The 53,989-nt window shown below is 63.3% G+C and carries 61 protein-coding genes, 1 other RNA gene and 1 pseudogene (1 of these 63 cut by a window edge); 24 read left to right on the forward strand and 39 right to left on the reverse strand.

The genetic code is table 11. From position 1 onward, the window contains the following. From CMI59_RS13475 to CMI59_RS13555, 17 genes are all read right to left on the reverse strand, one after another. Positions 1-253, reverse strand: a 253-nt coding sequence (locus tag CMI59_RS13475) for a hypothetical protein (RefSeq protein WP_293328757.1), incomplete at its 3' end; no start/stop codon positions are given. Positions 254-419: 166 nt separating this feature from the next. Then, on the reverse strand, positions 420-932 hold the full coding sequence (gene pal / locus CMI59_RS13480; RefSeq protein WP_293328758.1) for a peptidoglycan-associated lipoprotein Pal: 513 nt from the start codon (positions 930-932) through the stop codon (positions 420-422). A 351-nt stretch (positions 933-1,283) separates the two neighbouring features. Next, positions 1,284-2,588, reverse strand: coding sequence for a Tol-Pal system beta propeller repeat protein TolB (gene tolB, locus CMI59_RS13485; RefSeq protein ID WP_293328819.1), 1,305 nt, complete (start codon positions 2,586-2,588; stop codon positions 1,284-1,286). Between the two features lie 79 nt (positions 2,589-2,667). Continuing rightward, positions 2,668-3,552, reverse strand: a complete 885-nt coding sequence (locus tag CMI59_RS13490) for a hypothetical protein (RefSeq protein ID WP_293328759.1) — start codon at positions 3,550-3,552, stop codon at positions 2,668-2,670. Positions 3,553-3,560: 8 nt separating this feature from the next. Next, positions 3,561-4,025, reverse strand: a complete 465-nt coding sequence (gene tolR, locus CMI59_RS13495; RefSeq protein ID WP_293328760.1) for a protein TolR — start codon at positions 4,023-4,025, stop codon at positions 3,561-3,563. A 3-nt stretch (positions 4,026-4,028) separates the two neighbouring features. Further along, the gene (tolQ, locus tag CMI59_RS13500) at positions 4,029-4,754 is read right to left on the reverse strand and encodes a protein TolQ (RefSeq protein ID WP_293328761.1); all 726 of its coding nucleotides are present in this window, start codon (positions 4,752-4,754) and stop codon (positions 4,029-4,031) included. A gap of 207 nt (positions 4,755-4,961) precedes the next feature. After that, the gene (locus CMI59_RS13505; protein WP_293328762.1) at positions 4,962-5,450 is read right to left on the reverse strand and encodes a YbgC/FadM family acyl-CoA thioesterase; all 489 of its coding nucleotides are present in this window, start codon (positions 5,448-5,450) and stop codon (positions 4,962-4,964) included. Next, a complete protein-coding gene (ruvB, locus tag CMI59_RS13510; protein WP_293328763.1) occupies positions 5,447-6,490 on the reverse strand; it encodes a Holliday junction branch migration DNA helicase RuvB in 1,044 nt (347 codons plus the stop codon). Before ruvB ends, CMI59_RS13505 begins: the two co-directional genes overlap by 4 nt. Next, entirely contained in the window at positions 6,487-7,110 is a 624-nt protein-coding gene (gene ruvA / locus CMI59_RS13515) for a Holliday junction branch migration protein RuvA (protein ID WP_293328764.1), read from the reverse strand. The genes ruvB and ruvA overlap by 4 nt, the downstream gene beginning before the upstream one ends. Then, positions 7,107-7,628 (reverse strand): crossover junction endodeoxyribonuclease RuvC, encoded by a 522-nt coding sequence (ruvC, locus tag CMI59_RS13520; protein WP_293328820.1) that lies wholly within the window; start codon positions 7,626-7,628, stop codon positions 7,107-7,109. Before ruvC ends, ruvA begins: the two co-directional genes overlap by 4 nt. Before the next feature lie 72 nt (positions 7,629-7,700). Then, complete coding sequence (locus CMI59_RS13525; protein ID WP_293328765.1) at positions 7,701-8,447, reverse strand: YebC/PmpR family DNA-binding transcriptional regulator; 747 nt, start codon at positions 8,445-8,447, stop codon at positions 7,701-7,703. A gap of 416 nt (positions 8,448-8,863) precedes the next feature. Continuing rightward, positions 8,864-9,907 carry a glycosyltransferase gene (locus CMI59_RS13530; protein WP_293328766.1) on the reverse strand — a complete coding sequence of 348 codons (1,044 nt, stop codon included), beginning with the start codon at positions 9,905-9,907 and terminating at the stop codon, positions 8,864-8,866. Between the two features lie 11 nt (positions 9,908-9,918). Further along, complete coding sequence (locus CMI59_RS13535) at positions 9,919-10,743, reverse strand: TIGR00282 family metallophosphoesterase (RefSeq protein WP_293328767.1); 825 nt, start codon at positions 10,741-10,743, stop codon at positions 9,919-9,921. Between the two features lie 69 nt (positions 10,744-10,812). Beyond that, positions 10,813-11,409: a 5-formyltetrahydrofolate cyclo-ligase gene (locus CMI59_RS13540; protein WP_293328768.1), complete on the reverse strand. Its 597-nt coding sequence runs from the start codon at positions 11,407-11,409 to the stop codon at positions 10,813-10,815. A gap of 39 nt (positions 11,410-11,448) precedes the next feature. Continuing rightward, positions 11,449-11,605: non-coding RNA, 6S RNA (ssrS, locus tag CMI59_RS13545), on the reverse strand. A gap of 63 nt (positions 11,606-11,668) precedes the next feature. Beyond that, entirely contained in the window at positions 11,669-12,028 is a 360-nt protein-coding gene (locus tag CMI59_RS13550) for a cell division protein ZapA (RefSeq protein ID WP_293328769.1), read from the reverse strand. A gap of 29 nt (positions 12,029-12,057) precedes the next feature. Next, the gene (locus CMI59_RS13555) at positions 12,058-12,324 is read right to left on the reverse strand and encodes a DUF4164 family protein (protein ID WP_293328770.1); all 267 of its coding nucleotides are present in this window, start codon (positions 12,322-12,324) and stop codon (positions 12,058-12,060) included. Positions 12,325-12,881: 557 nt separating this feature from the next. Here CMI59_RS13555 and tkt point away from each other — a divergent pair. From tkt to CMI59_RS13575, 4 genes are read left to right on the forward strand one after another with little or no spacing between them, the layout of a single operon-like run. Beyond that, positions 12,882-14,849, forward strand: a complete 1,968-nt coding sequence (gene tkt / locus CMI59_RS13560) for a transketolase (protein ID WP_293328821.1) — start codon at positions 12,882-12,884, stop codon at positions 14,847-14,849. A 25-nt stretch (positions 14,850-14,874) separates the two neighbouring features. Continuing rightward, a complete protein-coding gene (gene gap / locus CMI59_RS13565) occupies positions 14,875-15,882 on the forward strand; it encodes a type I glyceraldehyde-3-phosphate dehydrogenase (RefSeq protein WP_293328771.1) in 1,008 nt (335 codons plus the stop codon). A 19-nt stretch (positions 15,883-15,901) separates the two neighbouring features. Then, on the forward strand, positions 15,902-17,113 hold the full coding sequence (locus CMI59_RS13570) for a phosphoglycerate kinase (protein ID WP_293328772.1): 1,212 nt from the start codon (positions 15,902-15,904) through the stop codon (positions 17,111-17,113). A 31-nt stretch (positions 17,114-17,144) separates the two neighbouring features. Continuing rightward, positions 17,145-18,164 (forward strand): class I fructose-bisphosphate aldolase, encoded by a 1,020-nt coding sequence (locus CMI59_RS13575; protein WP_293328773.1) that lies wholly within the window; start codon positions 17,145-17,147, stop codon positions 18,162-18,164. A 77-nt stretch (positions 18,165-18,241) separates the two neighbouring features. On the opposite strand, the gene CMI59_RS13580 is transcribed toward CMI59_RS13575, so the two are convergent. Continuing rightward, positions 18,242-18,703 carry a hypothetical protein gene (locus CMI59_RS13580; RefSeq protein ID WP_293328774.1) on the reverse strand — a complete coding sequence of 154 codons (462 nt, stop codon included), beginning with the start codon at positions 18,701-18,703 and terminating at the stop codon, positions 18,242-18,244. A 158-nt stretch (positions 18,704-18,861) separates the two neighbouring features. On the opposite strand from CMI59_RS13580, the gene CMI59_RS13585 reads away from it, so the two are divergent. The 8 genes from CMI59_RS13585 (at position 18,862) to CMI59_RS13620 (ending at position 25,132) form a co-directional block, all read left to right on the forward strand. Beyond that, positions 18,862-19,035, forward strand: a complete 174-nt coding sequence (locus CMI59_RS13585; RefSeq protein ID WP_293328775.1) for a hypothetical protein — start codon at positions 18,862-18,864, stop codon at positions 19,033-19,035. 52 nt (positions 19,036-19,087) lie between these two features. Then, positions 19,088-19,759, forward strand: coding sequence for a thiamine phosphate synthase (gene thiE / locus CMI59_RS13590; RefSeq protein WP_293328776.1), 672 nt, complete (start codon positions 19,088-19,090; stop codon positions 19,757-19,759). Next, positions 19,756-20,862 (forward strand): tetratricopeptide repeat protein, encoded by a 1,107-nt coding sequence (locus CMI59_RS13595; protein WP_293328777.1) that lies wholly within the window; start codon positions 19,756-19,758, stop codon positions 20,860-20,862. The genes thiE and CMI59_RS13595 overlap by 4 nt, the downstream gene beginning before the upstream one ends. Before the next feature lie 295 nt (positions 20,863-21,157). Further along, positions 21,158-21,721 carry an elongation factor P gene (gene efp, locus CMI59_RS13600; protein ID WP_293328778.1) on the forward strand — a complete coding sequence of 188 codons (564 nt, stop codon included), beginning with the start codon at positions 21,158-21,160 and terminating at the stop codon, positions 21,719-21,721. Positions 21,722-21,747: 26 nt separating this feature from the next. Next, positions 21,748-22,551, forward strand: coding sequence for an inositol monophosphatase family protein (locus CMI59_RS13605; protein WP_293328779.1), 804 nt, complete (start codon positions 21,748-21,750; stop codon positions 22,549-22,551). A gap of 163 nt (positions 22,552-22,714) precedes the next feature. Then, positions 22,715-23,179: an OmpA family protein gene (locus CMI59_RS13610; protein WP_293328780.1), complete on the forward strand. Its 465-nt coding sequence runs from the start codon at positions 22,715-22,717 to the stop codon at positions 23,177-23,179. Between the two features lie 11 nt (positions 23,180-23,190). Next, a complete protein-coding gene (locus CMI59_RS13615) occupies positions 23,191-24,105 on the forward strand; it encodes a flagellar motor protein MotA (protein ID WP_293328781.1) in 915 nt (304 codons plus the stop codon). Between the two features lie 4 nt (positions 24,106-24,109). Next, positions 24,110-25,132: a peptidoglycan -binding protein gene (locus CMI59_RS13620; protein ID WP_293328782.1), complete on the forward strand. Its 1,023-nt coding sequence runs from the start codon at positions 24,110-24,112 to the stop codon at positions 25,130-25,132. Between the two features lie 120 nt (positions 25,133-25,252). Here CMI59_RS13620 and CMI59_RS13625 read toward each other — a convergent pair whose 3' ends face one another. Then, positions 25,253-26,356 (reverse strand): SMP-30/gluconolactonase/LRE family protein, encoded by a 1,104-nt coding sequence (locus tag CMI59_RS13625; protein ID WP_293328783.1) that lies wholly within the window; start codon positions 26,354-26,356, stop codon positions 25,253-25,255. Positions 26,357-26,394: 38 nt separating this feature from the next. Then, on the reverse strand, positions 26,395-28,236 hold the full coding sequence (locus CMI59_RS13630; RefSeq protein WP_293328784.1) for an ABC transporter transmembrane domain-containing protein: 1,842 nt from the start codon (positions 28,234-28,236) through the stop codon (positions 26,395-26,397). A gap of 313 nt (positions 28,237-28,549) precedes the next feature. Between CMI59_RS13630 and rpmE the strand changes: the two genes are divergently transcribed. Continuing rightward, positions 28,550-28,768 carry a 50S ribosomal protein L31 gene (gene rpmE, locus CMI59_RS13635; RefSeq protein ID WP_167090499.1) on the forward strand — a complete coding sequence of 73 codons (219 nt, stop codon included), beginning with the start codon at positions 28,550-28,552 and terminating at the stop codon, positions 28,766-28,768. 87 nt (positions 28,769-28,855) lie between these two features. On the opposite strand, the gene CMI59_RS13640 is transcribed toward rpmE, so the two are convergent. Both CMI59_RS13640 and CMI59_RS13645 read right to left on the reverse strand, forming a co-directional pair. Next, complete coding sequence (locus CMI59_RS13640; RefSeq protein ID WP_293328785.1) at positions 28,856-29,410, reverse strand: DUF1465 family protein; 555 nt, start codon at positions 29,408-29,410, stop codon at positions 28,856-28,858. 402 nt (positions 29,411-29,812) lie between these two features. Beyond that, the gene (locus CMI59_RS13645; RefSeq protein WP_293328786.1) at positions 29,813-30,010 is read right to left on the reverse strand and encodes a DUF1192 domain-containing protein; all 198 of its coding nucleotides are present in this window, start codon (positions 30,008-30,010) and stop codon (positions 29,813-29,815) included. Positions 30,011-30,151: 141 nt separating this feature from the next. Between CMI59_RS13645 and CMI59_RS13650 the strand changes: the two genes are divergently transcribed. Together CMI59_RS13650 and CMI59_RS13655 are read left to right on the forward strand one after the other, a co-directional pair. Continuing rightward, entirely contained in the window at positions 30,152-31,156 is a 1,005-nt protein-coding gene (locus tag CMI59_RS13650) for an NAD(P)H-quinone oxidoreductase (protein WP_293328787.1), read from the forward strand. A 124-nt stretch (positions 31,157-31,280) separates the two neighbouring features. After that, on the forward strand, positions 31,281-32,045 hold the full coding sequence (locus CMI59_RS13655) for a cell cycle transcriptional regulator TrcR (protein ID WP_293328788.1): 765 nt from the start codon (positions 31,281-31,283) through the stop codon (positions 32,043-32,045). Between the two features lie 144 nt (positions 32,046-32,189). Here CMI59_RS13655 and CMI59_RS13660 read toward each other — a convergent pair whose 3' ends face one another. Both CMI59_RS13660 and CMI59_RS13665 read right to left on the reverse strand, forming a co-directional pair. Beyond that, positions 32,190-33,032 carry a glucose 1-dehydrogenase gene (locus tag CMI59_RS13660; RefSeq protein WP_293328789.1) on the reverse strand — a complete coding sequence of 281 codons (843 nt, stop codon included), beginning with the start codon at positions 33,030-33,032 and terminating at the stop codon, positions 32,190-32,192. Between the two features lie 39 nt (positions 33,033-33,071). After that, a complete protein-coding gene (locus CMI59_RS13665; RefSeq protein WP_293328790.1) occupies positions 33,072-34,973 on the reverse strand; it encodes a propionyl-CoA synthetase in 1,902 nt (633 codons plus the stop codon). 131 nt (positions 34,974-35,104) lie between these two features. On the opposite strand from CMI59_RS13665, the gene CMI59_RS13670 reads away from it, so the two are divergent. Continuing rightward, positions 35,105-35,863: a sulfite exporter TauE/SafE family protein gene (locus CMI59_RS13670; protein ID WP_293328791.1), complete on the forward strand. Its 759-nt coding sequence runs from the start codon at positions 35,105-35,107 to the stop codon at positions 35,861-35,863. A gap of 92 nt (positions 35,864-35,955) precedes the next feature. Here the strand turns inward: CMI59_RS13670 and CMI59_RS13675 are convergent, their stop codons facing one another. Further along, positions 35,956-36,132: a DUF465 domain-containing protein gene (locus CMI59_RS13675; protein ID WP_293328792.1), complete on the reverse strand. Its 177-nt coding sequence runs from the start codon at positions 36,130-36,132 to the stop codon at positions 35,956-35,958. 200 nt (positions 36,133-36,332) lie between these two features. Here CMI59_RS13675 and CMI59_RS13680 point away from each other — a divergent pair, with 200 nt between their 5' ends. Further along, positions 36,333-36,932, forward strand: a complete 600-nt coding sequence (locus tag CMI59_RS13680) for a UbiX family flavin prenyltransferase (RefSeq protein WP_293328822.1) — start codon at positions 36,333-36,335, stop codon at positions 36,930-36,932. 4 nt (positions 36,933-36,936) lie between these two features. Here CMI59_RS13680 and CMI59_RS13685 read toward each other — a convergent pair whose 3' ends face one another. Then, entirely contained in the window at positions 36,937-37,443 is a 507-nt protein-coding gene (locus tag CMI59_RS13685) for a TIGR02444 family protein (RefSeq protein WP_293328793.1), read from the reverse strand. A 113-nt stretch (positions 37,444-37,556) separates the two neighbouring features. On the opposite strand from CMI59_RS13685, the gene CMI59_RS13690 reads away from it, so the two are divergent. Next, positions 37,557-37,763: a DUF465 domain-containing protein gene (locus CMI59_RS13690; RefSeq protein ID WP_293328794.1), complete on the forward strand. Its 207-nt coding sequence runs from the start codon at positions 37,557-37,559 to the stop codon at positions 37,761-37,763. Positions 37,764-37,784: 21 nt separating this feature from the next. Here the strand turns inward: CMI59_RS13690 and CMI59_RS13695 are convergent, their stop codons facing one another. Beyond that, a complete protein-coding gene (locus CMI59_RS13695; protein WP_293328795.1) occupies positions 37,785-38,429 on the reverse strand; it encodes a GGDEF domain-containing protein in 645 nt (214 codons plus the stop codon). 282 nt (positions 38,430-38,711) lie between these two features. On the opposite strand from CMI59_RS13695, the gene purE reads away from it, so the two are divergent. The 3 genes from purE to CMI59_RS13710 all read left to right on the forward strand — a co-directional run bounded on the left by purE (position 38,712) and on the right by CMI59_RS13710 (position 41,084). Then, entirely contained in the window at positions 38,712-39,227 is a 516-nt protein-coding gene (gene purE, locus CMI59_RS13700) for a 5-(carboxyamino)imidazole ribonucleotide mutase (protein ID WP_293328796.1), read from the forward strand. A 3-nt stretch (positions 39,228-39,230) separates the two neighbouring features. Next, positions 39,231-40,373 (forward strand): 5-(carboxyamino)imidazole ribonucleotide synthase, encoded by a 1,143-nt coding sequence (locus tag CMI59_RS13705; RefSeq protein ID WP_293328797.1) that lies wholly within the window; start codon positions 39,231-39,233, stop codon positions 40,371-40,373. A 147-nt stretch (positions 40,374-40,520) separates the two neighbouring features. Then, positions 40,521-41,084, forward strand: a complete 564-nt coding sequence (locus tag CMI59_RS13710) for a PAS domain-containing protein (RefSeq protein WP_293328823.1) — start codon at positions 40,521-40,523, stop codon at positions 41,082-41,084. 15 nt (positions 41,085-41,099) lie between these two features. On the opposite strand, the gene CMI59_RS13715 is transcribed toward CMI59_RS13710, so the two are convergent. Both CMI59_RS13715 and def read right to left on the reverse strand, forming a co-directional pair. Continuing rightward, entirely contained in the window at positions 41,100-41,762 is a 663-nt protein-coding gene (locus CMI59_RS13715) for a COQ9 family protein (protein WP_293328798.1), read from the reverse strand. After that, positions 41,755-42,333 (reverse strand): peptide deformylase, encoded by a 579-nt coding sequence (gene def, locus CMI59_RS13720; protein WP_293328799.1) that lies wholly within the window; start codon positions 42,331-42,333, stop codon positions 41,755-41,757. Before def ends, CMI59_RS13715 begins: the two co-directional genes overlap by 8 nt. Positions 42,334-42,486: 153 nt before the next feature. On the opposite strand from def, the gene rpsU reads away from it, so the two are divergent. Further along, a complete protein-coding gene (gene rpsU / locus CMI59_RS13725; protein WP_205305178.1) occupies positions 42,487-42,726 on the forward strand; it encodes a 30S ribosomal protein S21 in 240 nt (79 codons plus the stop codon). A gap of 59 nt (positions 42,727-42,785) precedes the next feature. Here the strand turns inward: rpsU and CMI59_RS13730 are convergent, their stop codons facing one another. Further along, positions 42,786-43,856 (reverse strand): aromatic ring-hydroxylating dioxygenase subunit alpha, encoded by a 1,071-nt coding sequence (locus tag CMI59_RS13730; RefSeq protein ID WP_293328800.1) that lies wholly within the window; start codon positions 43,854-43,856, stop codon positions 42,786-42,788. Between the two features lie 80 nt (positions 43,857-43,936). Between CMI59_RS13730 and CMI59_RS13735 the strand changes: the two genes are divergently transcribed. Both CMI59_RS13735 and CMI59_RS13740 read left to right on the forward strand, forming a co-directional pair. Further along, the gene (locus tag CMI59_RS13735; RefSeq protein ID WP_293328801.1) at positions 43,937-44,557 is read left to right on the forward strand and encodes a TetR/AcrR family transcriptional regulator; all 621 of its coding nucleotides are present in this window, start codon (positions 43,937-43,939) and stop codon (positions 44,555-44,557) included. A gap of 94 nt (positions 44,558-44,651) precedes the next feature. Next, positions 44,652-46,256, forward strand: coding sequence for a Rieske 2Fe-2S domain-containing protein (locus tag CMI59_RS13740; RefSeq protein ID WP_293328802.1), 1,605 nt, complete (start codon positions 44,652-44,654; stop codon positions 46,254-46,256). A gap of 5 nt (positions 46,257-46,261) precedes the next feature. Here the strand turns inward: CMI59_RS13740 and CMI59_RS13745 are convergent, their stop codons facing one another. From CMI59_RS13745 to CMI59_RS13785, 9 genes and pseudogenes are all read right to left on the reverse strand, one after another. Continuing rightward, a complete protein-coding gene (locus tag CMI59_RS13745; protein WP_293328803.1) occupies positions 46,262-46,744 on the reverse strand; it encodes a GNAT family N-acetyltransferase in 483 nt (160 codons plus the stop codon). Positions 46,745-46,749: 5 nt separating this feature from the next. Continuing rightward, positions 46,750-47,100, reverse strand: coding sequence for a DUF6614 family protein (locus CMI59_RS13750; RefSeq protein ID WP_167090543.1), 351 nt, complete (start codon positions 47,098-47,100; stop codon positions 46,750-46,752). A 22-nt stretch (positions 47,101-47,122) separates the two neighbouring features. Then, on the reverse strand, positions 47,123-47,500 hold the full coding sequence (locus CMI59_RS13755) for a DUF4345 family protein (protein WP_293328804.1): 378 nt from the start codon (positions 47,498-47,500) through the stop codon (positions 47,123-47,125). Between the two features lie 101 nt (positions 47,501-47,601). Next, complete coding sequence (locus tag CMI59_RS13760; RefSeq protein ID WP_293328805.1) at positions 47,602-49,014, reverse strand: NAD(P)(+) transhydrogenase (Re/Si-specific) subunit beta; 1,413 nt, start codon at positions 49,012-49,014, stop codon at positions 47,602-47,604. A gap of 15 nt (positions 49,015-49,029) precedes the next feature. Beyond that, positions 49,030-49,332, reverse strand: a pseudogene (locus CMI59_RS13765) (NAD(P) transhydrogenase subunit alpha); the annotation flags it as partial. Positions 49,333-49,346: 14 nt separating this feature from the next. Then, positions 49,347-50,480: a Re/Si-specific NAD(P)(+) transhydrogenase subunit alpha gene (locus CMI59_RS13770; RefSeq protein WP_293328806.1), complete on the reverse strand. Its 1,134-nt coding sequence runs from the start codon at positions 50,478-50,480 to the stop codon at positions 49,347-49,349. Positions 50,481-50,647: 167 nt separating this feature from the next. Further along, complete coding sequence (locus tag CMI59_RS13775) at positions 50,648-50,794, reverse strand: aa3-type cytochrome c oxidase subunit IV (RefSeq protein WP_293328807.1); 147 nt, start codon at positions 50,792-50,794, stop codon at positions 50,648-50,650. Positions 50,795-50,948: 154 nt separating this feature from the next. Next, positions 50,949-52,394: an AarF/ABC1/UbiB kinase family protein gene (locus CMI59_RS13780; RefSeq protein ID WP_293328808.1), complete on the reverse strand. Its 1,446-nt coding sequence runs from the start codon at positions 52,392-52,394 to the stop codon at positions 50,949-50,951. Beyond that, positions 52,394-53,989, reverse strand: partial view of a M3 family oligoendopeptidase gene (locus CMI59_RS13785; protein WP_293328809.1) — the 3' portion only. It continues 240 nt past the right edge of the window; the window shows 1,596 of its 1,836 coding nt (coding positions 241-1,836); the start codon falls outside the window, past its right edge — the gene reads right to left on this strand; its stop codon occupies positions 52,394-52,396. The genes CMI59_RS13780 and CMI59_RS13785 overlap by 1 nt, the downstream gene beginning before the upstream one ends.

Below are 53,989 nucleotides of genomic sequence, written 5' to 3' on the forward strand. Positions count from 1 at the left end.
GGAGACGGGACTGGGTATCGGCACCCGACCCGCCAATTGCGCTGGTCGTCACCGTGCCCGGCGCGCTGACGCCGCCCTGGGTACTTCCCCGCCCGTCGGGCGCATTGCCGCCCTGCTTCTGCCAATCCAGCCAGTCGGGATTGCTTTCCTGCGCATGCAATCCGCCGACGCCGATCGACGCGGCCAGAAGAATGCCTGCTGCAAGGCCCCCCGCGAGCCTTCTCGTGGTCGGGGCCTTGGTGCCTTTAAGCATGGTTATCCTCAATACCGGTATCAATTCCGATCAGCGCCATCCTATAGCGCCAAACAAGACGAAATTTGGGCGGTTTTCACGGCAAGTGCAAACCGCTTCTCCGAAAAGCAGCGTGCCCCCGTGCGAGATCGCAAGGGGGCACGCATGTCGCGGGACCGAAAAACGGTCAGCTCGTGGCGCCGCCCGTGACGACGGTCACCGAACGACGGTTCTGCGCCCAGCAGGTCTCGGTGCTGTCGAGGCAGACCGGACGCTCCTTGCCGTAGGAAATGGTGCTGAGGCGGGACGCCGGCACACCCAGGCTGACGAGATAGTCCTTCACCGCATTGGCGCGGCGCGACCCCAGACCGAGGTTGTAATCGCGCGTGCCGCGTTCGTCGGCATGGCCTTCGACCGTGAAGGCAAGGTTCGGATAGGTCTTCATCCATGCGGCCTGACGCTGCAGGGTCGCACGGGCTTCGCTATCCAGCGTGGACTTGTCGGTGTCGAAGAACACGCGATCGCCGACATTGGTGACCAGGTCTTCCTGGCTGCCGGGCGTCACGGTGCTCGCCGCGCCGCTGTCGATAGAGGTGGAGGGAGCGGTCGCGGTTTCGTCGTCCGTGGAGCTGCACGCAGCCACGATAAGCATAGCGGCGGCCGCAACAGCGAACCGCAGGCCAACTTTGGGGGACTTCATTGAGGTAATCTCCTTGTGATCTCTGGCGGCCATGGCGCCTCAGCGCTCGAATTCGCGGGCGCCTCGATAAACGATCCGTTGACGGCGGCCCGAAATATTCGCCGGCAACATTTCTCTGACATCCGCCCGTCCCCGAAGGCCCCAAGCGCAGGACCGGAAGGCCTGTCATGTGCCCGGGACGGACGCTGTGGGTTGCTGTACCGCCACATAAGATTATCCGCACCCTGACTAATCTGCAAGAAGCATCCTGCCGATTGTCGCTTCAGGGTACCGCCCAGTGACATTTTTACACCAACCCTTCATCCCGCCGGAAAGGCGGCGATGAATTTCGAATTCACTTCCCTGCCCCGCCTATTGAAGCCGGGGCGACCAGGCCGGGTCGGACGCAAAGCCCGCCGTCGGCACCGGCCGTTCGTTGTATCCGGTCACGTCGACCGACCACAGGTGCGGCCCGCCCTGCGCACCGCGCGTTTCGCGGAAGAACATGATAACACGGCCATTCGGCGACCATGTCGGGGCTTCATTGTGATAGCCCTCCGTCAGCACGCGCTCGCCCGACCCGTCGGGCTTCATCACCCCGATCACGAAACGGCCCGAGGACATCTTGGTGAAGGCGATGAGGTCGCCGCGCGGCGACCAGACCGGCGTGGCATAACGGCCATTGCCGAAGCTGATCCGGCGCTGGTTCGTGCCGTCGGCATTCATCACGTAAAGCTGCTGCGACCCGCCGCGGTCGGACTCGAAGACGACCTGCGATCCGTCCGGCGAGAAGCTGGGCGAGGTGTCGATCGCCGCCGTATCGGTCAGCTTCGTCACCCGGCGGCTGCGCAAATCCATCGTGTAGATATCCGCATTGCCGCCGCGCTGCAGGCTCATGATGATCTTCTGCCCGTCCGGGGAGAAACGCGGCGCATAGGTCATGCCGGGGAAATCGCCGACCGCTTCCTGCTGGCCCGTCTCGATATCGAGGATGAAGACGCGGGGATTGTTGTTCCGGTAGGACAGATAGGTGATTTCCTGCGAGTTCGGGCTGAAGCGCGGCGTCAGCACCATATAATTGCCGCTGGTCAGCATGCGCGGGTTGTGGCCGTCCTGGTCCATGATGGCCAGCCGCTTCACGCGCTTGTTCTTCGGCCCGCTCTCCGCGACATAGACGATCCGCGTATCGAAATAGCCTTCCTCACCCGTCAGCCGCTTGTAGATCGCATCGGAAATCAGATGCGCCACGCGCCGCCAGTTGTCGGGGCTGGTGAAAAACTGAAGCCCGGTGAGCTGCTGTTCGCCCAGCACGTCCCAGAGCCGGAACTCGACACGCAGCCGCCCGTCCGTTTCCGTCGTCGCCTTGCCGGTCACCAGCGCCTGCGCATTGATGATGCGCCAGTCGCCGAAACGCGGCTGGACGTTGATCGCCCCGATCTGCTGAATGAAGGAGCGCTGCGGTAGCGGACGGAAAAGGCCTGACCGCTCCAGATCGTTGGACACGACGGAGGCGATATCCGACCCGACCGACTTGTCCTTCTCGTTTCCGCCCATGAAATTCGTGATGGCGATGGGCAGCGGATCGACATTGCCCTGCGTGATGTCGATCTGCAGCGCGGCGCGCGCAGGCGCCGCCGTCATCGCGGCAAACACGACAACCAGACAGGCCGCGAGCATCCTGGCAAGCCGCCTTCCGGTTTCTTCCGCGAACGGAGCCGTCAATTTCACCGTCATCACGCTTCCTTTGCACATGGTGCTACCCGCCTAGCATCTGTCTTGGATCGAAGTTCAGCTCGATTTCGCGCCAGCTATTGTATTTGTCCGCCGGCATCTTGAAGGGCTGGCAGAGCCGCACCGCCCGCAACGCGGCATCCGCCGCCGCCCGATAGGTCGCCCCGCCCGTAATCAGTTTCGTCCGGTCCATCAATTCCGGCGGCTGCCCGAGCGAGCCGTCGGGATTGAGGAAGACCCTGATCTTCACCGCCAGTTTCTCCGCACCTGCGGCACCCGCCGGCACCGTCCAGCATTTCGCCATCTGCACCCGGAACGCATCGACCTCCGACATGGTCAGCGGCATATCCGGATCGTCGGTCCTGGGCGCATCCACCTGCGCCTCGGCCTGCTGTTGCGGCCGCTTGGGCGCATTGTCCTCAGGCATCTTGTTCAAAAGCGCCGCCAGCCGGTTCGGATCGAAGCTCTTCTTCTTTTCCGCCGGCGCGGATTTCTGAACCTTCTTTGCCGGTTTCGGCTTGGGCTTCGGTTTCTCCTTCGGCGCGGGCTTCGGTTCCTTTTTCGCTTCCTTGGTCGGCAAGGGCTCGGGCCTGGCTTCCGGCTTTGCCTCCGCTTTCGGCTGCTGCGGCGCCTTGGGCGCGGGCGGCGCCGGTGTCGGCTCGGATTTCGGCTCGCTCTTCGGCTCGGGCCGTTCGGGGGCCGGCGGTTTCGGCGCCTCCTTCGGCTTTTCGACCTTCTTTTCCGTCTTCATCTGCCGCTTCAGATTGGTGAACTCGTCGATCGTGACGAGATCCACCGGCAGCGCGCGCGTCTCCACGGACGGCAGTTCATCCGGCGAAGGAAGAACCACGATTGCCAGACCGAGGATGACGACATGCATCCCGACGGAATAGAGAAGCGAACTGCGCATTCCCTGAGTTACCGTTTACCTGCCCCGGAAGGCGGGCTTGTATCCGTATCCGTGACGAGCCCGACCTTGGAAAACCCGGCCGCGCTGATCCGTCCCATGATCTCCATGACCTTGCCATGCGTGACATCCTTGTCGGCACGCACGAAGATCCGCTGCTTGTATCCGTTCTCTCCTATCGCAAGGAGCTGATCGACCAGCTTGTCCGGATCGACCTCCGTCTCCTGCACGAACACTTTTCCGTCCTTGCCGATGGTGATGGTCAACGGCTCGGTATCGCCGGTCAGCGGTTCGGCCTGCGTCTTGGGCAGGTCCACCGGTACGCCCACCGTGAGAAGCGGCGCCGCCACCATGAAAACGATCAACAACACCAGCATGACGTCCACCATGGGCGTCACGTTGATCTCGCTCATGGGCGGACGCGAATAGTAGCGTCCCCGCCGTCCTCCTCTTCCCTGCTGCACGTTGAAAGCCATGCCTTACCCCCGCTCGTCGAGCTGGCGGGACAGGATGGCGGAGAACTCGTCGGCAAACGTCTCCATCCGGCCGGCAATGCGGCCAAGCTGGTTGGAGAAGCGGTTGTAGAAGACCACCGCCGGAATGGCCGCGAGCAGACCCAGAGCGGTCGCAAACAACGCCTCGGCGATACCCGGCGCCACCACGGCAAGATTGGTGTCGCGGCTGATCGCGATGGACTGGAAGGAGTTCATGATGCCCCAGACCGTGCCGAACAGGCCGACAAAGGGGGCCACCGAACCGACCGTCGCAAGGAACAGCAACCGGCTCTCAAGCGAGGCGATTTCGCGGCTGATGGTGACCTGCATCACCTTGTCCACCCGCTCTTTCAGCCCGACGAAACTGTCGGACACCGCATCCTTGGAGCGTCGCCATTCGCGCATGGCGGCAATGAAAAGCGTCGAAAGCGGATGCTCGGGCCGGTGCCCCATCTCCTGATAGAGATCGTCCAGCGAGCGGCCGGACCAGAAAATCCGTTCGAACTGGTCGGCGCGCCGTTCCACCCGGCCGAAGCGCCACCATTTGTCGAAAATGATGGCCCAGGACCAGACCGACGCGAAAAGAAGGCCGAGCATCACGATTTTCACGATGACGTCGGCGCGCATGAACAGGCCCCAGACCGAGAAGTCCACAGGCACGGCGTCTACACCGGCATTGGCGATGACATTGGTAGCGGTAGCGGGATCCATTCAGCAGCCTCTCCTCGTACTCGAGCCTGTTGAGGGGTTGTGACGTGTAACGAGCTGTCCACGGTGCCAATCGACACCTGTTAAGCCCCCCAAATGCGGCTGATTTGTTCTTCCAATTATGTCAACAGCGTGGCGCAACGCGCGCCGCGGCGGATGCGACGCGGTTGAACGTCCTAATGTTGCCAAGAGACAACATAATGTCAGCGATTAATTTGCGATAAGCGGCGCCATCGCCGCGCGGACGCCCGCCGGGAGACGCCTGGGACGGCCCGTGGTGTCGATACAGGCCGCATAAACATGCGCTCGCCACAGCACCTCGTGGTCGCCGGTCGCCGCCCCGTCGCCCGATACCAGACGCGCGATTTCCTGATCGGCTTCGATTCGCGCCCCGCTGGCCCGCACATAGCGGGTCCTGACTTCGAGCAGATCGTCGATTCGCGCCGGTTTCACGAAATCCATCTCCATGCGATGGATCGCGAAGGCCAGCGGATCGTCGCCATCGAAAAGGTCGGTATGATGGACGCCGATCAGGCGCAGGAAGTCGGAACGGCCCCGCTCTGCAAACCGCAGATAATTCGCGTGATAGACGACGCCGGAAAAATCCGTGTCCTCGTAATAGACCCGCACCGGCAACCGGTGGAGAGTGCCGTCGAGACAGCCCGCGACATCGGGCCAGCCGGGGTTCGCACCGCTCATTCGCCCTCGCCCCCTTCATCGAAAAGCCGCGCCTGCCCGGGATCCGCGACCGGCGCGGGCACGCCCAGATGGGTGAAGGCCGCCGCCGTCAGCAGGCGCCCGCGCGGCGTGCGCGCGACAAGCCCCTGCTGGATCAGATAAGGCTCGATAATTTCCTCGATCGCATCGCGCGGTTCCGACAGCGAGGCGGCGATGGTCTCGATCCCGACGGGCCCGCCGCCGAAATTGAGCGCGATGGCCCTGAGATAGCGGTGGTCGAGCGCATCGAGGCCCAATTCGTCCACTTCGAGCTTCCTGAGCGCCCGGTCGGCCACCGCCGCGTCGATGGGGCTTGCCCCTTCCACGGCGGCAAAGTCGCGGACCCGGCGCAAAAGCCGCCCGGCAACGCGCGGCGTCCCGCGCGCGCGGCGGGCAATCTCATGCGCACCTTCCCGCGTCATCTCCACACCCAGCACGCTCGCCCCGCGGCGCACGATGAGTTCGAGCTCGGAGACCTCGTAGAAATTGAGCCGGACCGGAATGCCGAACCGGTCGCGCAAGGGCGTGGTGAGAAGCCCCGTCCGCGTCGTCGCCCCGACCAGGGTGAAGGGCGCAAGCTCGATCCGGACCGACCGCGCGCCCGGCCCCTCGCCGATGATGAGATCGAGCTGGAAGTCCTCCATCGCGGGATAAAGAATTTCCTCCACGGCGGGCGAGAGCCGGTGAATCTCGTCGATGAAGAGAACGTCGTTGGCTTCGAGATTGGTGAGCAGCGCGGCAAGGTCGCCCGCCTTGGAAATGACGGGCCCCGAGGTCGCCTTGAAATTCACGCCCAGTTCGCGCGCCACGATCTGCGCCAGCGTCGTCTTGCCGAGACCGGGAGGACCGGCCAGCAGCACATGGTCGAGCGCCTCGCCGCGCGCCCGCGCCGCCTCGATGAAGACCGACAGGTTTTCGCAGGCCCGCGCCTGGCCCGTGAAATCGGCCAGCACCTGCGGACGCAGGCCGCGCTCCAGCTCGTCCTCTTCGCGAAGGCCCGCGCTCACAATGCGTTCGCTCATCGCGCCAGCTCCTTCAGCCCCACCCGGATGAGTTGCTCGGTACTGGCATCCTCATCGAGCTTCTTTGCCGCCGCCGCCACCGCGCCCGCGGCCTGCGCCTGCTGATAACCCAGATTGACCAGCGCCGAGACCGCATCCCGGCTTGCCCGGCCCGCCGCGCCCGCTTCGGAGGCCTGCAACGCAACGCCCACATCGAGTACCGCATTGAGGTCTTCGGACGCCGGCGCCTTGTCCTTCAATTCAGAGACAATCCGGCCCGCCACTTTCGGCCCGACGCCCGGCGCAGCGGAAATGGCCTTCTTGTCGTCGAGCGCAATGGCGCGGGCGAGATCGGTCGGCGCCAGCGTGCCGAGAATGGCAAGCGCCACACGCATCCCCACGCCCTGCACCGACAAAAGCAGGCGGAACCAGTCGCGCTCGCGGTCGCTCTCGAAACCGATCAAACGGATCGCATCGTCGCTGACCTTGGTTTCGATGGAGAGCGTCACCGGCTCGCCGGGCGCGGGAAGATGCGCAAGCGTGCGCGAGGAACAATGGACGTGATAACCGACGCCGTTCACATCGATGACGACCCAGTCCTCGCCTGCGCTGTCCACCAGCCCTTTCAGCTTGCCGATCATGCGCCCGCCTTTTGCAGCGCCGCGGCGAGACGATCATTGCCCGTGCCCGAATGGGCGTGGCAGATCGCAATGGCAAGCGCATCGGCGGCGTGTTCGGTCTTCATCTGTGCGCCGGGCAGCAGCATGCCGACCATGAGGCGGATCTGCGCCTTGTCGGCATGGCCTGCGCCGACCACGGCTTTCTTGATGTGATTGGGGGCATATTCGGCAACAGGAAGCCCGGCGCGCGACGGGACAAGCAACGCGATCCCCCGCGCCTGGCCGAGCTTGAGTGCCGCGGCGGCGTCGCGCGCGACGAACGCCTGCTCCACCGCCACATGGGCCGGCTCATGCGCCGCCAGCACCGCCGAAAGCCCCGCCTCGATCTCGACGAGGCGCTCGGCAAGGCTGAGCGATGCGGTGGAGGAAATCGTCCCGTCGGCGATATGGCGAAGGGTCGAGCCCGACTGCTCGATCACGCCCCAGCCCGTGAACCGCAATCCCGGATCGATACCCAGATATTTGATCGCGGCGGGCATGAGGACGAACGAGCCTTTCTGCTGCTTGAGCAACGCCGTCCCGCGCGCCGCTTATGGCAGCGTCATGCGCGGTCAGGCGGAAAGCTTCTCCATGAACGAATCGGACATTTCGAAGTTCGCATAAACCTGCTGCACATCGTCATCGTCGTCCAGAGCGTCGAGCAGCTTCATCATGGTCTCGGACTTGTCGTCGTCCAGCTCGATCGTGTTCTGCGGCTTCCAGACGATGCGGGCGGAATTGGCCTCGCCCAGCGTGGATTCCAGCGCCTGCGCCACTTCATGAAGGTCGTCGGGGGCGCAAATGAACTCGTGACCGTCCTCGCTGGAGATGCAGTCCTCCGCGCCGGCCTCGATGGCGGCTTCCAGCATGGCTTCCGCCTCGCCCTTCTCCGCCGGATAGATGATCTGGCCCACCTGGTCGAACATGAAGGAGACGGCGCCGGTTTCGCCCAGATTTCCGCCATGCTTGGAGAAAATCGCGCGCACCGCGCTCGCCGTGCGGTTGCGGTTGTCGGTCAGCGCCTCGACGATGACCCCCACGCCACCCGGGCCGAAGCCCTCATAGCGCATCTCTTCATAGTTCTCGCCGCCCTGATCGGTACTCTTCTTGATCGCGCGCTCGATATTGTCCTTGGGCATATTCTCGGCACGCGCGGCCTGAATCGCGGCACGCAATCGCGGGTTGTGTTCCGGTTCGGGCATTCCCATTTTGGCCGCGACGGTGATTTCTTTCGCCAGTTTGGCGAACAGTTTGGCGCGTTTCTTATCTTGCGCGCCCTTGCGATACATAATGTTCTTGAATTGCGAATGGCCGGCCATGCCGCCTCCAAAACCCTGATCCGATTGGAAATTTCGGGGATGCCCCGCTCTAGAACCGGGCCCGAAGCGCCTTTATATGTGCCAGCGGCGGCGAAATCCATAGGCCACAAAATCGCACGGAAAATGATTAAGCTAAAACACGCATAGGTTGCTTTTCTTTTTGGCACACCCCTTTAACGTGCAGTTAACAATTGATGACTAGCTTTCAAATTGTTGCCGCTGCCACCCAGGGGTGCATGCCCAACCACTCCAACACCCGGCGGCACATAAAGCCCGGTTTACGACCCGCCCAATCCGTAAACCGGCATTTGCCGACGCAGAACGCTGAGGCATAGAAACGCCCCGTCGCCCGCATCCTCCACCCACCTCGGATGCGAGCGGCGGGGCTGTTTTCTTGGGAATAAAGGGCGGGTTTCCTACCCCGAATGCACGGTCGTCGGCCAGGCGAAGCCATCCCCGGCCTCGCCCCTCACGGCCACCTGCTCGATGAAGCGGGCGACAAGCCTTTCGTTGAAAAGCGCGTGATACCGGGCATGGCCGTTGCGCGCCACGCGCTGCCGGTCCCCGTCATGCGCAAGGAAGAAACGCAGGCGGTCCGCCAGATCCTCCATGTCCCGATAGAAGACGAACTCCTCATCCGTGAAGATGTCGTCATAGCCGGTTTCGCGCGCGACGAAGGTGAGGAGGCCGTTCCCCGCATATTGCGCAAAGCGGTCCGATGAATAGAGGTAATGATCGTCGGCCCGGCTGAGATTGAGCCCCATTTTCGCATCGCCAATCGCCTCGAAATAGGCGCTGCCGAAGACCGAAGGCTGCTCGTCCAGCCCGTAATAGGCATAACGGCACCCCGGCACCTTGTCGCGCAGGGCCCGCATGAACTCGCCCCGCCAGGGCGTCCCCTGCTCGCTGCCGATGGTGCAGATGAGATCGCTGGCCTGATCCTCCCGCGCGAAACATTCGAGACTTTCGACGGAAGGATCGACCGGATTGGGAATGAAGGCGACGCGATGCGTCGGCGTGGCGAATTCCTGAAGCCGCGCACCCGCCGTGGTGATGAAGGTCACATCGGCCACTTCCGCGAAACGGCGGATGCGGGGCGGGTTTTCCGGCAGGAACAGCGGGTCGAGATTGACCACCGCCACCGGCATATCCGGTCGGAATGCGCGAATGTCCCGGATCGTGTCATTGGCGATCTTGTCGGCATGGAACAGGATCAGGAGGTCGGGCTTGAAATTCCGCACAAGCTCGACGAGACGCCGATTGGCGCCCCGCCCACCGGCGCGCCCGATCCCCCAGCCGCTTTCCTCCCGCGCCACATCGCGGTCGCTGAACGGCATGACGTGATGCCCGTTGCGCGTGAAGCCATTGGTGAGTTTGCGCACCGTCGCGTAGAAATTCGCCCCGGCCTTCTTCTCATTATAATTGCCGACGATCACGATCTTCATGGGGGCGGTCTCCATGGGTACGGTCCTCACGCATCGGTCCATTGCGGCATGGCGGCATGAAGCCGCCCGCCCATGCGCACCGGCTCCACACGGATGGCAAGCCCGGTCGAGCTGTCCGTCTCCACCAGCACGCCGCAGATCGTGGCCGGCCCCAGCGCAGGCTGAAAACGCCCGCTCGGGATTTTGGTCGTGAAGCGGTTGAGCGGCTCTTCCTTCTCCATGCCGATCACGGAATCATAATCGCCGCACATGCCCGCATCGGTCTGATAGGCCGTGCCGCCCGGCAGGATCTGCGCATCCGCCGTCGGCACATGGCTGTGCGTTCCGACCACAAGGCTCGCCCGCCCGTCGCAGAAATGGCCCATCGCCATTTTCTCCGACGTCGCCTCGCCGTGAAAATCGACCAGGATGGCATCCGCCGCCACGCCCAGAGGACAGGCACCCAGTTCGCGCTCCACAGCGGCAAAAGGATCGTCCAGCGCATCCATGAAGACGCGTCCCATGGCATTGACCACCAGCACCTGCGCGCCCGAACGCGCCTCGATCAACGCCGCGCCGCGCCCCGGCGTGCCCGCGGGGAAATTCGCCGGCCGGATCAGCCGGCCCTCGCGCTCGATATGAACCAGTGCCTCTTTCTGGTCCCAGGCATGATTGCCGAGCGTGATCGCGTCGGTGCCTGCATCGAAAAGCTCCTCGCAGATGGCGCCGGTAATGCCGAATCCGCCCGCGGCATTCTCGCCGTTCACCACGACGCAATCGACATCCAGCCGCTTGCGCAGCGACGGCAGATGCGACACCACCGCATCGCGCGCCGACCGGCCGACCAGATCTCCCAGAAATAACAGTCTCATATGAAAGCTCCCGCGCCGGGCCTCGAGCGCCGCCCGGCAACGTATTCGGATTTGGGTCTTGTCGCCTTTTTAGGGCTTGGCGAAGGAGATTGCACGTCGCTCGGTCACGATCCAGTCGAGGCGCTCGTCATGCGGGTCCTCGGGCAAACGGTCCGTGCCCTGCTCGGCATAGGCAAGCCCCACCGCCAGAACCTGCCGCCCCGCCACGCGCAACGCGGCCAGCGTCCGGTCGTAATATCCCCCGCCATAGCCAAGCCGGAGCCCGCCCGGCTCGTAAGCGAGCATGGGCACGATAATGATGTCGGGCTGAAGCTCGGGCCGCCCCGCCATCGGCTCCTTCGTGCCATGCGCGCCCGCGGCCAGCGGATCGCCCGGCGCCCATTGCAGGAACCGGAGCGGGCTGGCCTTTGCCGCCACGCGCGGCAGACAGGTGCGGTAGCCCCGCTTCCCGGCCTCCGCCAGCAATTCGCCCGGATCGGCCTCATGGTTGAGCGGCACATATCCGGCGATCACGCCATGACGCGGCAGGGGAAGACGATGAAAGAAATGTTCGGCGAAAAGCGCCGGCGCCGTCGCGCCGAGATCGCGATGCGCCTGTTCGCGACGGGCGCGCGCGGCCACCCGGGCGGCCTCTTTCGCGCGGGCCAGGTCGTCGGCACCGCTCATGGAAAGGCCTCATCCGACCGACAGGGAGAAAGAAGAAAGAGCGGGGCCGCCTTGGCCGTGGAACTGTGCTTCCTCGGAGACCTACATAAGTAGGTGGGCGCCGTGTGAAGAGGACCACGGTCCTCCCCAGGAACAGCTCCCTTCAGAAGCGTAAGGCCCCGAGACAAATTTGTTCTCACGAACCAGGCAGCACCCGCATCCATTCTAATCTGCCCAGATGGGCTCCGCGTCAAGCAAAGGCAAGGAGGGAGAGGCGCTTTCACGCAGCCTCGATACGCTTGGACAGCTCCTCGATGCGCCGCGCCGCGCCGTCCAGCACCTCGGCAATGGCGTTTTCCGACTGGGAGCTGCGCTCCTCCGCCGAGGCGCGGGCACCGGTCAGCTTTTCGATTTCCTCTTCCAGCATCCGGTTCTTCTGCATGGCTTCGGACAATTCGTCGGAGATCAGCAGGCTTGCCATCAGCAAAAGCCGCGCCTCGCCCACCTGCCCCACTTCGTCGGCCAGCGACGCGACATGCCGGTTCACATAGGCCGCCAGCTCGCGAACATGGTCTTCCTCGCCATCGCCGCAGGAAACGGCGTAAGAGCGGTCGTTGATCGATACTTTGACCTGTCCCATCAGATTTCCTCCGGATGCCTCTTCGGTTCTCAGGCTTCCGCCAGAACCTCGCGAATCCCCTCTATCGCATTGGAAAGGGTTTCCGACGCACGTTCGTTCAATTCATTGAGCCGTCTGGCCTCGGACTTGATTTCATCGAGCTCTTCGGCCATCGCCGAGCGGTCGTCCTGCAGCGTGTCGATCTCGCCCTGGAGCTTTTGAGCCGCTTCCAGCCGCTGGCCCTGCCGGTTGATAGCCGCTTCCAGACGGTCCAGAGAACCGTTGAAGCGCTGAATGGCATCGTCAAGTTTGCTCATCTTTTTCAAGATCCGGGAAGGGTGGAACGCCGCCCTGTCGGCCGCGCCAGGCCGCAACTGCTCGTCGGGCGCAAAGCCATAGCCGCAATAAGAGTGACGTGCCAGCCCCTTGAGGTCAATCTGACGCACCCCCGGGGCTCGCGGCCCCCTCTTATGCGGTAAAGACAAACGCCCTTTCCGGGCTCATTTGACCCGCGATTTCGCCCGCACCGGAAAACCGCACGATAATGCGCCTTTTGAGGCCGATCCGGCATTGACTCCTAGGGAGGCCATGGTCATTGTGGCGCCGCTCTCGGCAAGGGCCGATCCGAGCACATGATCAGGCCTGCTCAGTCGATTTCCGGAGCTACGTATAGGCCGTTATTGCCGGCCGTTTTCAGGCCATGTAGCCGGGTTCCGGTGGGGATCCCCCTCTGCGAACCCAATCTCGCCGCCCGGACCGTATTCCGGTTCGCCCGGCTATCGAGTGACAGATGACGACAACCGAAAATTCCGCCGCCGCCGACAAGTCTTCCGAGAACGCGACCGGTAAAAACGCGACCGCAAGCCACGACCGCATGGCCAATGCCATTCGCGCCCTGGCCATGGACGCCGTCCAGAAGGCGAATTCCGGCCATCCCGGCATGCCGATGGGCACCGCCGACATCGCGACCGTTCTCTTCACGAAGTTCCTGAAGATCGATCCGCGTACGCCGAACTGGCCCGACCGCGACCGCTTCGTGCTCTCCGCCGGCCACGGCTCCATGCTCCTTTATGCGCTGAACTATCTGCTCGGCTATGAGGACATGACGATCGAGCAGATCGAGAATTTCCGCCAGCTCGGCGCCATCACGGCCGGCCATCCCGAATATGGCCACGCCTCGGGCGTGGAAACGACCACCGGGCCGCTCGGCCAGGGCATCGCCACCTCGGTCGGCATGGCGCTTGCCGAGCGCATGCTCGCCGCGCAGTTCGGCGACGAAGTGGTCAACCACTACACCTATGTCATCGCCTCCGACGGCGACCTCATGGAAGGCATCAGCCATGAGGCGATCAGCCTGGCGGGCCATCTGAAGCTCTCCAAGCTCATCGTGCTTTACGACGACAATGAAATTTCCATCGACGGACCGCTGAGCCTGTCGGAAACCGGCGACGCGCTTAAGCGATTCGAGGCCGCCGGCTGGGAAGCGTCGCGAATCGACGGCCACAACCCGGCTGAAATCGAAGCCGCGATCGAAGCGGCCCGCAACAGCGACAAGCCGAGCCTCATCGCCTGCCGGACCGTGATCGGCTACGGCTCGCCCAACAAGCAGGGCAAGTCGTCCTCGCATGGCGCCGCCCTCGGCGAAGAGGAAATCGCCCTCACCCGCACGGAACTCGGCTGGGACGCGGAACCGTTCTCCATTCCGAGCGACGTTCTGGATGCCTGGCGCATCGCCGGCTGCCGCAACGCCAAGGCGCGCAAAGCCTGGGAAGACCGCTTCAAGGCGCTCGACCAGGAAAAGCGCGCGGAGCTGGAACGCCGCCTGAAAGGCGAACTGAAACCCGAACTCGCCAAGGCCATCGCCGCCTTCAAGCGCAAGGTCTCGGAAGAAAAGCCGAAATGGGCGACGCGTAAATCCTCCGAGGAAACGCTCAACGTCATCAATGCGGTGCTGCCGGAAACCGTGGGCGGCTCGGCCGACCTCACCGGCTCCAACAACACCCGCTCGAAAGACCAGAAGGCGATCACGCCGGACGATTTTTCCGGAAGTTTCATCCATTACGGTGTGCGCGAACACGGCATGGCCGCCGCCATGAACGGCATCGCGCTGCATAAGGGCCTGATCCCCTATTCCGGCACCTTCCTCGTCTTCACCGATTACTGCCGCCCGGCGATCCGCCTGTCGGCGCTGATGGGCCAGCGCGTCGTCTATGTGATGACGCATGATTCCATCGGCCTCGGCGAAGACGGCCCCACCCATCAGCCGGTGGAACATCTGGCAAGCCTGCGCGCCATGCCGAACCTCAACGTGTTCCGGCCCGCCGATGCGGTGGAAACGGCCGAATGCTGGCAGCTGTCGCTGGAAGCGGCGGACACGCCGTCGATCCTCGCGCTGTCGCGTCAGGGCCTGCCGACGCTGCGCACCGAGCACACGGATGAAAATCTCTGCGCCCGCGGCGCCTATGAGCTGTCCGGCACGACCCTCGAGCCGAAAGTGACGCTCATCGCCACCGGCTCGGAAGTCGAGATCGCGATGAACGCAAAGCGCATTCTCGAAAAGGAAAATATCGGTACGCGCGTCGTCTCCATGCCCTGCTCGGAGCTTTTCGACGCACAGCCGGATCAGTACCGGAAAGAAATTCTCGGCCCCGGCACGGTGCGTGTCGCGATCGAGGCAGCGGTCCGCTACGGTTGGGACCGCTACGTTGCGCCTGACGGAGATTTCGTCGGAATGAACGGTTTTGGCGCCAGCGCCCCTGCCGGGGACCTGTACAAGCATTTCAACATTACCCCTGAGGCCACGGCGGAAGCCGCCAGAAAGTGCCTCGCCGCACGGTCCTGACACCGCAACTTGGAGAAAGAAAAGCATGGCTGTTCGCGTCGCGATTAACGGTTTCGGTCGCATCGGGCGTCTGGTTCTGCGCGCCATCGCAGAATCGGGCCGCAAGGACATTGAAGTGGTCGCTATCAACGATCTGGGCTCCGTCGAGGCCAATGCCCAGCTGCTGCGTTTCGACAGCGTGCACGGTCCCTTCCCCGGCAAGGTGAAAACCACCAAGTCGACCATGGATCTGGGCCGCGGCAAGATCCAGGTGCTCGCGGAACGCGATCCGGCCCAGCTTCCCTGGGACGAACTCGGCGTGGACATCGCGCTGGAATGCACCGGCATCTTCGCTTCCAAGGAGAAGGCCTCCGCGCATCTGACCGCCGGCGCCAAGAAGGTTCTGGTCTCCGCGCCCGCCGAAAACGCGGACGCCACTATCGTCTATGGCGTGAACACCAAGGATCTGCGCAAGAGCCACAAGGTCGTCTCCAACGCCTCCTGCACCACGAACTGCCTGGCGCCCGTCGCCATGGTCCTGAACCAGCTGTGCGGCCTCAAGCAGGGCTACATGACGACGATCCACGCCTATACGGGCGACCAGCAGACGGTGGACACGCTGCACAAGGATCCGCGCCGCGCCCGCGCCGCCGCGGTCAACATGATCCCGACCTCCACCGGTGCAGCCAAGGCCATCGGCCTCGTGCTGCCGGAACTCAAGGGCAAGCTCGACGGCACCTCGATCCGCGTGCCGACCCCGAACGTGTCGCTGATCGACCTCGTCTTCACGCCGAAGAACAAGGTCACGGTGGAAGAGATCAACGAAGCCATGATCGCCGCCTCCAGGGGCGCCCTGAAGGGTGTGCTGGGCGTCAACAAGGAGCCGCTCGTCTCCAGCGACTTCAACCACAACAAGGCCTCGTCCACCTTCGATCTGACCCAGACCCAGATCATCGACGGCAGCCTCGTCCGCGTGATGAGCTGGTACGACAATGAATGGGGCTTCTCCAACCGTATGGGCGACACCGCTGTCGCCATGGGCAAACTGCTCTGACGAATACGGAGAAAACGATATGGGGTCCTACAAGACTCTCGACGATCTGATTGCCGCCGGCCCCCTCAAGGGCCGGCGCGTTCTTGTGCGCGCCGATCTGAACGTGCCCATGGCCGACGGAAAGATCACCGACGGCACGCGCCTGGAGCGTGTGGCGCCGACGCTGAAGGAACTGGCGTCCCAGGGGGCGAAGGTCCTCGTGCTGTCGCATTTCGACCGCCCCAAGGGCAAACGCATAGCCGAGATGAGCCTCAAGCCCGTCGCGGATGCGATGCAAGAATGGGTGGGACAGCCGGTCGGCTTCGCTCAGGATTGCATCGGCGGCGAAGCCGCGGGCGTCAGCAGCGCCATGGAAGATGGCGGCATCGTCGTGCTGGAAAACACGCGCTTCCATCCGGGCGAAGAGCACAATGACGCGGACTTCGCGCGTCAGCTTGCCGAGATCGGCGACGTCTACGTGAACGACGCCTTTTCCTGCGCCCATCGCGCCCATGCCTCCACCGAAGGCATCGTGCACTTCCTGCCCTCCTATGCCGGTCGGGCGATGGAAGCGGAACTGAAGGCGCTCGACGCCGCGCTCGGCAATCCGGCGCGTCCCGTGGTCGCCATTGTCGGCGGCGCGAAGGTTTCCACCAAGATCGCGCTTCTGGGAAATCTCGTGAAGAAGGTGGACTGCCTCGTCATTGGCGGCGGCATGGCCAATACCTTCCTCGCCGCGCAGGGCAAACAGGTCGGCAAATCGCTTTGCGAACTCGACCTCCTCGATACCGCCCGCCACATCCTGGCGAATGCGCGCGCCGCCAATTGCGAAATCCTTCTGCCCACCGACGCGGTGGTCGCGAAGGAACTCAAGAAGAACGTGGAAACCCGCACGGTCAACGTCAACGAGGTCCCCGAGGACATGATGATCCTCGATGTCGGACCGGATACATTGGCGCATCTGTCGGGACGGTTTGAAACCGCGAAGACGGTGGTGTGGAATGGCCCTCTCGGCGCATTTGAAATACCGCCTTTCGACGAGGGAACCATGACCGCCGCGCGCCATGCCGCGATGCTCACCAAGATGGGGAATTTGATCTCCGTCGCGGGCGGCGGCGACACGGTGGCAGCCCTGAACGAAGCAGGCGCCGCCGACGAATTTACCTATGTATCCGCCGCCGGCGGGGCCTTCCTCGAGTGGATGGAAGGTGTGGAACTGCCCGGCGTGGCAGCGCTTGAAAACGCCGCCTGAGCGGCAGTATCCGATCTGGAGAATGGAAAAAATGACTGAAACGCTTGAATCCATCGCAGAAGCCATGGTCGCGCCCGGCAAAGGCATTCTGGCCGCCGACGAAAGCACCGGCACGATCAAGAAGCGTTTCGACTCGATCAATCTCGAGTCGACCGAAGACAATCGCCGCGACTACCGCGAAATGCTCTTCCGCACCGAAGACGCGATGAAGAACAACATTTCCGGCGTCATCCTCTATGACGAAACCATCCGCCAGAAGGCCAAGGACGGCACGCCCCTCGTGGACCTCATCAAGGCCGCGGGCTCCATCCCCGGCATCAAGGTCGATATGGGCGCCAAGGAAATGGCCGGCTTTCCCGGCGAGAAGATCACCGAAGGCCTGGACGGCCTGCGCGAGCGCCTGGCCGAGTATTACGACCTCGGCGCCCGCTTCGCGAAATGGCGCGCCGTGATCGACATTGCCGACGGCATCCCGACCCAGGGCGCCATCGAGGCCAATGCCGAGGCGCTGGCGCGCTATGCCGCGCTCTGCCAGGAGCAGAAGATCGTACCGATCGTCGAGCCGGAAGTGCTGATGGATGGCGGCCACGACATCGACCGCTGCGACGAAGTGACGGAAGCGACGCTGCGCGTGGTCTTCGCCCGCCTCGCCGCCCACCGCGTGAACCTCGAAGGCACCATCCTGAAGCCGAACATGGTGATCTCCGGCAAGAAATGCGCAAAGCAGGCTTCCGTCGAGGAAGTCGCCCAGCGCACCATCGCCTGCTTCAAGAAGGTCGTGCCGGCCGCGATCCCCGGCATCGTCTATCTCTCCGGCGGCCAGTCCGACGAGGACGCGACGGCGCATCTCAATGCCATGAACGCGATCGGCGGCTTCCCCTGGAAGATGTCCTTCTCCTACGGCCGTGCGCTCCAGCACGCCCCGCTCACAACCTGGGGCGGCAAGCCGGAGAATGTGGCAGCCGCGCAGGCCGCCTTCGCCCATCGCGCGAAGATGAACGGCCTTGCCACGCAGGCCGGCTGGAAAAAGGATCTCGAAAAGGCCGCCTGATCGGGCCTCGCCTGCCGAAAACAGAACGCCCCGCTCTCACCGAGAGCGGGGCGTTTTTCGTTTCGGCCTCGACCGGCTTATTCCAGCGCGCCGGTTTCCGACAGGACGGAAAAGAGCCGCCTCAGATTCCTCAACTGCGGCTCCAGAACCGCCTCGGGGTCGAAATCCTCGATGATCGTCTGCCTTATGCAGAGCCCGCCGCGCTTGTCCTCGACCACCACGCCCATCTCGATCATTGCCGCGACCTTGCGGCGCACCGTCTCGCGCGGCAGGCCGGTGGAGCGCGACAGCGCCAGCCGACTGACCGGCGTGTAAAGAGAGGAAGGGATCACCTCGTCGAAACTCGCATAACGCTCGCGGAGTTCCGGATCGTTCATCACGTGATGCTCGTTGCGTGTCGAGATCGCGAGGAACAGAAGAGTCATTTCGTAGTCGTTGTTGAAACTGCCCTCCATCGTCTCGGCACACCGCAGAACGAACTCGGCTATGGAGTGAGCGATCAGCCGGGAATAGGGCTCATAAACCACGGGCTTCTTCATACCAAAACACGCCTTTTCTACCGTCTGTGAAAGATAAAGGCACAGACCGCAGCCAATATCCACCTACCCATTATGGGCAGCCCCATGCTTCAAATTATCCGGAATGTTTGTAAACATCCGGATTGGTGGGTGCTTGTCTTATATCGGGTTGGGCTTGAATGGACATGGATACGCGGTATGAGCCGCACAATGAGCGACCGCGGCCGAAAGAAGCGGTCGCTCGTCGAATGCCCGAGGGCTGGTATATCGCTCCGGGGATGGTTCTCGGTCTCGTTTTCTGGGGTTTCGCGATCTACGGCGTGCTCGATCTGCTGAATATCGTGAAAAACTGACCCGCCCTCAAAACGGATGCACCGGCCGCCGCTTCGCGCTAAAACCTGCGGCATGAGCTCCACAGAAGACAATTATCGCTGCCGCCTTTATCTCATCCCCCCGCCCCGGCTGGAACCGCGCGCCTTTGCCGATACGCTGCGCATGGCGCTGGACGGGGGCGACGTCGCCTGCCTGCAGCTCCGCCTGAAGCGCGAGGACGAAACGCCGGAAAGCGACGACGCGATCCGCCGCGCAATCGAGGCGCTGATGCCCGTGGCGCAGGAACGCGATGTCGCCTTTCTGGTCAACGACCGGCCGGACCTTGCCGCCGAGATGGGGGCGGACGGCGCGCATATCGGCCAGGACGACATGCCCTATGCCGAAGCCCGCAAGCTGCTGGGCCCGGACCACATTGTCGGCGTGACCTGTCACGACAACCGCCATCTGGCCATGGAAGTGGCCGAAAGGGGCGCGGACTACGTTGCTTTCGGCGCCTTTTATCCAACTGACACAAAAAACGCCAAGAGTGTCGCCGACCCGGAAATTCTGGCCTGGTGGTCGGAAGTGTTCGAAGTCCCCTGCGTGGCGATCGGCGGCATCAAGACCGACAATGCCGCCCCGCTCGTGCGGGCCGGCGCCGACTTCCTTGCCGTATCCTCGGGCGTCTGGACCTATCCTGAAGGACCGGCGGCAGCCGTGCGCGCCTTCAACCACATAATGAGCGAAGAAAGCGTGAGTTCATGACCCGGCTCCCCGTCCTGCTGCTGACCGCATCGGCCATCGTCTTCGGCGCCCCCGCCGCCGCTCATGCCGACCTGACCCCGCTTGACGCGGAGGGAGCGGCACAATCGGGCGCGCCGGAGGCCGGAAACGCCATGAGCGCAGCCGTCGCCGCCTATAACGCAGGCGATTTCAAAAAGGCGCGCAGCCTGGCCGAACCCCTCGCGGAAGGCGGAAACGTCAAGGCCCAGCTCATGATGGGGGCGATCTACAACAACGGTCAGGGCGTGGACCGCGATCCGAAAAAGGCTGAGCGCTGGTTCGGCATGGCCGCCACGCAGGGCAATGCGAGCGCCCATTACGCGCTCGGCCTGCTGGAAATGGGCGGCATTAACGGCAAGATCGATTTTGCCCGGGCGCGGGCCCACTTCGATGCCGCAGCCAAGGGCGGCGTCGCCCTTGCCCAGACCGAACTCGGCCTGATGAAACTCTCCGGTACGGGCGGTCCGCAGGACCTTGCCGCAGCCGCAGCGCTCTTCCGGGAAGCCGGCAAGAACGGCGATCCGGCCGGTAACTACAACCTCGCCGTGCTCTATGCGACCGGCAAGGGCGTCAAGAAGGACCTCGCCCTGGCGGCGGCGAATTTCAAGGCGGCCTCCGACAAGGGGCATCCCGAAGCGAGCTACCAGTTCGGCCTGATGCTGCAGGACGGCGTGGGCGTGCCTCAAAACAAGGCCGAAGCCGTGCAGCGCTTCGGCGCCGCTGCCAAGCGCGGCCTGCCCAAGGCCCAGACGGCGCTGGCTTTCGCCTATTACAGCGGCGAAGGCATCGCCAAGGACGAAGCCAAGGCCGCCCATTGGTTCACCGAGGCCGCCATTCGCGGCAATGCGCTGGCGCAGGACCGGCTGGCCCGGCTCTATTTCCTGGGTCAGGGCGTGAAACGCGATCTGGTGTCCGCCCTTCTCTGGCTCACGCTCGCCGAGCGCAATGGCCAGAAAGACGAGACGCTGCGCGCCGCCATGGCCCCGGATATCACCCCTGAGATCAAGGCCACGGTGAAGCAGCAGATCGAGAAACTCGACAAGAACCTGAAGGAAGCCCGCGACGCGGTGGTGCCGCCCCGGTAACGGTCGCCCCGGCAGCGGCCCGGATAGCCACCGAGCCGCCCCGGAAAGCCCCCGGAACGCGAAGACCCGAGCCCTTTTCGGAAGATCGGCCGCGCAATATCCCTGTCATTTAGGGCCGCCTGATGTTATCAGAGCGCGCATTGCGGCTTTGGAGCGCGAGGCCGGTCCCGAGGGCGCCCCCCGGAAACGAGCCCGGTGGCGACCCCGATGTGCCTCTCCGGCCCGCCCGCCGCGACATTCATATTCTGAAAAAGCCGGCCTCCCGGAGGCCGCAGAACCGAGAAGTTCAATCGCGATGAAGATCAACGGCAATGAAATCCGCCCCGGCAATGTGATCGAGCATGATGGCGGCCTCTGGGCGGCTGTGAAGGTCCAGCATGTGAAGCCCGGCAAGGGCGGCGCCTTCGCGCAGGTGGAACTCAAGAACCTCGTCGACGGCCGCAAGCTCAACGAACGCTTCCGCTCCGCCGAAACGGTCGAACGCGTCCGCCTCGAACAGAACGACTACACCTATCTCTATGAGAGCGACGGGATGCTGACCTTCATGGACGATCAGAGCTACGAGCAGATCGAACTCCAGAAGGAATGGGTCGGCGAGCGCGCCGCCTTCCTGCAGGACGGCATGAAGGTCACGGTGGAAAGCCATGAAGGCAAGCCGCTCGGCATTTCGCTCCCCGATCAGGTGACGCTCGAAGTGGTGGAAACCGAACCCACGGTGAAGGGCCAGACGGCGGCCAGCTCCTACAAGCCCGCCATGCTGGAAAACGGCGTCCGCTGCATGGTGCCGCCCTTCGTGACCACCGGCGAAAAGATCGTCGTGGACACGAACGAAATCACCTATCTGCGCCGCGCCGACTGATTTCATTTCCCGCAAAAGAACATCACATGTCGCGTCACAGCCCAGCCATTACCGTCATGATCGCCGCCGCGCGCAAGGCCGCACGCGGTCTCCAGCGCGATTTCGGCGAAGTCGAAAACCTCCAGGTCTCGCTGAAAGGCCCCGGGGATTTCGTCTCCAATGCCGACCGCAAAGCGGAAAAGATCCTGTTCGAGGAACTTTCCAGAGCCCGTACCGGCTACGGCTTCCTGATGGAAGAAAGCGGCACGGTCGAAGGACCCGACAAATCGCATCGCTGGATCATCGACCCGCTGGACGGCACGACGAACTTCCTGCACGGCATTCCGATGTTCGCGATCTCCATCGGGCTGGAGCGCGACGGCCAGATCGTGGCCGGGCTCGTCTATAATCCGGTCACGGATGAAATGTTCATCGCGGAAAAAGGCGGCGGCGCTTTCCTTAACGACCGGCGCATTCGCGTGGCCTCGCGCCGCGACCTGGCCCAGTCTGTCGTCTGCTGCGGCATTCCCCATCTGGGGCGCCCCGGCCATCAGGGCTTCCTGACCGAACTCTCCGCCGTGATGAACGAAGTGTCGGGCGTGCGCCGCACCGGCTCCGCGGCGCTGGACCTCGCTTACGTCGCCGCCGGCCGTTTCGACGCCTATTGGGAAGCCGCGCTTTCCGCCTGGGACATCGCGGCGGGTATTGTGCTGGTGCGCGAAGCAGGCGGCTTCGTCAGCGACATCGACGGCTCCGACCGCATGCTGGCCACCGGCAACATCATCGCAGGCAACGACCAGCTCCGCAGCCAGCTTGAAAAACTGCTGAAGAAGGCACGCCGCGAAGGCTGACCCCTGCCCTTTGCACCAGCGCCATTGAACGACGCCCGGCCCTTTAGAAGGCCGGACGGGTGGCTATGTGGAAATCCGTCTCGATGGATACTACGCGTGCCCTCTTCTCCCCTGTTCGCCCCCGCCCCGCCGCGCTAGACTTCTTCCCATGAGACGGGTGGTCGTGAATGACTTCGGGTATGGCGGACGAGGAAGCAAGGCGATGCTTTGCCTGCTTGCGGGCCTGTGCCTCGCCCTTGGCGCAAATACCGCGCGCGCCGCCTCGGTCGATATGACCGCCATCTCCGCTCAGGGCGAAAAGCCCCTTCCGCCGCCTTCGCCTGTTCTTGCCCGCATCCCCTTTGCCGAGGGCGACGCGACCGTCTCGAAGAGCGCGGAAGAACAGATCATCGCCTTCGCACATGATTTCCGGAAGAAGAGCGGCCGGCTGATGATCGTCGCCTATGCGGGGCCCCCGAACGGCCAGAGCCTCGACGCGCGCCGCATCTCGCTCAGGCGCGCGCGCAAGGTGCGCGGCCTTCTCGTCCGCGAAGGAATTGTGAAGGAACGCATCCTTGTGCGGGCGCTCGGAGGCGTGGAGGATAGCGGCCCGACCGACCGCGTCGATATCGATTACGCAGGCAGATAGCAGGAACGGACATGGCGAAAAGAGATGGTGGCGGTTTCGAACTGTCCAAACCCGGCCCCTACCTGACACGAATGCTGCTCTTTCTCGTGCTGGCGGGTTTCCTCGTCGTGATCCTCGCGCCGCAGATCGAGACGGCCTTCATGTCCAATCCGGGCCTGAACGGCCTGATCCTCGGCGTTCTCGCCATCGGCATTCTCTATGCGTTCCGGCAGGTGATGAGCCTCACCGACGAAGTGCGCTGGGTGAACGAGTTCCGCCGCAGCGATCCGGGTCTTGCGATTTCCTCCGCGCCGAAGCTCCTCGCCCCGATGGCGACCATGCTGGGCGAGCGCAAGGGCCGCATGACGCTCAACACCTCGTCCATGCGCTCCATTCTGGATTCGCTGGGCTCGCGCCTCGAAGAACAGCGCGAAATCTCGCGCTACATGATCGGCCTGCTCGTCTTTCTGGGCCTGCTCGGCACCTTTTGGGGCCTGCTGACCACCGTCACCTCGGTCGCGGGCACCATCGGCAGCCTGAGCGTGGAATCCGCCGACCCCGCCGCCGTCTTCACCAATCTGAAGGCAGGGCTCGAAGGCCCGCTGCAGGGCATGGGCACGGCGTTCTCCTCCTCTCTCTTCGGTCTGTCCGGATCGCTGGTGCTCGGCTTTCTCGACCTTCAGGCGGGCCAGGCGCAGAACCGCTTCTACAACGAACTGGAAGAATGGCTCTCCACCGTGACCAGCATCGCCCATGACGGCGAACTGGCCGGCGCAGGCGCGACGGAACGCCTTGAGGCCATCGAAAAGCTTCTGGAACAGGACGGCCACCCCTCCGCGCAGGCGCTGATGGCGCTGGCCGGACAGGTCACGGCGCTCACCGATCAGATGCGCAAGGAGCAGGCGCTTCTGGAAGAGCTGACGAAAAAACTCGGCAAGACGGACTGAGCGCATGGCCATCGGCTCCAGAAAGATCCGGGGACGCGCCCCGAGCACCGACTACTGGCCCGGCTTCGTCGACGCCATGTCGAGCCTGTTGCTCGTCCTTATCTTCCTGCTGACGATCTTCATGATCACGCAGTTCTTCCTGACCCAGATCGTCTCCAACAAGGATTCCGCGCTCGACTATCTGAAGAGCCAGATTGCCGAACTGACGAGCCAGCTCGCCGTGTCGAAGCGCGAGAAAGCCGATCTGCAATCGACCATCGCCTCCTTGCAGGCATCGCTCTCCGCCGCCAATGACGAGAAAAACCGCCTTTCCGGCATGCTCTCCGATGCAAAAGGCTCCGGCGACAAGGTGTCCGCGCTGCAGGACAGGCTCGACAAGCAGAAACAGATTTCCGACGACGCGCTCCAGCAGGTCGCCCTGCTGAACGAGCAGATCGCCGCCATGCGCCACCAGCTTGCCCAGCTTCAGGCATCGCTCGACGCGGCGGAGAAAAAGGACGAGGAATCCCAGGCCCAGATTGCCAATCTCGGCAAACGCCTCAATGCCGCGCTCGCCCAGAAAGTGCAGGAACTGGCCCGCTACCGGTCGGACTTCTTCGGCCGTTTGCGCAAAATTCTGGGCGACCGAAAGGACATTGAGGTCGTGGGCGACCGCTTCGTCATGCAGTCGGAAATCTTCTTCGATTCAGGCTCCGCCGATCTGAGCCCGGAAGGAAACCGCGAGCTGACGCAGATCGCCGACGCGGTGAAGCAGATCGCAAAGGACATCCCCGCAGACATCCCCTGGGTGCTGCGCGTGGACGGCCACACCGATGCCAATCCGATCAACACGCCGGAGTTTCCGTCCAACTGGGAACTCTCCACCGCCCGCGCGCTGAAAGTGGTTCACCTGCTGGAAAACGAAGGCGTCCCGCCCAAACGGCTCGTCGCCGCCGGCTTCGGCGAATACCAGCCGCTGGTGAAAGGCACCTCGCCCGAAGCCAACCGGCGCAACCGCCGCATCGAGTTCAAGCTGACGGAGCGGTGAGACAACCCTCTCCTTCCGTCACCCCGGACTTGATCCGGGGTCCATGTCGAACTCTCGGTACAGACAGAACGGCATCATGGATTCCGGGGCGAGCCCGGAATGACGATGATTTATGCCCCGTCAATACGACTTGATTTCCGTGCTCTGCTTGCAGGCCAGAATCTTCGGCTCGAACACCGCGCCGATGAGCATCTGGTCCTTGTAGCCGGCCGCGACCGACAGACCGGAAATCTGTTCGCCCTTGTTGAGATAGATCGTTCCCGCCTTGCCGCCGCCTTCGCTGGCGGGTTCGACGCGCACCACCTGTCCCGGCGACAGCGCCTTGGGGTCTCCGGCATGCTCCATGAACATGACGAGATCGGGATGCGACCCGATGAGCAGCGTCCCGTCCGGCAGCACGTCGATATTGTCCGTGCCCGTCCCGAGCCGGGCGAAATCGAACGCCTCCAGCACCCCGCTTTGCGGATCGCGCTTATAGACATGGAGCGCCGCTTCCATGGTCGTCGCCACATAGATCCGCGACCCGTCCGGGCTCACATTGATACCGTTGGGATAGCCCAGCGTGTCTGCGGCGACGCGCATTTCGCTGCCGTCGTAATAGACGATATTGCCGTTCCGCAGCAGCAGGAAGTCGTCCACCATCTTGCCCGTCGGCGAAGACGTTCCGTGATCGTTGGTCGCGTAGAAGCTGTCGGGGCCCACCGCCACCACATCATTGGGCGACACGATAAGCGAGCTGCGCACGGTCTGCGCAAGCGTCAGCTGGTTGTCGTCGCCGATGTCGTAGATGAGGATTTCGCCGGCCCCGTTCGCCGGATGATTGACGACGAAGAGCCGCCGCGTCCCCGTCGCGTCTTCGTAAAGCGATATGCCATGGGGGCGGAAACTTTCAGGCTCGCGCGGCGTGACGGGACTGAGCCCCCAATCCTTGCGCGGCCCCTTGAGGTCGATGAGGTAGATCCCGCCTCGCACGGCATCGCTCCCCTCGCCGCCCGCCATGACGGCCCGCCTGTCATAAGCGGAAACGAAGGCCACGCCACGTTGCCGGTCCACCACGATGTCTTCCGGCCCCGGCACGGAGCGGATTTCATGGCAATCGGCGGCCACTTCCGTCTGAACCTCGGTGAAATAGCCCGCGGCCGACAGAAAACGCCAGGTCAGCACGCTGCCGGCAAACACCACCGCGAATACGGCCAGGCCCGAATACACCAGCCATCTGGGCATCCGCCCCTCCCCTGTTGGTCTTGTTATCTGTTTCGTCTCTATTGAGCGGCCGCTTCGGCCTGCAGCGCCTCGACGGATCCACCTGCAAATTGCAGCTTGGCGAGCCTCCCGTAAAGCCCGCCATTGGACACGAGCTCCGCATGGGTGCCCGTTTCGACCACCCGGCCGTTCTCCATGACGATAATCCGGTCGGCCTTGAGCACGGTGGCGAGCCTGTGCGCGATGACCAGCGTCGTGCGGTTCTGCATCAGCTCTTCAAGGGCGGCCTGCACCAGATGCTCGCTTTCGCTGTCGAGCGCGCTCGTCGCCTCGTCGAGCAGCAGTACCGGCGCGTCGCGCAGGATGGCGCGCGCAATGGCGATGCGCTGGCGCTGCCCGCCGGACAGCGTCACGCCCCGCTCGCCCACATGGGTGTCGTACCCCTGGGGCAGCGCTTCGGCAAACTCGGCGATGCGGGCCGCCTCCGCCGCCGCGCGCACTTCCGCATCGCTCGCCTCCGGGCGGCCATAGCGGATGTTCTCGGCAACCGACGCGCCGAACATCACCGTGTCCTGCGGCACCACGGCCAGATGCTTGCGCACTTCCTCCGGGTCGGCCTCCGCCAGATCGATGCCGTCCAGCATCACCTTGCCCGATTGCGGGTCGTAGAAACGCAGCAGGAGCTGGAAGACCGTGCTCTTGCCCGCACCGGACGGCCCCACCAGCGCCACCGTCTCGCCCGGCGTCACATCGAGCGAAAACTCGTGCAATGCCGAAAAGTCGGGCCGCGTCGGATAGGAAAAGGTGACCTTGTCGAAGCCAATGGCGCCCGCCACACGGCTCGGCAACGCCCTGGGGTTGGCCGGCGCCTGAATTTCCGGTTCCACATGCAGCAGTTCCACCAGCCGCTCCGTCGCGCCGGCCGCCATCTGCATGTCGCCCCAGACTTCCGAGAGCGAGGCGAGCGAGGTCGCCGCGAAAAGCGCATAGAGGATGAATTCGGCGAGATTGCCGCCCGTCATCGTCCCCGCCAGCACGGCCTTCGCGCCAAGCCAGAGCACCACCACCACACTCGACATGCCGACGAAAAAGATCAGCGCCGTCAGCACGGCCCGCGCCGTGATGCGCCCGCGCGCGGCATTGAAGGTGCGCTCCACCGTCTCGGTGAACCGCTCGATCTCGATCTTTTCATGCGTGAAAGCCTGCACGGTCTGTACCGCATTGAGGCTTTCGCTTCCGAAGGCGCTCGAATCCGCCAGCCGGTCCTGGCTATCGCGCGAAAGCCGCCTGACCCAGCGCCCCAGCAGGATGAGGGGCAACATGATCGCGGGGATCGCGAAGAGCACATAAAGCGACAGCTTGGGGCTCGTATAGGCCATCATCGACACGGCGCCGATGAAAAGGAAGAGATTGCGCAGCGCGACCGAGGCCGACGATCCCACCACCTGCTTGATAAGCGTCGTATCGGCGGTGAGCCGCGACAGCACCTCGCCCGTTCGCGTCATCTCGAAAAAGGCGGGCGACAGGCGCAGCACATGCGCATAGACGGCGCTGCGGATATCGGCGACCACGCGCTCGCCAAGCCAGCTCACGAAAAAGAAGCGCGAGGCGGAAGAAACGCCAAGCACCAGAGCCACCCCGATCAGGGCCAGGAAATACTGGTCGATCAGCGACGCATCCTCGGCATTGAAGCCGTGATCGATGATACGGCCCGTGGCCAACGGAAAGGCCAGCGTCGCCAGCGTCGCCCCCATCAGGGAGATCAGCGCCATCAGCAGCATGCCCTTGTAGCGCCCCAGAAACGGTCTGAGCTTGCCAATGGGTTTCACGCCACGCGCCGGCGTACGGCGCAGGGCCTCTTCCTCAATGGCTTCGGCGACGGTATTGGCTGACCTGCTCATCGATAGACCTGGAAACTGTTGGCAAAAAGGGCCGGTCCGGGCAAAAGGCTTTGTGGCAAAAGCGGGCCCGCGGCATGTTCCGGTGAGGTTGTATATCAACCCCTTGGACGGCCAACAATCTGGCGGGGCCCGCCCGCGCCGATATGTCCCGCCTGAGGCAATTACAAATGCGTAAGGAAACCGCCGGAAAGACCCGCCAAACCTCTTGCACCGGACGGGTCTCTTCGTTATAAGCCCCCATTCCGGCAGCGCGGGCGATGAGCCGTCGCGCGCCGGCATCCGCGACATTCAGCCCTTCAGGAAGGCGCGAGCCATGAAGAAAGACATTCATCCCGAGTACCACGTCATCAACGTGGCCATGACCGACGGGACCACCTTCCAGACCCGCAGCACCTGGGGCGCGGAAGGCGACACGATGACGCTCGATATCGACCCGACCACCCATCCGGCCTGGACCGGCGGTTCGGCGCAGCTCGTCGACCGTGGCGGTCGCGTGAGCCGCTTCAAGAAGAAGTTCGACTTCATCAAGTAAGGCGGTTCCGCCCGAAAGACACGAAAAAGCCCCGCTTTCCATATGGAAGGCGGGGCTTTCGTTTTGCCTGAAGGATAAAGGCGGCGCTTATTCGGGAACCGGAAAGCGCAGCACATTCTCCTGGAAGAAATCCTCGGCCCGGCGGATCTGCTCGGCCACCGGATTAACGGCCTGCGCCCGCGTATCGACACCGCGCCTCAACTGGTCGTCCAGCCTCTGCACCCGGTCATAAAGCCGCTCGGAGCGCTCGACGAGTTCGAGAAAATCGCCCGGCAGGCCCGGCGTGTCCTTCATGGAGGCCGTATTGGCCAGTTCCTTGGTCGAGAGCCGGTAGCGCTCGTCCTCCGCCTCTTCCGGCGACACCTCGGCGCTCACCACCGCCTTGCGGATCAGGAGCCAGGCGGCCACCTGCATCAGCCTGGTGGTCAGGCGCATGCTCTCCGTCGCATAGGCAAGCGAGGCATGGCGGTTGAGATAGCGCGCCGCATCCCGGCCGTCCCCGTCCAGATAGGCCGAAGTCTGCTCCACGAGCTGCATGCCCTCTTCGTATGTGCGCTCGAAGAGTTCGCGCTGCATGGTCGCCGCGAGCCCTGTGCCGGGCTCTGCGAAAACGATCTCACCGGGGTTTTCATTTCTCGTCATTGCCATCTCCCGCCCTGTCGGGTGGTCCATCTCGAAACAATCTGACGAACAGGCATCAAGAGCCATGCCAGCGCAGGCTGTGCCGCAACGGGTCATACACAGGGGGATGTGACGAAAATCTAGCCGGAAAAGCCGCCCCGACAAAGATACCGGGACAAATTTTACAATGCTGAGACAAAAAAGAGCCGCGGCGAACCGCGGCTCAGTTAAAACAGGGAGGCGTCAAACAGAGTGGATAGGAGCCACTCAAAATCCAGATGGCTGGATTTACGCAAGGTCACCCTAGCAACCTCTTACTAACAGAAGCTTACCCTTGTAGCAATTTGCCGCAAGGGCGGCAGTCAGATAATTGTCACAGAACAGCCGAATTAATCTTTTTATTTCAACAGGTTGCGTGACTGCCTACTTTTTGAACAGCGCTTCGGCTTCCGACCGGCTCCCCCGCTTGCTATCCAGAAAATTGCGCACACGGTCTATTTCACCTTCCAGCGCAGTGATTCGGTCCTGAAGCTCCTCGATGCCGAGAAGGCTCAGATCCTCGCTCAGAAATGCGCTCAGCGAGGCGGCCCGCCGACGGCGAGGTTCATTGTCGTCATCCATCGTTTCGTCCTCTCATTTCCGGACGTGTCACGTCTCCCGCCCAGTGTGGGAGCGCCGGTCTTGACCTGCAAGCCGGCCGCAAGGATTGTCCTGTATCCGAACTCCCAAGCCCCCCAACCAAGCCCCTTTGAGGAACGCCCCATGTCCAACGCCCTGCCCGCCCGGATGACCGCCATCGCCATCGACGAACCCGGCGGCCCCGACGTGCTGGTGCCGGTGGAGATCGACCGCCCCGAGCCGGGACATGGCGAGATCCTGATCCGGGTCGGCGCGGCGGGGGTCAACCGGCCGGACGTCTTTCAGCGCCTGGGCCTCTACCCGGCGCCGCCCGGCGCGCCGGAAACGCCCGGCCTGGAAGTCGCCGGCGAAATCGTCGGCATGGGGCCCGGCGTCACCAACTGGCGCCTGGGCGACAGGGTTTGCGCGCTGGTGGGCGGCGGCGGCTATGCCGAATATTGCCTCGCCCATGAAAGCCACGCCCTGCCGGTGCCCTCAGGCCTCAGCCTGACCGAGGCCGCGGCCCTGCCTGAAACCTTTTTCACCGTCTGGACCAATGTCTTCGAGCGCGGCGCGCTGAAGGCGGGCGAAACCTTTCTCGTCCATGGCGGCACCAGCGGCATCGGCACGACGGCAATCCAGCTCGCCTCGCTGATGGGCGCCCGCGCCTTTGCCACCGCCGGCTCGCCCGAAAAATGCGAGGCCTGCCTGAAGCTCGGCGCGGAAGCGGCCATCGACTACAAAACCCAGGATTTCGTGGAAGAAACCAAATCCCTCACCAAGGGCCGCGGCGTGGACGTGATCCTCGACATGGTGGGCGGGGACTATATTCCCCGTAACATCAAGGCCGCCGCGCAGGACGGCCGGATCGTCTCCATCGCCTTTCTGAACGGCTCCACGGCGGAGGTGAACTTCATGCCGATCATGCTGAAACGGCTGACGCTGACGGGTTCCACGCTGCGGGCCCGGGGAATTGAGGAAAAAGCAGGCATCGCCGCGGCGCTCCGGGAAAAAGTCTGGCCGCTGCTGGAGGCGGGCCGGGTAAAACCGGTCATCGACGCCACTTTCCCGCTCCAGGACGCCGCAAAGGCCCATGAACGCATGGAATCCAGCGCCCATATCGGCAAGCTCGTCCTCACTTTGGAGTGACGGAGCCCGGATCGGGCTTTCATTGAGAGCCGTTTGAAATTATATAAGCGGCATACCCACTCAATTCTCGATCAGGAGAAAAGGGGTCATCCGGCTGAAACCCGGGTGAACCAGAGGAGATGATATGACCCAGCCGCTTATGCCGAAGGCGACCGCCGTCTGGCTCGTCGAAAATACCGCGCTGACTTTCGACCAGATTGCGGAATATTGCGGCCTGCATGTGCTTGAAGTGAAGGGCATCGCCGATGGCGACGTTGCCGCGGGCATCAAGGGGATGGACCCTGTGGCCGCCGGCCAGCTCTCCCGCGCCGAGATCGAGCGCTGCCAGAACGATTCCGACGCTCGTCTCAAATCCTCCGAAAGCAAGCACAAGCTGCCGCCGGTCGTCGCTCGCAAAGGCCCGCGCTATACGCCCGTCTCGCGCCGTCAGGATCGCCCCGACGCGATTGCCTGGCTGCTGCGCTACCATCCGGAACTTTCCGATGCGCAGGTCGGCAAGCTTGTCGGCACGACCAAGCCGACCATTCAGAGCGTGCGCGACCGCAGCCACTGGAACTCGGCCAACATCAAGCCGGTCGATCCGGTGACGCTGGGCCTGTGCTCGCAGATCGAACTCGATGAGGCGGTCCAGAAGGCCGCCAAGAAGCTGGAGCGCGAACGCAAGAAGCTCGGCCTCAGCGAGGACGACACCACGCTTCTGCCGACCAGCGAGACCGCCGGCCGTCCGGCCGACCCCTATCCGGCCGAACTGGAAGCCGCCGCCGGCGAACCGCCCGTCCCCGCTGCGCAGGAAGAGGAAAAGGAAAGGGAATACGATCCCGATTCCGTTTTCGCCAAGCTCAAGGATGTGACGACCGGCGACGACGAAGACGAGAACAAAGACCAGTAGGCGCGCCTTCCTTCTCTCGAATGAACCCGACAATTGCATCATGGCCCGGCTTGTCCGGGCCATCGACGTTTTGGCGGCGCGTGAAGACGTGGATGCCCCGCATAAAGCGGGGCATGACGCGCGAGCGAGAGAGAAGCTGCCTATCTATTCCGGACCCGGATTTTTCTTGCCGGTCAGGGCGTCGGCCTTCGACGTTCCCTGCATCGTGTAATTCAGCGCAAGACGCCCGCCATCGGCGTAGATCGTCTGCCCCGTCACATAGCTCGCACCCGACGATGCGAGGAAAACGGCAACCGACGCCACCTCGTCCGGCTGGCCGATGCGGCCCAGCGGCGTGCGCGACAGAATGACGTCCTTGGCCCGCTTGTCGTCGTTCACGCCGGTCAGCATGTCGGTCTGAATGCTGCCCGGTCCGATGGCATTGACGCGGATGCCATGGGGCGCGAGCGAGATCGCCATGGTTTCGGTGAGTTGTTTGATCCCGCCCTTGGATGCCGCATAGGCCGCCTGGCTCGGAATGGCCACGATCGCATTCACCGACGACATGTTGATGATGGAGCCCGGCTCGCCGCCTTCCTCCACCTGCGCCACCATTTGCTGCGCAACCGCCTGGCCGACCAGAAACGCGCCTTTGAGATTGGTTCGGATGACCTTGTCGAAACTCTCTTCGTCCAGCGTCAGGAAGTCTCCGCCCAGCGCGATACCGGCATTGCTGACCAGGATGTCGACCCGGCCCCATGTGTCGGTCGTGGCGCAGACCATGTTGCGCACATCCAGCCGCTCGCCCACATCGCAATAGGCGAAAGCCGCTTCGCCGCCCCGGCCGACGATTTCGGCAGCCGCCGCTTCGCCTTCCTCTTCGTCGATGTCGGCGATCATCACCTTCGCGCCCTGATCGGCGAATGTCCGCGCGATGGCCTTGCCGATCCCGCGCGCACCGCCCGTCACGATCGCAACCTTGTCCTGAAGAATGTCGGTCGCCGTCATGGCTCGCCCCCGCCTCGCTGTTTCGCCGGCTCAGCCGGTCTATTTCAACCCGGCATCGCCAAGCACTGTGGCGATCTCGTCCAGGATCGCCGGATCGTCGATGGTCGCGGGCATGGCCCAGTCCTGACCGTCCGCGATCTTGCGCATCGTGCCGCGCAGCACCTTGCCCGAACGCGTCTTGGGCAGGCGCTGGACCACCATAGCCTTTTTGAAGGACGCCACCGCGCCGATACGGTCGCGAATGATGGCGACGGCTTCCTTTTCGATGTCCCCGGCGGGCCGGTCGACGCCCGAATTGAGCACGAGGAATCCCACCGGCACCTGCCCCTTGGTCGCATCGGCAATGCCGATCACGGCGCATTCGGCGACATCGGGCAGTTCCGCCAGAACTTCTTCCATCCCGCCGGTGGAAAGCCTGTGGCCTGCGACATTGATGATGTCGTCGGTGCGGCTCATCACGAAGAGATACCCGTCCTCGTCCAGATAGCCTGCATCCGCCGTCTTGTAATAGCCGGGATAATCCACGAGATAGGCTTCGCGGAAGCCGTCGTCGTTTTCCCACAAGGTCGGCAGGCAGCCCGGCGGCAGCGGCAGCTTCACCACGATGGCGCCCGTCGTGTTGGGCGACACCTGCTTGTTCGCCTCGTCCACCACATGAATTTCATAGCCCGGCATGGCGACGCTGGGCGAACCGTATTTGACGGGCAGTTTTTCGAGCCCGACCGGATTGGCGGCGATGGGCCAGCCCGTTTCCGTCTGCCACCAATGGTCGATCACCGGCACATTGAGCATACGTTCCGCCCACTGAATGGTGTCGGGGTCCGCTCGCTCGCCCGCCAGGAACAGCGTATCGAGCGAGGAGAGATCGTATTTGCCGATGAACTCGCCCTTCGGGTCTTCCTTCTTGATCGCGCGGAAGGCGGTCGGCGCGGTGAAGAGCGCCTTCACGCCATGGTCGGCAATGACGCGCCAGAAGGTGCCCGCATCCGGCGTGCCCACGGGCTTGCCCTCGAAGAGGATGGTGGTGGCGCCATGCAGCAGCGGCGCATAGACGATATAGGAATGGCCGACCACCCAGCCGACATCGGACGCCGCCCAGAACACATCGCCCGGATCGACGCCATAGATGTTTTTCATCGTCCATTTGAGCGCGACCATGTGCCCGCCATTGTCGCGCACCACGCCCTTGGGCTTGCCGGTCGTGCCGGAGGTATAGAGCACATAAAGCGGATCGGTCGCGTCGAGCGCCACGCAGTCGGGCTTGTTGCCCGCGGCGGCGGCCTCGTCCATCTCCGCCTTCCAGTCGAAGTCGCGGCCCTCGACCAGGGAGGCCTCTTCCATTTCGCGCTGGAAGACGATGCAGGCCTCGGGCTTGTGGGAAGCCATCTCGATGGCGCGGTCGAGCAGCGGCTTGTAGGCGATGACGCGGCCCGGCTCGAGCCCGCAGGAGGCGGACACGATGAGCTTGGGCTTGGCATCGTCGATGCGCGTCGCCAGCTCCTTGGCCGCGAAGCCGCCGAACACGACCGAGTGGATCGCCCCGAGGCGGGCACAGGCGAGCATCGCCACCGCGGCCTGCGGCACCATGGGCATATAGACGATCACCCGGTCGCCCTTGCCGACACCCTTGCTCTTGAGAACGCCCGCGAAAGTCGCGACCTTGTCCGTCAGCTCCGCATAGGTGAATTTCTTGACCTTGCCCATCATCGCTGAGTCGTAGATGAGCGCGAGACGGTCGCCATGCCCCGCCTCTACGTGACGGTCGAGCGCATTCCAGCAGGTGTTGCAGCTTGCCCCGGCAAACCAGTCGGCCAGCCCGCCGTCGCGCATCTCGCGGACCTTGTCGACGGGCGTGAACCAGTCGATCTCGCCCGCGGCATCGCGCCAGAATCCTTCCGGATCCGCCTGCCAGTTACGATAGGTTTCGGCATAGCTGCTCATTGGGACACCTCCCGACAAAATGGGCCTTTACGGCGCTCGTTACGGTCGAAAGGAGCCTATACCGGCACGGCGGCAATCAAAAGTGCGCCTATTGGCTGCACCGGCCGCCAAATCCCGCTAGAACAGCGGCCATGATTACCGATCCCTGGTTTTACGCAGCCGCCATCCCCGCCATGCTGATCGTCGGTCTCTCCAAGGGAGGGTTCGCAGGCGGCCTTGGCATTCTGGGCGTACCGCTCATGTCGCTCGCCGTGCCGCCGCTGCAGGCGGCGGGCATCATGCTGCCTATTCTCTGCGCGATGGACGTGATCGGCATCTGGGCCTATCGCCACAGCTTCGACCGGCACAATCTGAAAATCCTCGTGCCCGGCGCCGCGCTCGGCATTCTCGTTGCCGCGCTCACGGCGCGCTATCTGTCGGAAGCCGTCATCCTGCTGCTGGTCGGCGGCATCGCGGTCATCTTCGCGCTCGACCACTGGATCGGCCGGCGCGCCGCGCAAGCGCCCAAACCGCCCCATGCGGTGAAGGGCTCGGTCTGGGGCGGCATAGGCGGCTTCACCAGTTTCATCGCCCATGCCGGCGGCCCGCCCTTTCAGGTCTATATGCTGCCGCAGAAGCTCGACAAGAAGCTCTATGTCGGCACCAGCGTCTTCTTCTTCTGGCTGGTGAACCTCATCAAGCTGCCGCCCTATGCCTATCTGGGCGAGCTTTCCGTCGGCAATCTGGAAACGTCCGCGATCCTGCTGCCGCTGGCACCCATCGGCATGCTGCTGGGTATCAAGGCGCTGCATGTCATCCCGGAAAAGCCGTTCTACCGGCTAGCCTATATCCTGGTGTTTCTGGTGGGGCTGAAGCTGCTCTGGGACGGCGGATCGGCGCTTCTGGCCTGATCCCCCCCGGCGGCCGCCAATATACCGGGGCCCCTAAATACAAAAGCGCCGGGCAATGCCCGGCGCTCCCATCTATCCGTTTGCGCCGACGATCAGGCGGCCGTTTCGGTGCCTAATCGCTCGATTTCCTCTTTCAGCTTGAGTTTTTTCTTCTTGAGTTCCGCGATGTGGAGATCGTCGCTGCTGGAATGAAGCAGCTCGCTGTTGATCTCCTCTTCCAGAGCCTTATGTCGATCACGAAGTTCGGCAATGTGAGAATCCAGTGCCATATTGCGACCTACCTTTCGTTACGCTGGAGGGGACAAAAATTCTGACTCCTTTTGCGACCGCTGTCGAACGGTCCTGTAAAAAAGCTGTGGATTATTCCCGCTGATTCAACGTAAGTAATTGAAATATGAGCAGAAAGCCGAAATCCGGAGAGACGGGCTCCATAACATCCAGCCCGGCGCCGCAAAACCCGCCCCGGCGCATGATCGTCGGCATCTCGGGCGCGTCCGGCGTGACCTACGGGATCCGCCTTCTGCAGATGCTGAATTCGCTCGATGTCGAGCCGCATCTCGTCCTGTCCAGGGCCGCGGAAATGACCATCGGCTATGAGACGTCCTTCAATCCGAAAGACGTCGAAAAACTCGCTCACACCGTCTATCGGCAGGACGATGTGGGCGCGGCCATTTCCTCCGGCTCCTTCAAGACCATGGGCATGGTGGTCGCCCCCTGCTCGGTCCGCTCGATGTCCGAAATCGCGACAGGCGTAACCTCCGGCCTCCTTACCCGGGCGGCCGATGTCGTGCTGAAGGAAAGGCGGAGGCTGGTCCTGATGGTCCGCGAAACGCCGCTTCATACCGGCCATCTGCGCAGCATGACCCAGCTGTCGGAGATGGGCGCCATCATCGCCCCGCCCGTGCCCGCCTTTTACGCCAACCCCGAAAGCGTGGACGATATCGTGACCCAGTCCGCCGCGCGCGTGCTGGATCTTTTCGGTCTGGAAGCCGACGAGACGAAGCGCTGGGGCGAGGACCTGACGGGCGGCAGGCGCAGGCCGGCATCGCGCGGTAAAAAACCTTCCTGACCGCTCACCGCGCCCCGAACGCGGCATCCAGCAGGAGATGGAAAAGCCCTTCGCGCGTCGCGCCCAGCGCCATGCCCTTATCCGCCAGATAGGCCTGAAGATTGTGCAGCGCCGTCCCGCGCGCACCCGCCGCGTCGGAACCGGGCGCGCCCTGCGCACGCAGGGCCGCCTCCAGCGCGTCCTGCATGGCGAATTCAGCATCGAGTTCCAGCGCCTTCACCTTTTCGCGAAGGGCGGCCGCCGCCTCGTCGGGCAACATGGTCTTGAGCCCGCGCCGCGCCCGGCGCAGCGGCTCCACCGCCTCATGCGACCAGCGCCCGGCAATGCGCCCGAAGGTTCCGAACGCCTCCTCGCCAAAGGCCGGATAGCCCTCCGACGCCGCGAACAGGCAAAGCAGAACGAGATTGACCTCCAGCCCGTGCTCGTCCTGCAGCGTCAGCAGGGCATGCTCCACGCCGGGCCGGCCGTAATAGCTCGACGAGAAAGTCCTGAACCGATTTGCCTCGTTCATGGCGTCATGCTCCATTTCCCGTCCGGCCTTTCCGCGAAGCGCGCTTGTTCCCCCATACCATGTAGGGGTATGAAACGGGTTGCACTTGTCGCCCCTCTCGCATGGCTCGCCGCATGACCGAACAGGACGAAGAAGATCTGCGCAACGAACTGGCGCAACTGAAGCTGGAACACCGCGACCTCGATGACGCGATCCTGGCGCTCGAAACGCTGCCCATGCCCGATCAGCTTCAGGTGAAGCGGCTGAAGAAGCGCAAGCTCGTCCTGCGCGACCGCATTCAGGAAATAGACGATATTCTGTTTCCCGATATCATCGCCTGACATATTCAGGCAACGGGACGATCACCGGCCTTTGCCGCCCTCGTCCATCTGCTTCTTGTCGAGATACATCCGCGCATCCGCCCGCGAAAGCGCCGTATCCGGATTATCCTCGCCGCCAAAGGACGTGGCGCCCACGGATACCGATACCGGAATGGCGACGCCTTCATAATTGAAAGGCTCCGCGCCGATCAGCGCCTTCAGCTCACGCGCCTTGGCCTGCGTATTCTTTTCATCCGTATGCGCAAGAAGAACGGCGATCTCGTCGCCACCCAGCCTGCCCATGATGTCGGTGTCCCTGATATGGGCCGCCGTCTGCGAGGCCACGAATTTCAACACACCATCGCCTGCCGCATGGCCATGGAGGTCGTTGATTTCCTTGAAACGGTCGATGTCGAGATAGACGATCCCCGCCGTATCCCCATAGCGTTTGCCCATGGCGACGACGCGGCCGATCTCCCGGACGAAGGCCCGGCGGTTCAGCACAGGGATCAGCGGGTCGTGGTCGGCCAGATGTTCCGCTTCGCGCAGACGCTTCTGTATTTCCGACACGTTGCGGCGAAGCTCTTCCACCTCCTGCATGAGGCCCATCAGGGCATCTCGCACTTTCGGGGTCAGCTCTTCCTCAGGGATACCCAGCACCTGGACGCTGTCTTGCACACGGCGCACCGCAGCCGCCCGCCCGTCGTTGTCCGACGCGGCGGAAGCTGCGCTTCGCGAGCGTGAAGTCGTCGGCCGGGTAGACCCTATGCCGCCCAGTTTCATCGCGGTGCCTCCGAGCCCCTGTGATGGCCTGCTATCCCCTGAAAATGCCACTTCTGATTGCACATTTCCATAATTCCCGGGTGGCAAAACCTCCACGTCGGTCCGAATCTTGTCAAAGACGTCTCCATGCCTATACTCCCCGCCTTTCCGCGCGGCAAATAGCGCCGCCAGCGCAACGGACAGAAAATGGCTGTATCGGGCTCCACAGACAAAGATCCGGCCGAAAGCCCCCTTGTCGGCATCATCATGGGAAGCCAGTCCGACTGGCCGACCATGAAGAACGCCGCCGACATTCTGGAGGCGCTCGGCATCCCTCACGAGGCCCGGATCGTCTCCGCACACCGCACCCCGGACCGCATGTACGACTATGCGCGCACAGCGCGCGACCGCGGTCTCAAGGTCATCATAGCAGGCGCAGGCGGCGCGGCCCATCTGCCCGGCATGACGGCCTCGCTCACGCCGCTGCCGGTTTTCGGCGTGCCTGTGCAAAGCCGCGCGCTGTCGGGCCAGGACAGCCTTCTGTCCATCGTGCAAATGCCCGGCGGCATTCCGGTCGGCACGCTCGCCATCGGCGATGCGGGCGCCAAGAACGCCGCCTTGCTGGCCGCCGCCGTGCTGGCGCTGAACGACGACGCCCTGGCGGCCCGCCTCGACGAATACCGGGCGAAGCAATCGGCCTCCATCGGCGACGCACCGGCCTGAGCCATGAACCGCACCGTCAACGCTTCGACAGGAGAGCCGGTCGCCCCGGGCGGCTGCATCGGCATTCTGGGCGGCGGCCAGCTCGGCCGCATGCTCGCCACCGCCGCCACAGAACTCGGCCTCACCGTGCATGTCTATTGCCCGGACGAGAACTCTCCCGCCTTCGACGTGGCCGCCGAAAAGACGGTCGCCGCCTATGACGATGCGGAAGCCCTTGCCCGCTTCGCCGACAATGTCGATGTGGTGACCTACGAATTCGAGAATGTGCCGGCCGAAACGGTTCGTATCCTGACGGAACACGCGCCCGTGCGCCCCGGCGCGCTGGCGCTGGCGACGGCGCAGGACCGTCTGGCGGAGAAAACCTTCATCGCCGAACAGGGCATCCGCACCGCCCCCTTCCGCGCCGTCGACGATGCGGCGGGCCTTGCTCAGGCCATCGCCGATCTCGGCACGCCCTCCATCCTGAAGACGCGCCGTTTCGGCTATGACGGCAAGGGCCAGACCCGGATCGAGGCGGGCCCCGCGCCACAAGCCGCCCTCGACGAGATCGGCAACGCCCCCGCCATTCTGGAAGGCTTCGTTCCTTTCGAGCGGGAAATCTCCGTCATCGTCGCCCGCGGGCAGGACGGCGCCATCGCCGCCTACGACCCGGTGGAGAACATCCACAAGAACCACATACTGGACCGCAGCTTTGCCCCCGCCACGCTGACGCCCGGGATCGCTGCCGAGGCCATCGAAATCGCCTCGACGTTGGTCCGCGAGCTGGATTATGTGGGCGTGATGGGCGTGGAACTCTTCCTGCTGCCGCCCGATGGCAAGGGCGACAAGGACCGTCTCCTCGTCAATGAAATCGCCCCCCGCGTCCATAATTCCGGTCACTGGACCATGGATGCCTGCCTTGTCGGACAGTTCGAACAGCATGTCCGGGCCATTTGCGGCTGGCCGTTAGGCTCCGCCGCCCGCCATAGCGACGCGGTGATGACCAATCTGATTGGAGAGGATGCCGCCGACTGGACGGCGCTTGCCGCCGACCCGGGCTACGCCATCCACCTCTATGGAAAGGCGGAAATCCGGGCGGGCCGGAAAATGGGACATGTCACCCGGCTTTTCCCGATCGGAGAGCGCCCCGCGGTAACGCCGAATTAACCTCGATTTTTCAATGTGGTTTTTCGGTCCCGGTTCGGGATGCCACTAAAACGCGCAACCCGCGCGACGCTCGCGGGAATGGCGGGGTAACGGGCTATGGAATACGCCCATTTGACGGGCAAAAGAGACGCCGCCTTCCAGGCTTTCATGACGGAGTACGCTCCCTATGAAGCAGGAAGCACCTCGACGCCTTCCTTCGACACCCCGTCTTTTCGGATATTGATGGAGTGCTGGCGCGAAAGCGCCGGGGGAGACATTCTTCCCGAAGGGCGCGAGCTCCAGCTTTCCAAACTGGCTCCCTGGATGCCGGATATGAGCAAATTGACGCTCGAAGGACCGTTCGAAATCCGCTACCGGCTGGTGGGAACGCGCGCCTGCGAACGTCTGGGCATGGACCCGACCGGCAAGAACCTCTACGAGATGATGGACCCGTCCATCCGCGACACCATCGCCAGAAGCTTCGCCGAGACGGTGACGCGCCCCTGCGGCTTTTACGGACGCTACGAGAACGTGAACAAATCGGGACGGCACAGCGCGATCCAGAGCCTCTATCTGCCGCTGAAACCCCTGCCGGACGGGACGCCGAAGGTCATCGGCATGCACGCGCCCGGCGAGATGATCGACTACAAGAGCCCGCCGGAAAGCGCGGCCATTGCGACCGCGATCACTGAATTCACCTGGATCGATCTCGGCTTCGGCACCCCCTATTAGGGAGGGCCCGGCACCTTATCCGCGCGTGCCGGGATAGCGCAGGCGGCCCATCAGCCCGACGGGATCGGGCAGCTTCTCCGCAATCCCGCGCAGGCCGGCCTTGGCCTTTTCGATCCGCATCACATCCTCGATGCGACGGTCGAGAAACGCCCATGTGCTGGAGAAGCCTTCCGTTTCATCGCCCAGCCAGTGCAGCGTCACCGCCGAATAGACGGCGGCCAGAATGGCCCGCTTGGTATAGAAATTGAAATCGGCGGAGGTGTCGCCGACCGCCCGCCAGATGGCATCGACCGTCCGGTAGAGCGAGCGCGGCCCCAGCGCGCCGGCCACGGGCAGCGCGGCATAGCTCACGGCGCGGCGCAGCGCCTCGCGATGATCCGCATCGGCCTCGATCCGGCTGCGCACTGCGAGCGTCACCTTTTCGCGGATCTTCATATTGTCGAGGCCGCGGCCGGCCAGCGTCTCCGCCATGCGGCGGTCGCCATCGGCCAGGAAATAGTCGATGAGATCGTTCACGCCGCCGGGAAAGGCAACGCGCATCGCCTCATGACCGATCCCCGCCTCCTGCGCCGCCTGACGCATCACGGCGGGCGTCCATCCGTCGAACGCCACATGCGGCAGGGCCGCTTTCAATATGGCGGCGCGGTTCTTGTCCTTCGACGTCATCTTTTCAGGCATCCCGTTCGTCCGGCTCCCGTTCCTGCGCCAGGTCCAGCCAGTGCTTCGCCTCGCTCTCGAAAATCAGCTTCGACAGATCGTCCATCCGCTGAGGATAGAGAATACCGTCCAGATGGTCGCATTCATGCTGCACGACACGGGCATGAAACCCCCGCGCCTCGCGCTCGATGGTCTCGCCCCTGGGCGTCACCCCGCGATAGGCGATATGGGTGGATCGCGGCACGAGCCCGCGAAGACCGGGAACCGACAGGCACCCCTCCCAGCCCTCTTCGGTGCCCGGGCTCATGATCTCGATCTCCGGGTTCACCAGCACGGTAAGGGGCGCGGTATGGTCGAACTGCTCTTCTTCATCCACGCCTTCCGGCGCGCGCTCCGGCGGTGCCTGAAAGACGACGATCCGCCAGGGCTCATGCACCTGCGGGGCGGCGAGACCGGCGCCATTGGCGTCGATCATGGTCTCGATCATGTCGCGCACCAGCGTCCGTACCTCCTCGGAGGTCGGATCGGGAACCTTTTCGGCCTTCCGGGCGAGCACCGGATGGCCCATACGGGCGATCTTGCGAATGGCCATGCCGCGAATATGTAAGCTGCGCCCCCTTCCGGCAAGTCGGGCATTTCGACGCTTTTCGTCGATGCTTTTGAGGGCCAGTGTGGACAAACCCCGATTCTTTTGATACTTAAGCCCCCTGTCGCGGGCCCTGAAAACGGGTCCGCGACTAACTTATTGAACCATAAGCAGGATTTTCTCGTGCAGGTACTCGTCCGCGACAACAATGTCGATCAGGCCATGAAGGCCCTGAAGAAGAAGCTTCAGCGCGAGGGTGTTTTCCGCGAAATGAAGCTGCGGAACTTCTACGAGAAGCCCTCCGAGAAGCGCGCTCGCGAAAAGGCGGAAGCCATTCGCCGTGCCCGTAAGCTCGCTCGTAAGCGCGCCCAGCGTGAAGCCGGCATCGGCCGCAAATAAGAAATTCGATCCGTCAGGATCAAGCGAAAACGCCCCCGGATTTCCGGGGGCGTTTTTGTTTATCCGTTACCCGTCACGCGCTTCAGGTAGCGATGAAAATGCCAGAGGCCCCGCTCCAGATGGCTGAGCGGGCCGGCCGCCGCCGCCGGGCTTGAAAGCCCCGCCTGCACCCCGTCGCAAACGGCAATGTCCTCGATATGGATATGGCGCAGCACCTCCGCGGTACCCGCAACAAGTTCGGCATCGGAGGCTTCCGGCTCCTTCATCAGAATATTGATCGTGAGGTCGAAACTGGCCTCGTCGCGGATATCGAGCCGATACCAGACGGCAGACGTCGTTTCGCCGCGCAGCACGACCAGAAGGAAGGCGGGAAAGCCGACATAGACAGAGAACGGGTCCGCGCCCTCGACCGGCGGATTTTCCAGCGCCGTAAAATTCGTGCCCTCCGGCAGCTCCGGCACATAGGTGCCGAACGCGGGATTGCTCTGCTGCAGGCTTTCCGCATGCGGGCCTATATGGTGGTAGGACTCGATGAAGTTCTCCACCAGCACTTTCCAGTTCCAGGGCGAGGGAAAGGTCAGGGAGCTGACGATGCGCATATCGGCAAGCCCGTCCTCCGCGACCAGCGGCATAAGCCCTTCCAGAGCGGCGGCAAGCGGCGCGGCCTCCATATCGAGATTGACGAAGACGAAGCCCTCCCAGACATCGACCGGAAAGGACGGCAGGCCGCATTTGCCTTGATCGAACGCCTCCGACCGCTCCATGGCGGGGGCGGAGAGAAGCCGTCCATCGAGCCCATAGCGCCAGAGATGATAGGGACAGGTGAAGGCTTTCACATTGCCCTCGCCCTCCGCCACGGGCATGGAGCGATGACGGCAGACCCGCGACAGCGCATGGAGAGCGCCCTCCTCATCGCGCGACAGGATGAGCGGCACGCCCGCCAGATCGAGCGTCAGAAAATCGCCCGCTTCGGCGAGTTGCTCGACCCGCGCCACCGGCATCCACTGGCGCCGGAAGATCCTGTCCGTTTCCGCTTCGAAGACCGCCTTGTCCCGAAAAGCCGCAGGCGGCAACGACATCGCCGTTTCCATCCTGTCCGACACACCTGAATAGACATTCGTTCCCGACATCACGCCAATCCCTCAAAATAAGTCATATGACCTAAATTAAGTCAATCGACCTAATTGTCAACACGGGCTATGCTGGCGGCATGACCGACCCAGCCTCTCCCGCCCCCCTGCCTGCCCGGAATCGCGGCCGCGAGCGCATGGAAAGCGTGCTGCTCGAGGCGGAGCGGATGATGATCGAGGAAGGCTATTCCGGCCTGACCATGCGCAGGCTGGCCGAGCGTTGCGGCATCGCGCTCGGCAATCTCCAGTATTATTTCCCGTCGAAATCGGCACTGGTGGCGGCACTTGCGGACCATATCTGCGCACGCCACCGCCAGGCGAGCGAGACATGGCCGGCACAGGACGCAGCCCCGGAAGCCGCCTTCGAGGCCCTTATCCGCTATGTGCTGGACGACATCCGGAAGCCCGAAGGCTCCATTCTCTATTGGGAGTTCTGGGCGCTGGCCGCGCATGACGACCATGCGAAAACGGCCATGGCCGAGCTCTACCAAACCGAACTCGACCTGCTCTCGGAAGCCATCGCCCGGCTGACCCCCGCCCTGCCGGAGACCCAAATCCGCCACCGCGCCGAAATCATAGTCGGCATGCTGGAAGGCAGCGGCCTGATGATCGGCCCCGGCCGCCCGCATGCCGAAACCCCCGGGCCGCTGATGGAAGAAATCATCGCCGCCGCGCTGGCAGTCGCAACGCGGCCTGCGTAAAAGCCACGCCGGTTGCAAAAAAGCTCCCGTATTTACGTTTGCCTCCCGCCTTTTCACGTCCCAGAGTTCTTCAAGAAATAGCCGGGAGGAGGCTATGAGCGATACTGAACCAGACATGGTCCTGGCCGCGCGTCTGAAAGATCTCGCCAGGACGGGACGAAAAATCGTCAGGCTTGAAGGCCGCCAGATCGCACTCTTCCTCTCGGGCGACTGGATCTTCGCCTGCAATAATCGCTGCCCGCATGAAGGCTATCCGCTGGCGGAAGGCAGCCTGTCGGAAACCTCTTCCGGCTGCACGCTCACCTGCAACTGGCACAACTGGAAATTCGACCTCGCCTCGGGCAAGACGCTGCTTGGCGGTGACGATCTTCGCGTCTATCCCACAGAACTACGCGGCGAGGAAATCTGGATCGACATCTCGGACCCACCTGCCGAGCATGGCAGGGCGCAGGCCCTGCATCGTCTCATGGCGGCATCGCATCGCTTCGAGTACGACCGCATGGCGCGCGAGCTGGCCCGCTTCATCAAGCTGGGCGGCGATCCGCTGGACGCCATCCGCCACGCCCTGGAAGTAGCGTCGCCGCGTTTCGAATTCGGCATGACACATGCCCATCCCGCGGCGGCGGAATGGCTTCGGCTGCGCGAAACGCACCCCGTTTCCGCAAGTGGGGAAACCGAGCTATTCGTGCCGTTGCTCGAAATCCTTGCTCATCTGAGTTGGGACACGCTGCGGGAGAACGAATTCCCCTATCCCGAAGGCACCGCCTCCTTCGATGCCGACCAGCTTGCCGCCGCCATAGAGGAAGAGAACGAGAAAAGAGCGATCAGCCTTGTCCGCACGGCGTTGAAGACAGGAGCGGACTTCAAGATTCTCCGACCCGCCCTCGCCCGCGCGGCGCTCGCCCACTATGCCGATTTCGGCCATTCGGCAATCTATGTGCAAAAAGCGGGAACGCTGATCGACCGCCTCGGCGAAAACGCCGCGCCCGCCATCCTCTATCCGCTCATTCGCTCTCTGGTTCTGGCGACGCGGGAAGACCTGATCCCCGAGTTCCGCTTCTATGGCGACGCTCTCATGCGATGGGACAGAAAAGGCGAGGAATGCCCGTCGCCGGAAGAGCTACGCTCGGCCTCCATCCGGCACGCGCTCGACATGACCGTCAAGGCATCCGCCTTGCCGCCACAGCGTCTTCACGCAGTCCTACTGGAAGCCGCCATGTGGCAGTTCCTGCATTTCGACGCAAGCCGGCAGGAGCAGACCAGGAATGCCGTGTCGGACAATGTAGGCTGGCTGGACTTCACCCATATGCTCACCTTCGCTCATGCGGTACGCGAACTTTGCGGCGCCCAGCCCGATCTATGGCCACAAGGCTTGCTGCAAATGGCCTGTTTCATCGGCAGGAACGCCGCTTATACCGATGGCGCGCAAGACGTTTCAGGCTGGAGCGTTGAAGACCCTGCAGCATTCTTCGAGAGCGAATTGATTGGCATGCTGGATCACGGTCAGACCGAACCGATCGTCTCTGCGCATCTGTTGAAGACGCTCATGGCCGCGCGCGACGAATGGCTTGAAGACCCGGATGGCGCCCATGTACCGCTTATGCTGGCGGCTGTGAACCGCTTCCTGCACTCGCCGTTGAAGCGCCGCCATGCGCTGCGTTCCGCCCATCAAGCGCTCGATTTCGTCGCCGACGAGTAGAACTTCTAAAGCAGCTTCCGCATGACGCGCTCATAGTCGCCATAGCCGAGTTCTTCATAGAGGCGGATCGCATTCGCATTGCCGCCCAGCACGCCCAGACGAACCTCGCCAAGCCTGCGCTCGCCTGCACGGTCCTCGATTTCCTGAATGAGCTGCCGCCCGATCCCCTGCCCGCGCGCATCCGCCGTCACACTCACATCGAGGATCATGGCGTATCGCCGGAATGGCGGGCGAATATAGGCGCCATTCGCTTCCTCGACGATGTAGCAACCAACCCCCGCGATCCAGCCCTGCCGCTCGGCAACCAGCCATTCGCCGTCATGGCGCTCGACATGGTCCTGCAGCCAGCCGAAATGCGCCGCTGCCGCGCTCGCATCGGCCCGGTTAGGCTCGATCTGCGATTCCGCATCGTTCAACTCGCCGATAAGGCCGGTCACCGCTTCTCCGTCCGCCGGAAAAACGGCATTGCGGATAAGGATATCGCTCACGAGCCTCAGAACCTTTCTTCCCCGTATTCCCGCACGGGATCGGGGAAATCGCGATAGAGGGCGAAGCTGACATTCTCCACCAGCGAGTTCAGCCCGTAATGCTCGCCCTCCACAGGCTCGGCGCGGCTTGCCACCCAGTTGAAGGCGGTATCGAGCTGGGTCAGGTCCTGCACCTCGATCATGATATGGAACTCGCCAAGATGCGCGGGCGCGAGGCCGAGCTTCTTGCGCGTCAGGCGCCAGCCTGCGATCACGCCTTCGCGCTCCAGAAGCTCCATATAACTCGAAAAAGCATCGACGAATTCATGGTCCCGGACGTCCGGCTTCAGCCCGCACCAGATGTGATAGATGTCCATGCGCTCTCTCCTTCAGAGGACGTCAGCTCCTGCCCAGCGTCCGTGCACCGAATACCGACAAGACGACCAGCACCAGCTCCACCGTGACAGGCTGCGCGATTCCCTCCGGCGCGCCGTCGACGAGGATACCGAGGAAGCGTCCGGCAACCGCGAGGCCGTACAGGCACGCCACGCCCCACATCCAGCTTGCCCGACCGGCAAAGAGCGCCAGCGCGCTTGCGATGGCGCTCGCAAGGAAGAAGGCGCCGAGATCCGCCCGGAGCGCATTGAGCCCCAGCGGGGTCAAAGCGCCTATCCCCAGCGTCGTCCCGAGCTGCACGGGCGAGGCAAGCGCCATCAGCCCCATGGCCAGCGAAAAGAGCCCCACCAGCGCCACGGCGATTCGCGCGATCCAGACCATGTTTCATTCCCCCCTTGAGATTGGATAACCGCATAGAAAACGGGCGGTGCTCATGTGAACACCGCCCGCCCTGTTCGTCCAGCATTCCGTCAGGCGACGGATCAGTCGAGCTGCTTGATGATGCCTTCGACCATCTTCTTCGCATCGCCGAACAGCATCATCGTGTTGTCGCGGAAGAAGAGTTCGTTTTCGACGCCCGCATAGCCCGAGCCCATGCCGCGCTTGACGAAAAGCACCGTGCCCGCCTTTTCGACGTCGAGAACCGGCATGCCGTAGATCGGGCTCTGCGGATCGGATTTCGCCGAGGGGTTGGTCACGTCGTTGGCGCCGATGACGAAAGCCACATCGGTCTGACCGAACTGGCTGTTGATGTCTTCCAGCTCGAAGACTTCGTCGTAAGGCACATTAGCTTCCGCCAGCAGCACATTCATGTGGCCGGGCATACGGCCCGCCACGGGATGAATGGCGTAGGAAACCTTCACGCCTTCTTCCTTCAGCAGATCGGCCATTTCGCGCAGCACATGCTGGGCCTGCGCCACCGCCATGCCGTAACCCGGCACGATGATGACGGAACTGGCATTCTTCATGATGAAGGCCGCATCGTCCGCCGAGCCCTGCTTCACGGGCCGCGTTTCTGTCTGGCCTGCGCCGGCCGCTGCGCCCGCATCGGCACCGAAGCCGCCCAGGATAACGCTGATGAAGGAGCGGTTCATGCCCTTGCACATGATGTAGGACAGGATCGCACCCGAAGAGCCGACCAGCGCGCCCGTGATGATGAGCGCGAGATTGCCGAGCGTGAAACCGATACCGGCCGCCGCCCAACCCGAATAGGAGTTGAGCATGGACACCACCACCGGCATGTCCGCGCCGCCGATCGGGATGATGAGCAGGAAACCGATCAGGAAGGCCGCCAGCGTGATGAAGAGGAAAAGCTCGACCGACTGGTTGGCCGGATCCAGCACGATCCAGATCACGCCCGCGACGATGGCCGCCGCGATCACGATATTGATGAGGTGACGCGCGGGCAGCATGATCGGCGCACCCGACATATTGCCGTTGAGCTTGGCAAAGGCGATGAGCGAGCCGGAGAAGGTGATCGCACCGATGGCCGCGCCGATCGACATTTCGATCAGGTTGGACGCATGGATCGCCCCCAGTGTGCCGATGCCATAGGCTTCGGGCGCAAGGAAGGCCGACCAGGCGATGAACACCGCCGCGAGACCGACCAGCGAATGGAACGCCGCCACGAGCTGCGGCATCGCCGTCATGGCGATCCGCCGCGCGATGATGGCGCCGATACCGCCACCAATGGCCAGACCGACGACGATCAGCAGCCAGGTGAGCGTGTTCTGCGCCTGAAGCAGGAACAGCGTGGTGCCGATGGCGATCGCCATGCCCACCATGCCGTAAATGTTGCCCTGCCGGGAGGTTACCGGCGAGGAGAGCCCGCGCAGCGCGAGGATGAAGAGCACGCCCGATGCGAGATAGAGCAGTGCCGCGATATTGGCTGACATGTCTTTGGGCCCCTCTTACCGCTGTTTCTTTTTGTACATGGCAAGCATCCGCGCGGTGACGAGGAAGCCACCGAAGATGTTTACCGCGGCAAGGATGACGGCAATGAAGCCGAAGCCCTTGGAGACGAGACCGGAATCGCCGGCCTGCGTCGCATCGAGACCGACGGCGATCAACGCACCGACGATCACCACCGAAGAGACGGCATTGGTCACGGACATGAGCGGCGTATGCAATGCCGGGGTCACGCTCCAGACCACGTAATAACCGACGAAAATCGCGAGCACGAAGATCGCCAGACGGAAAACAAAAGGATCGATAACGGCCGCTTCCATCAGTTGCCTCCTTCGGTGAATGAGGGATGGATCACTCGGCCCTCGCGCGTCAGCGCCGTGCCGGTGACGGTCTCATCTTCCCAATCGATGGTGAGCGTGCCGCTCTCCTTGTCGATATGAGGGGTGATGAAGTTGAAAAGGTTCTTGGCGTAAAGCGCCGACGCATCGGTCGCGAGCTGACCGGCGAGGTTCAGTTCGCCGATGATGGTCACGCCATGCTTCTCGACGATCTGGCCGGCTTCGGTCAGTTCGCAGTTGCCGCCGCGTTCGGCGGCGAGATCGACGATGATGGAGCCGGGCTTCATCGTCTTCACCATCTCTTCGGTGAGGAGACGCGGCGCCGGACGTCCCGGAATGAGCGCCGTGGTGATGACCACGTCCTGCTTCTTGATGTGCGAAGCGACGAGTTCGGCCTGACGGCGCTGATAGTCCTCGCTCATTTCCTTGGCATAGCCGCCGGCGGCATCGCCGGACTCTTCCGATTCGACCATGACGAAAGTCGCGCCCAGGCTTTCCACCTGCTCCTTGGTCGCCGAGCGCACATCGGTCGCGCTCACGACGGCGCCGAGACGCCGCGCGGTCGCAATCGCCTGCAGGCCCGCAACGCCGACACCCATCACGAAGCAGCGCGCCGCGGCAATCGTGCCGGCCGCCGTCATCATCATCGGGAAGGCGCGGCTGTAATGCGCCGCCGCGTTGACGACCGACTTGTAGCCCGCAAGGTTCGACTGCGAGGACAGGATGTCCATGGACTGGGCGCGCGTGATGCGCGGCATCAGCTCCATCGCAAAGGTCGTGATGCCTTTTTCGGCGTAGACCTTCAGCCGGTCCTTGTTGTCATAGGGATTGAGCGTGGCCGCCAGCACGGCGCCCTGCTTCATCATCCCCAGCTCTTCGTCGGAGGGCCCGCGAACCTTGAAGACGAGGTCCGCATCCTTGAGCGTCTCTTCGAGGCTGGAGCCGATCTTCGCACCGGCTTCCTCGAACAGCGCATCCGGCAGCGACGCCGCAACGCCGGCTCCCGTTTCGAGCACCACATCGACACCGAGGCCGACAAGCTTCTTCACAGTCTCCGGCGACGCTGCGACGCGGGTCTCGCCATCGGACCGTTCTTTCGGAATTGCTAGCTTCATGAATTTCCGCCTCTTGGGGTCATTCCGCCATCTGGGAACGCGGACCGAAACTCGAGGTCCGCAAAGCGGGACCGGCTCCCCGGGCGGGCAGCCAGTCGCAAATTAGAATTATTCGTAAATATACAGGTGAGCGAGAACGTCAAGTCCCCGCCCACAAACTTCGGCGATCAGAGCGTAACGATCGCCAGAAAGATTACGAAAAGAGCCACGGCAGCCGTGCCGTACTTCGAGAACGTAATGAAGCCTTCATAAGTGGCGAGATGCTCCTGCGCATCCATTTCCTCGCCCCAGCCCTCTTGAGCCAATTTTTCCATCTGCGTAACGCCCCTCTATTTTTCTGCTCGTACCGGTATTCAGAGCGTGCGGACTATAGCAAAGGTGTTCCGCTCGGCAAGCAAATCGACCGGCCGCTCTTGCCCAAACCCCTTCAACCTATTGTGCAATTCCGTTCACGCAGCCTCACGGCGGTCAGGCTGGAACACCCGCCGCGTCGAGCGCCTCGCGCTGGCGCGTCGCAAGCGCCGCCACGTCGAAGCCCTCGATCGCCTCCATGAACATTTCGTGGAAATTCAGCTCCGCATCGAGATGCAGGAACACCGCCCCGAGCCCGATTGCCGCCCGGTCCATGAAGACAAATTCGCGCGGCGGCGTCACGGGCCCGAGTTCCTTCAGCGCCTGATGCACGCGATAGGCTTCCTTGCGGCCATATTCGGCCGGGCTCACCCCGTCGGCAATCGAGCGGACCCGGTCGTCCAGCAGCGGCCCGTAGATGAATTTCGCCCAGATATTGAGCGTGTCGATCATCTCATTGTTGAGCCCGGTAAAGCCCCAGCGCTCATAGGCCGCCGCGGCCCGGTCGCGATCATCCGCCGCGATGGCATGGTAGAGCTCGATCACGCCCGCGACGAAGGCCGGCGGGAAGATGCGGATGCATCCATAGTCGAGCAGGTTGATCGCCCAACCGCTCTCGCTGGCGCCGCTCTTGTTGGTGTTGCTCTTGTTGGTGCTGCTCTGGGTCGGCACGTCGTCCTGCGTCCGCACCGTGTAATTGCCCAGATGCGGATCGCCATGGATGACGCCATAGCGCGCGAAGGGATGCCACCAGGCCGCGAACATGGAGCGCGCAATCTCGTTGCGGTCTTCCAGCGGATGATCGCGGAAGGACAGGATCGGCTCGCCATCGAGCCGCGTCATGGTCAGCAGCCGCTTCGTGCTCAGTTCCGGCACGGGTGCCGGCACGATGATGCGCGGATCGGCCTCGAAAATGAGATCGTAAAGCCGCATATGCGCCGCCTCGCGCTCATAATCGAGTTCCTCGCGCAGCCTTTCGGAGAGTTCCTGATAGATTTCCCGTGTGTCGATCGCACTGTCCACGCGGCGAAAGATCTGCAACAGCACACGCAACTGGCTGAGATCGGCCTCCACCGCGGACTGCATGTCCGGATATTGCAGTTTGGAAACGACTTCGCGTCCGTCCGGCGCCACCGCACGATGCACCTGGCCCAGCGACGCCGCAAACGCCGCATCGCGCTCGAAAGACTTGAAATGCGATTGCCAGTCGGCGCCGAGTTCGGCACGCATGCGGCGCTTCACGAAGGGCCAGCCCATGGGCGGTGCGGAGGACTGGAGTTGCGACAGTTCCTCGGCAAATTCTTTCGGCACGGCTTCGGGAATGGAGGACAGAAGCTGGGCGATCTTCATGATCGGCCCCTTCATGCCGCCCAGCGCCTCGCGCAGCTCGCGCGCCGTACTCTCGTTGAGCCTGTCACCGAAAAGCCGGTTGCCGACGAGCCGCGCGGCAACGCCGCTCATGCCGCCGCCGACCTGCGCATAACGCTGCAGCCGCCGCCCGAGGCGATTGCCTTCCGCATCCCGTGCCGGGCGGTCTCCGTCGCCGGAAGGCCGATCCGCCATCAAAGCGTCTCCAGCTCGTCGATGAAGCGTTCGATCACCGAAAGCCCCTGCTGCCAGAAGGCAGGGTCGCTCGCATCGAGACCGAAAGGCGCCAGAAGTTCCTTGTGGCGCAGCGTTCCGCCCGCCGCCAGCATCTGCATATAGCGCTCCGCAAAGCCCTCCGGCGCGCCCTCATAAACCGCATAAAGCGAATTCACCAGGCAATCGCCGAACGCATAGGCGTAGACGTAAAAAGGCGAATGGATGAAGTGCGAGATATAGCACCAGTAATGCTCATAGCCCTCGCCGAGATGGACCGCCGGACCGAGACTTTCACCCTGCACATCCATCCAGATGCGGCCGATGTCTTCGGAGGTCAGTTCGCCCTCGCGCCGCGCTTCATGGATGCGCCGCTCGAAACTGTAGAAAGCGATCTGACGGACCACGGTGTTGAGCATGTCCTCGACCTTGCCCGCCAGCATCGCCTTGCGCCGCGCCGGATCGCTCGCCCCCGCCAGCAGCTTGCGGAAGGTCAGCATCTCGCCGAAGACGCTGGCGGTTTCGGCAAGCGTCAGCGGCGTATCGGCCATCAGCGCGCCCTGCTTTGCCGCCAGCACCTGATGCACGCCGTGACCGAGTTCATGGGCAAGCGTCATCACATCGCGCGTCTTGCCCTGATAGTTGAGCAACACATAAGGATGCGCACTCGGCACGGTGGGATGCGCGAAGGCGCCGGACGCCTTGCCGGGCCTGAGCGGCGCATCGATCCAGCCCTTTTCGAAAAACGGCGTGGCGATTCGCGCCATCTCCGGCGTGAACCCGCCATAGGCCTCCAGCACGGTGTCGCGCGCCCGGTCCCATGAGATGACCTCGTCATCCGTTTCCGGCAGCGGCGCATTGCGGTCCCAATATTCCAGACGGTCGACGCCGAGCCATTTTGCCTTCATCGCATAATAGCGATGCGACAGGCGCGGATAGGCGGCCGCCACGGCGCCCACCAGCGCCTCGACCACTTCCGGCTCCACGCGGTTGGCGATGTGGCGGGACTGGGCAATATCGGTGAAACCGCGTTTGCGGTCCTCAATTTCCTTGTCCTTGGCCAGCGTATTGGTAACGAGCGTAAAAAGGCCCGCATTCTCTGCGAACACGGCGGAAAGCGTATGAGCGGCCTTTTCGCGCGTGGCGGGGTCCTTGTCGGAAAGCCGGTGCAACGCGCCTTCCAGCTGAAGCTTCTCGCCATCGATTTCGAAAGTGAGTCGCGCCATCGTCTCGTCGAAAAGGCGGCTCCATGCGGCATGCCCCGAGACGCTTTTCTCGTGCAGCAGGGTCTCGACCTCGTCGGAAAGCTGATAGGGCCGCATTGCCCTGAGATCGCGCAGCCAGGGTTCGTAATGCGCCAGCGCCGGGCTCTCCAGCGCGCGCTCCATCACGTCATCCTCGATCCGGTTGAGTTCCAGCGTGAAGAAAAGAAGCTCCGTGGAAATCGCGGTCACGCGCTCCTGCGTATCGCCGTAGAACTTCGCCCGCGCAGGATCGACGCTGTTGCCCGCATAGAGAAGCCCCGCATAGGAGATGAGCCGCCCGAGCAGATCCTCGATCGTCTCATAGGTCTCGAT

The organism is Parvibaculum sp. (assembly GCF_002684405.1).
Classification (GTDB): Bacteria; Pseudomonadota; Alphaproteobacteria; order Parvibaculales; family Parvibaculaceae; genus Parvibaculum.

What these genes read in the sequence shown, in the direction of transcription:
- pal (WP_293328758.1), bottom strand. Translation starts at nt 932, where the DNA reads ATGAAGTCCCCCAAAGTTGGCCTGCGGTTCGCTGTTGCGGCCGCCGCT.
- tolB (WP_293328819.1), bottom strand. Translation starts at nt 2,588, where the DNA reads ATGCTCGCGGCCTGTCTGGTTGTCGTGTTTGCCGCGATGACGGCGGCG.
- CMI59_RS13490 (WP_293328759.1), bottom strand. Translation starts at nt 3,552, where the DNA reads ATGCGCAGTTCGCTTCTCTATTCCGTCGGGATGCATGTCGTCATCCTC.
- tolR (WP_293328760.1), bottom strand. Translation starts at nt 4,025, where the DNA reads ATGGCTTTCAACGTGCAGCAGGGAAGAGGAGGACGGCGGGGACGCTAC.
- tolQ (WP_293328761.1), bottom strand. Translation starts at nt 4,754, where the DNA reads ATGGATCCCGCTACCGCTACCAATGTCATCGCCAATGCCGGTGTAGAC.
- CMI59_RS13505 (WP_293328762.1), bottom strand. Translation starts at nt 5,450, where the DNA reads ATGAGCGGTGCGAACCCCGGCTGGCCCGATGTCGCGGGCTGTCTCGAC.
- ruvB (WP_293328763.1), bottom strand. Translation starts at nt 6,490, where the DNA reads ATGAGCGAACGCATTGTGAGCGCGGGCCTTCGCGAAGAGGACGAGCTG.
- ruvA (WP_293328764.1), bottom strand. Translation starts at nt 7,110, where the DNA reads ATGATCGGCAAGCTGAAAGGGCTGGTGGACAGCGCAGGCGAGGACTGG.
- ruvC (WP_293328820.1), bottom strand. Translation starts at nt 7,628, where the DNA reads ATGCCCGCCGCGATCAAATATCTGGGTATCGATCCGGGATTGCGGTTC.
- CMI59_RS13525 (WP_293328765.1), bottom strand. Translation starts at nt 8,447, where the DNA reads ATGGCCGGCCATTCGCAATTCAAGAACATTATGTATCGCAAGGGCGCG.
- CMI59_RS13530 (WP_293328766.1), bottom strand. Translation starts at nt 9,907, where the DNA reads ATGGAGACCGCCCCCATGAAGATCGTGATCGTCGGCAATTATAATGAG.
- CMI59_RS13535 (WP_293328767.1), bottom strand. Translation starts at nt 10,743, where the DNA reads ATGAGACTGTTATTTCTGGGAGATCTGGTCGGCCGGTCGGCGCGCGAT.
- CMI59_RS13540 (WP_293328768.1), bottom strand. Translation starts at nt 11,409, where the DNA reads ATGAGCGGTGCCGACGACCTGGCCCGCGCGAAAGAGGCCGCCCGGGTG.
- CMI59_RS13550 (WP_293328769.1), bottom strand. Translation starts at nt 12,028, where the DNA reads ATGGGACAGGTCAAAGTATCGATCAACGACCGCTCTTACGCCGTTTCC.
- CMI59_RS13555 (WP_293328770.1), bottom strand. Translation starts at nt 12,324, where the DNA reads ATGAGCAAACTTGACGATGCCATTCAGCGCTTCAACGGTTCTCTGGAC.
- tkt (WP_293328821.1), top strand. Translation starts at nt 12,882, where the DNA reads ATGGCCAATGCCATTCGCGCCCTGGCCATGGACGCCGTCCAGAAGGCG.
- gap (WP_293328771.1), top strand. Translation starts at nt 14,875, where the DNA reads ATGGCTGTTCGCGTCGCGATTAACGGTTTCGGTCGCATCGGGCGTCTG.
- CMI59_RS13570 (WP_293328772.1), top strand. Translation starts at nt 15,902, where the DNA reads ATGGGGTCCTACAAGACTCTCGACGATCTGATTGCCGCCGGCCCCCTC.
- CMI59_RS13575 (WP_293328773.1), top strand. Translation starts at nt 17,145, where the DNA reads ATGACTGAAACGCTTGAATCCATCGCAGAAGCCATGGTCGCGCCCGGC.
- CMI59_RS13580 (WP_293328774.1), bottom strand. Translation starts at nt 18,703, where the DNA reads ATGAAGAAGCCCGTGGTTTATGAGCCCTATTCCCGGCTGATCGCTCAC.
- CMI59_RS13585 (WP_293328775.1), top strand. Translation starts at nt 18,862, where the DNA reads ATGGACATGGATACGCGGTATGAGCCGCACAATGAGCGACCGCGGCCG.
- thiE (WP_293328776.1), top strand. Translation starts at nt 19,088, where the DNA reads ATGAGCTCCACAGAAGACAATTATCGCTGCCGCCTTTATCTCATCCCC.
- CMI59_RS13595 (WP_293328777.1), top strand. Translation starts at nt 19,756, where the DNA reads ATGACCCGGCTCCCCGTCCTGCTGCTGACCGCATCGGCCATCGTCTTC.
- efp (WP_293328778.1), top strand. Translation starts at nt 21,158, where the DNA reads ATGAAGATCAACGGCAATGAAATCCGCCCCGGCAATGTGATCGAGCAT.
- CMI59_RS13605 (WP_293328779.1), top strand. Translation starts at nt 21,748, where the DNA reads ATGTCGCGTCACAGCCCAGCCATTACCGTCATGATCGCCGCCGCGCGC.
- CMI59_RS13615 (WP_293328781.1), top strand. Translation starts at nt 23,191, where the DNA reads ATGGCGAAAAGAGATGGTGGCGGTTTCGAACTGTCCAAACCCGGCCCC.
- CMI59_RS13620 (WP_293328782.1), top strand. Translation starts at nt 24,110, where the DNA reads ATGGCCATCGGCTCCAGAAAGATCCGGGGACGCGCCCCGAGCACCGAC.
- CMI59_RS13625 (WP_293328783.1), bottom strand. Translation starts at nt 26,356, where the DNA reads ATGCCCAGATGGCTGGTGTATTCGGGCCTGGCCGTATTCGCGGTGGTG.
- CMI59_RS13630 (WP_293328784.1), bottom strand. Translation starts at nt 28,236, where the DNA reads ATGAGCAGGTCAGCCAATACCGTCGCCGAAGCCATTGAGGAAGAGGCC.
- rpmE (WP_167090499.1), top strand. Translation starts at nt 28,550, where the DNA reads ATGAAGAAAGACATTCATCCCGAGTACCACGTCATCAACGTGGCCATG.
- CMI59_RS13640 (WP_293328785.1), bottom strand. Translation starts at nt 29,410, where the DNA reads ATGACGAGAAATGAAAACCCCGGTGAGATCGTTTTCGCAGAGCCCGGC.
- CMI59_RS13645 (WP_293328786.1), bottom strand. Translation starts at nt 30,010, where the DNA reads ATGGATGACGACAATGAACCTCGCCGTCGGCGGGCCGCCTCGCTGAGC.
- CMI59_RS13650 (WP_293328787.1), top strand. Translation starts at nt 30,152, where the DNA reads ATGTCCAACGCCCTGCCCGCCCGGATGACCGCCATCGCCATCGACGAA.
- CMI59_RS13655 (WP_293328788.1), top strand. Translation starts at nt 31,281, where the DNA reads ATGACCCAGCCGCTTATGCCGAAGGCGACCGCCGTCTGGCTCGTCGAA.
- CMI59_RS13660 (WP_293328789.1), bottom strand. Translation starts at nt 33,032, where the DNA reads ATGACGGCGACCGACATTCTTCAGGACAAGGTTGCGATCGTGACGGGC.
- CMI59_RS13665 (WP_293328790.1), bottom strand. Translation starts at nt 34,973, where the DNA reads ATGAGCAGCTATGCCGAAACCTATCGTAACTGGCAGGCGGATCCGGAA.
- CMI59_RS13670 (WP_293328791.1), top strand. Translation starts at nt 35,105, where the DNA reads ATGATTACCGATCCCTGGTTTTACGCAGCCGCCATCCCCGCCATGCTG.
- CMI59_RS13675 (WP_293328792.1), bottom strand. Translation starts at nt 36,132, where the DNA reads ATGGCACTGGATTCTCACATTGCCGAACTTCGTGATCGACATAAGGCT.
- CMI59_RS13680 (WP_293328822.1), top strand. Translation starts at nt 36,333, where the DNA reads ATGATCGTCGGCATCTCGGGCGCGTCCGGCGTGACCTACGGGATCCGC.
- CMI59_RS13685 (WP_293328793.1), bottom strand. Translation starts at nt 37,443, where the DNA reads ATGAACGAGGCAAATCGGTTCAGGACTTTCTCGTCGAGCTATTACGGC.
- CMI59_RS13690 (WP_293328794.1), top strand. Translation starts at nt 37,557, where the DNA reads ATGACCGAACAGGACGAAGAAGATCTGCGCAACGAACTGGCGCAACTG.
- purE (WP_293328796.1), top strand. Translation starts at nt 38,712, where the DNA reads ATGGCTGTATCGGGCTCCACAGACAAAGATCCGGCCGAAAGCCCCCTT.
- CMI59_RS13705 (WP_293328797.1), top strand. Translation starts at nt 39,231, where the DNA reads ATGAACCGCACCGTCAACGCTTCGACAGGAGAGCCGGTCGCCCCGGGC.
- CMI59_RS13710 (WP_293328823.1), top strand. Translation starts at nt 40,521, where the DNA reads ATGACGGAGTACGCTCCCTATGAAGCAGGAAGCACCTCGACGCCTTCC.
- CMI59_RS13715 (WP_293328798.1), bottom strand. Translation starts at nt 41,762, where the DNA reads ATGCCTGAAAAGATGACGTCGAAGGACAAGAACCGCGCCGCCATATTG.
- def (WP_293328799.1), bottom strand. Translation starts at nt 42,333, where the DNA reads ATGGCCATTCGCAAGATCGCCCGTATGGGCCATCCGGTGCTCGCCCGG.
- CMI59_RS13730 (WP_293328800.1), bottom strand. Translation starts at nt 43,856, where the DNA reads ATGTCGGGAACGAATGTCTATTCAGGTGTGTCGGACAGGATGGAAACG.
- CMI59_RS13735 (WP_293328801.1), top strand. Translation starts at nt 43,937, where the DNA reads ATGACCGACCCAGCCTCTCCCGCCCCCCTGCCTGCCCGGAATCGCGGC.
- CMI59_RS13740 (WP_293328802.1), top strand. Translation starts at nt 44,652, where the DNA reads ATGAGCGATACTGAACCAGACATGGTCCTGGCCGCGCGTCTGAAAGAT.
- CMI59_RS13750 (WP_167090543.1), bottom strand. Translation starts at nt 47,100, where the DNA reads ATGGACATCTATCACATCTGGTGCGGGCTGAAGCCGGACGTCCGGGAC.
- CMI59_RS13755 (WP_293328804.1), bottom strand. Translation starts at nt 47,500, where the DNA reads ATGGTCTGGATCGCGCGAATCGCCGTGGCGCTGGTGGGGCTCTTTTCG.
- CMI59_RS13760 (WP_293328805.1), bottom strand. Translation starts at nt 49,014, where the DNA reads ATGTCAGCCAATATCGCGGCACTGCTCTATCTCGCATCGGGCGTGCTC.
- CMI59_RS13770 (WP_293328806.1), bottom strand. Translation starts at nt 50,480, where the DNA reads ATGAAGCTAGCAATTCCGAAAGAACGGTCCGATGGCGAGACCCGCGTC.
- CMI59_RS13775 (WP_293328807.1), bottom strand. Translation starts at nt 50,794, where the DNA reads ATGGAAAAATTGGCTCAAGAGGGCTGGGGCGAGGAAATGGATGCGCAG.
- CMI59_RS13780 (WP_293328808.1), bottom strand. Translation starts at nt 52,394, where the DNA reads ATGGCGGATCGGCCTTCCGGCGACGGAGACCGCCCGGCACGGGATGCG.